The sequence below is a fragment of the Marinobacter sp. genome (assembly GCF_035268745.1).
Classification (GTDB): domain Bacteria; phylum Pseudomonadota; class Gammaproteobacteria; order Pseudomonadales; family Oleiphilaceae; genus Marinobacter.
The window spans coordinates 1-41,335 of sequence record NZ_DATFKH010000037.1 but is presented as its reverse complement, the minus strand read 5'-3'; the positions used below and the strand labels follow the sequence as shown (position 1 = coordinate 41,335).

Below are 41,335 nucleotides of genomic sequence, written 5' to 3'. Positions count from 1 at the left end.
TCTTGTCATTGCGTTTTACCCTGGCCGTCGGATTGGTCTATGGTTAGCTGACCCATGAACTCGCCCGATTGTTACACCGAGGCTGTAAAATGGCTCGTCTGTGTTATCAATTCCCTGGCCGCATTCCAAAAGTGGCAACAGACATCCTGCTGCTGGTTTTCCTCCTCACCGGCTGTTCGGTCGGTGCAATCAATTCCGGCATCAGCGGTAACCCCCAAAAGCCAGGATACGACTTCGAATCAAGGCTCCCTGACAATGACAACCGGCTGTTTGTGGTTCTGGCCTTTTCCGGAGGCGGCACCCGGGCCGCAGCATTGTCCTACGGCGTGCTGGAAGCGCTGCGTGACGAAACCATCGTGATCGACGGCCAGCCCTCCAGATTGCTGGACCAGGTTGATGTGATTTCAGCGGTTTCCGGCGGCAGTTACACCGCTGCCTACTATGGCCTGTTCGGCGACCGCCTGTTCGAGGACTTCCGCGCGCGTTTTCTGCTTCGCAACTGGCCGCGCACTTATGCCTGGATGCTCGCCAATCCATTCAATATGGCGAGGCTGATATCTCCGGGCTTTAACCGCTCGGACCTGATGGCAGAGTTCCTGAATGACCAGATTTTCGACGGCAAAACCTTTGCCGATCTGTCTCGGGGAGCAAGACCCTTCGTCATCATCAACGCCACGGACCTGAATAATTCCCTGACCTTCAGTTTTATCCAGCAGCAGTTTGACCTGCTTTGCTCTGATCTGAACCCTTACCCCGTCGCCCATGCGGTCATGGCGTCTTCAACGGTTCCACCGGCATTCGCTGCAGTGAGACTTAAAAATCATCCCGGATGTTCCTCGAAAAATAAACTCTGGATCAACGAGGCCCTGGAAACCCGGGACCTGCTCTCCCGGAAATTTGGCGTCGCTCAGGGTCTGGCTCGTTATCTTGAGCCTGGGAATATGCCATACCTCAATCTCGCCGATGGCGGCATTACCGACAACATCGGTGTGCGGGGCTCGATGATGAGTCCGGTTGCCCACCGTGGCGATGTTAAAAGGATGGCCGGTGCTTTTTCCGAGCAGGCTCTCGACAAGGTTGAAAACGTGCTTGTTGTTCTGGTGAATGCCCAGGTGTATCCGCCATACCCCTGGGCAGTTTCCGGCAGCGAGCCCGGGATGCTTGATACCCTGGAAGCCTCTTTTGATGCGGCGTTCAACACCCTGACCAGCGAAAACATTGCCCAGGCACGACGGGAGTTTCTGGCATGGGGAGCATACACCAGCAGGAATCGAAAGCATGGCAAGCCGCCTGTTGACGTTCACTTCGCAACCCTGACATTTAACCAGGTTGCAGACCCTGCCCGACGAAGCAAATATAATTCACTTCCTACGGCAGCTCTGGAGGTCGAGCAAGTTGATGCCCTGACCGCGCTTGGTCGTGAACTTCTCCATCAATCCGAAGCTTACCGTTCCTTTCTTGCAAAAATGGGTGACGAACGATCCGGCGAGCCGAACGCCAGAACCGAATCTCGGCCATGAAGAGCCAGAACTGTTCCCCGGATCCTCACTGGACGGCAAGTTGGTCGCATCGTAATCCATTCCACTGAACCATGTGCTTTGATAAAAGCGCCGCCAGTGTCGCGCTCTGGCTAAGGCTCAGATAACCTTGCAAAACGAATTTGGAGAGTCACGGCGACAAAGTGGTATCGGCAGTCATCAACCGCTTGGTTCAGAGGGAGATAAATTGCGCATAACATTTCTTGGAACTGGCGGTGCCGGAGGTGTTCCACGCTTTGGCTGCGCCTGCCCCGCCTGACAGTCCGGTTTGTTGAACTACCAGTCTTGAAAAACAGGATTATCCCCATGGTCTTCCGTCAATTTTTTATCTTCTCGAGTCTGGCGCTGAGCGCGATGCTGGTTATCACCGGCATGCTCTGGACCGCCATAAACTGGGCCTGGCTGATCGTCGGGCCGTTGATTGCTCTGGGTTTTCATGACCTGACCCAGAACAAACATACCCTGCTCAAGATCTATCCGGTGGTTGGCCACTTCCGTTATCTGTTTGAATCGTTCCGGCGGGAACTGCAGCAATACTTCGTGGAATCGGATCTTGATGGCGCTCCGGTCGCCCGGGAATTTCGCCGCCTGGTTTATCAAAGGGCCAAAAAGGACGACGACACCCGTGCCTTCGGCACCATCTTCGATGTCTATCGTGACGGTTACGAATGGCTCAATCATTCCCTGGCGCCAAAAACCTGCCTGCCGGTCAATCTGCGGGTCAGTTTTGGCGGGCCGCAGTGCACCAGACCCTACGACGCCTCAGTGCTGAATATCTCGGCCATGAGCTACGGTGCGCTGAGTTGCAATGCCGTGATGGCACTGAACCGGGGTGCGAAACTCGGGAATTTCGCCCACAATACCGGTGAGGGAGGGATCAGCGACTGGCATCTTGAGTGCGGTGGTGACCTGATCTGGCAGATCGGAACCGGTTACTTTGGTTGCCGCACGCCAGAGGGTGTCTTTGATCCGCAGCTTTTTGCCGAGCAGGCAGGCCGCGAGGCGGTCAAAATGATCGAGATCAAGCTTTCCCAGGGTGCCAAGCCCGGCCATGGCGGCGTATTGCCCGCCGCCAAGCTGACTGAGGAAATAGCGCGCATACGGATGGTGCCCATGGGGGAGGATGTGTTGTCGCCCCGCGGACACTCTGCCTTTTCCAGTCCGCTGGAACTGCTGCAGTTCATTGCCCGACTGCGGGAACTTTCCGGTGGCAAACCGGTCGGTTTCAAATTTTGCCCCGGCAACCGGCGGGAGTTCCTGGGTATCTGCAAGGCCATGCGGGAAACCAGTCTGCTGCCGGATTTCATTACCGTTGATGGCGGGGAAGGCGGCACCGGTGCCGCGCCAGTGGAGCTGACCAATTCGGTAGGCATGCCGCTGTGGGATGGCCTGCATTTTGTGAATAACGCCCTGCGAGGTATCGGTGTTCGCGACAGCATCAGGATTATCGCTTCCGGCAAGGTGTTCTCCGCGTTTCATATGTTACAACTCCTGGTTCTGGGAGCCGAAACCGTGAACTCGGCGCGGGGCATGATGCTGGCGCTGGGCTGCATTCAGTCCCGCAAGTGCAACACTGACAAATGCCCCACTGGTATCACCACCCAGAACCCGGCCCGCTACAAACAGCTGGATGTCACCGACAAGGGTGTGCGAGTTGCCAACTACCATCACTCATCCATGGAAGCGCTGGCGGAACTGCTCAGCATTCTGGGCAGGGATCAACTGCAGGATCTGGATTCTGCGGATATCAATCGGCGGGTCAGTCAGGGCAGTGTTGTGAACTATGCCCAGCTTTATCCCCGTATAGAAAAAGACTGTCTTTTGCACAAGGACTGCACCCCGGATCACTGGGCCAGTGACTGGCATCAGGCAACTGCAGACAGTTGGCACTAGCAAGTGGCAATTTCAAAACATGACCCGCAAGGATTTTCCAATGACCAGCAACCTGCCCAACGAAAGAAAACCCGCAGTCATAGCAGCCATAGCCGGTGGCTGGGTTGCCGATGCCGCCAGCCTGGGGCTGCACTGGCTCTATGACAGCCCGCGCATCCTTGAGGTTGGCGGCCAGTCACCGGAATTCCTGACGCCCAAGGCCGATTATTTCGAAGGTGGACTGGGCTATTTTGCCCACGATGGAAAACAGACGGGGGATGTCAGCCACTATGGCGCCGCAACGGGTGTTCTGATCGACAGCCTGCTGACCTGTATAGGCGCCCTGAACATCCGCGACTATCAGCGACGTTTTCGCACCTTCTTCGGGCCTGGCGGGCAGTGGCAGGGGTACATTGACAACCCCACTCGGATAACGCTGGACAATCTGAACAATATTGAGCAGAACGGTATTAAAGAGGCGCTGTCGACAACCAGAACAACTCTGACCGATACACAGAAGCGGATCCTGGTGCAAAAGGTGCTGCCATATACCCGCTATCTGACGGGTGATCAGCTGGCTGCGCCTGTCCGAAGAGGGATTGACCTGACCTACAAGGAATCGGACATACAGGAAGCGGGTGTCCACATAGCGGAAACCATTGATCAGCACCTGATCGCCGAAAGTGGCGCCAACGACATGCAACTGCCGGCAGTTTCCAAGTTACCGCCACTGGTCGCCAGCTACTGCGGCGCCGATGACCTGATGAGGGTGACCGAGGCCGCAGTACGGGTGACCAATCACAACGATGAGGCCGTAGCATGGGCTCGCTGCGCCGCCCGCCTGCTTGATAACCTTTTCCAGGGCGATTCCATGTCGTCGGCACTTGATGCCGCCAGCACTGAGGCGCCAGACCATCAGAGCCTGGCATTGGCGAGATCGGGGTCGTCACTGGATGGACCGGGGGCCGGTGAAACTCACGGCCGAACCTGCTACCTGCACGAGGCCATGCCGGTGATCTTTCATATCCTCGGCCATGCCAGGAGTTATACCGAGGCCATTCGCGCCAACATTCAATGCGGCGGCGATTCCTGTGGCAGAGCCTGGATCATCGGGCCGGCCATGGCGGCGATTCATGGTGTGGGTGGCGAACGGGGCATACCACTAAGCTGGCTGGCCCGGGTCGCAGACGCGCACACTCGATTCGCGGATATCGAGTCACTGGTGAACGGGAAATGGCGGCCGGGTGTGCAGGAAAACCAACCATCCGCTTGCCCCGCGCAGTGAAAAGTTCCGGTAAACCTGTAACAAGAGGCGTGATTCGGGTGTCTGTATTTCGTAAGCGCGGACTAACCGGATGCCGGAATAACCGCGTCAATTATCGCCAGACAGGAGTACCACACCATGAACAAACTGACACTGATTCTCGCCGCTATTGCTCTTTCTTTTTCTGCCACAACCGCTCTTGCAATGAACGGCCAGGCAGACCGGTATAATGAGGAGAGAAGCTTCCCGCATGAAGCTTCGGAGAAAGCTGCTGACGTTAGAAGCGTCAAGGCGGGTGAAGAATAACCAGCAGAACCATGAGCCGCTACTGGTCACCAGTAGCGGCTTTCAGTGACTGGAGGCTAGCGGAATTCGGCAAAATTGGACGGTCTGTTCAGGGACCAGTCGTAATCAATAAACGTCATAGTGGACGTTTGCGCCACCCGCTCTGCCAGAGAAGCATCCACCCACTCCTGAATAAACGCTTGCCGGGACCCGGCGGCCTCCTTGAAGTCGTCTTCATACCACTTGAACAGCTCAGTGACATAAAGGGTCTCGCCCTCAACCTTCAGGTGGTAGTGCGTCAGAAATGCCCGGCGGGTATTCTCGGCCAGCAGGCTTTCAAGGCTGTCGGCGGTGTAGAGACTACCCCGCAGGGGCGGGCAGCCCACCGCGGCGCAGTTGACCGCAAAGTGAACCCGGGCATCTTTCCAGCCCCTGTCGGCATAGTCCTTGCCCAGCAGGATCTGCTTTTCCATCTGGTCCAGGCTGTATTCTTTCCCGTCGATCACAAACTTTTCACGTTCGAACACGTTATCGACGAATGGATTCACCCGGCCGCCATAATCCCAGACCGATTCAACGAGCTCTCCATCCGGCCGCTCCGTCAGGATCTGATTGAGCATGAAAAAATTGTAGGCGTTGATCCAGAAGGCGACGGACTCAGCTTTCCCTTCAAGACCGGAAAGCTCAAATTTCGCCAGAGCTTCACGCTGGCTCGCCAGCGTCTGCAAGGTCTTTGCCTGGTCTGTGGCAGCCGCGTAGTCAAAGGCCGACACCAGACCTCCGCCGGCAAGATCCTTTTCCGTCACAAACTGTTCGAGTATTTCCTGGAAGGGCCCATAGACTTCGCGACTGGCATCGGCCTGGGCAGCACCGACCCAGATCGCGAGCAGAAATAGGGGGGCCGCGGTAAAACGGAGACAACGCATGATAACTCCCGGTCAGGTCTGAAATGGATGATACTTGCAACGACACAAACCCGGCCGGTTTGTTACAACCCGGGCAAACCGTCAACGGGAGTTATCCTCGCCATCCTGGCATACGCTTACAGGCGCCTAGCGCAGGTCCGGGTTCAGTGTGTAGGTGCCGGTCACCCTTGCACTCGCCAGTACATGCCCGTCCATGGCCTCACGTACCGCAGCGCCGTCAAACTCGCCGGTAAGACCCAGGCTTTCCACATCCAGCGCATGCACCTCGTAATGGTAATGGTGGATGATCTCGTCATTCCAGGGCGGACAGGGGCCGTCATAGCCGCCGTAGGTGCCGGCCATATCAGGATTATCTGCCAGAAACTGAGTGAAATTATTCACCCCGCGAATGCCGACCGGACCCGGGCCGGGATCCTTGCCCTTGGGGATCACGCCGTCACTGTCCACGCCCTCAGGGATGCGTGATGTGGTCGCGGGCACATCTATCAGCAGCCAATGGAAGAAATCCACCCTGGGTATATCCTTTGAAACTGTCTTGCCTTCCTGGTTGGCATCATCCGCCACGCTGGGCACGTCGGGATCAAACATCATGATCACCAGACTTCTGGTGCCTTCGGGTGCCCCCTCCCAGGTTACTTCGGGATTCCTGTTGGGGCCGAAACTCATGTGGTCCTGTTCGTTGTAAACGCCGAACGCAAATTCTTCCGGTACCGGCTGTCCCTCTGCTATGCCTCGAACCTTGATGTCCACGTTACTTTTCTCCTGAAACCTGATTGGTTTTATCTTGGCTGGTAGTATGGTTTTAACAGTGGCGGCATGGGTCTGTCCACAATCGCCGGAAACCAGATGACAACAAGGGACCGCCAGGAAAAGCCATGAGCGACGACAACAGAGGCAAACCCGAGCATCCGGCCACCAGACAGGACGAGGATGCCATCGCGTTTTTACAGGGACTCTTCGAACTGGCCAGAAACGGTGGAACGGGTCCTCTTAATGTGATGCTGGAGGCGGGCGTACCCCTGAACATCCGGACCAGCGAAGGCGACAGCCTGCTGATACTTGCCTGCCGCAATGGTCATATGGACACTGCCAGACTGTTGCTGGAGAGGGGTGCTGAACCGGACGCCGCCAATCAGCAACAGCAGACAGCCCTGATGGCGGCGGCCATGGCAGACCGGGTGGATCTGGTTGAGTGTCTGCTGGATGCCGGCGCGGATCCCTCTCTGCAAGATGCCGCGGGCCAGCGCGCGGCCGAACTGGCCGCCGCAAAGGGCGCCGAAGCAGCAGCCAAACGTCTTGCGTAACCGGCTGTCATGGCATCGGCACCTGACACACCACTGGGGACACTGGCTTGAAAGGCAATATTGTTCACTTTGCCCGGGATGACCTCGGCGGCATTCTGGTCATCGACTATCGCAAGCATCGGGTAATGACCTTCGATTCAGTCTTTGAACAGAGCAAGATCGCCCGTCGGCGTCCTCACCTGCCGGTCCATGAATACAGTCGTGCCATGCTGTTGCCGGTTGCCTTCAGCCAGCCGGCGCACGTGAGCATTCTCGGCCTTGGTGGTGGCGTCATCGCCAATGCGTTGCTGCATCTGCTACCCGAGTGCCAGGTACATGCCGTCGAACTGCGGCAGGCCGTTGTCGACGTCGCGCGTGAATACTTCGACCTGGCGGATTCCCCACGCCTCAAGGTAACCATCGAAGATGCCCGCAATGTCCTTGCAAGACTGCCCGCTGGCCACACTGGTCTGATTCTGGCAGACATGTACAGCGCCGAGCGCATGAGCCCGATTCAGGTTCAGCGGGAGTTTATCAGACAATGCAGCAGGGTTCTGACTGACAGTGGCTGGATAGCGCTCAACTACCATCGCACCCCGGATCTGAACGGGCCTTTTTTCAATCAGTTAAAACAAGAGTTCGCGGTGGTGCTGGCCTTCAAGAGCAAAACCAACAACACCGTAATCTATGGCAGCAAAAAGCCCTTCGAGCTTCCCGCCAGCACAGACCCCCACCTGAAGAGCCTGGAAGAGGTCCTGCCCATCGACTGGCGAAGGCTGATGGCCAGGGTTATCGCCTTAAGCTGAGGCCTTTTTCCACTCGAATTTCCTGAAGGGCTCGTCAACCGGGGTTTCGGCAATGTGGTTGATGTAGTTGCTCAGCGTCTTCTGGGACAGCACCAGAATGACTTCAAGAACCTGGCGCTGCCTGTAGCCCGCGCTGTAAAACGCATCCAGATCGGACTTGCTGACATTGCCCTGCTTGTTCATCACGGCAAGGGTGAAGGTTCGCAGGGCTTCCAGTTTGTCGCTGGGCAGCGGTTTTTCATCCCGCAGGGCAAAAGTGATGTCGTCTGACACTTCCATCATCCTGGCAATGCCGGTGTGTGCCGGCACACAGTGGTGGCAGGCGTTCTCGACGTTGATGGTCTGCCAGACAACGGTAATTTCGTCTTTGTCGAAGCTGCTGTCCAGCGCCAGTTGATGCAGCGTCTGGTAAGCATTCAGGACATTGGGTGACTCTGCCATAACGGCATGCAGGCCTGGAATCATGCCCATTTCCTGCTGCGAGGCTTCAAGCAGTGGTCTGGATTTTTCCGGCGCCGAATCAACGGTGTGCAAGGTAAAGTCGCTCATGTAATTCTCCTTTGAGAGCTGGTCATGAAACAAACCGCACTCCAAGCTTAACTATTATTGAGCAATCACTCAAGTTATAGTCAGCAAACTGATATTTGCCTTTCATTGAGCAGTCCCATGGCCAGAAACGCACGCTATGACCGACAAACCGCACTGGAGAAAGCCGTTTACCTGTTCTGGGAACGCGGCTACCACGCCACATCCATGAAGCAGATCGAGCAGGCGCTGGATATGCGGCCGGGCAGCATCTATGCCGCCTTCGGCAGCAAGGACCGACTGTTCAGCGAGGCCCTCGATGCCTATGCCCGGAAAGGCCGCACCGAACTGGATGGTCTGCTCACAGAGCAGGTCCCGATCATCGACGCCCTGCAGGATTATCTGCGTAACATCGCGATCGCCTGCTGCCAACCGGGGAGTTCCGAGCCATCGCGGGCGTGCATGCTGGTAAAAACTTTACTGGAAGCCAGCTACACTCACAGTAGTATCGCCGGCCAGGCCAATAGCCTGCTCTGTGGTATCGAGACCTCCATTGCCGCTGCGCTGGAACGGGGCCGGGAACGGGGAGAACTGAAACCGGATACCCACTGTGCCCGTCTGGCCCGTCTGATTCAGGCCCAGATCATGGGTCTGCGTGGCTTTGCCCAGCGTGAAACCAGCACGGAACAGGTGTCTGAACTGGCGGACGATATGGCAGCACTGCTGGAGTCTTACCGGGCCATTCATTAAGCCCAAGCTGAAACCTCACTGAGCGGTCGCTAACATGGACGCCACACTCACTCTCATCGGCGCTCTGATGCTGGTTATCAGCATCCTGCTCAGCCCGCTGTCCAGTCGTCTGGGTATGCCGGTACTGCTGATTTTCCTGATTGTCGGCATGATGATGGGCGAGGACGGCCCCGGCGGGCTTCAGTTTGATAATTTTGAGCTCGCTTTCACCATTGCCAACCTGGCCCTGGGGGTCATCCTGCTGGATGGCGGCATGCGGACCCGGGCGGAAACCTTTCGGGTCGGCCTGAGGCCGGCCCTGATGCTGGCTACTTTCGGTGTTTTTCTCACCGCATTGGGTTCGGCACTGGTAGCCTGGTGGGTGTTTGATCTGGGCTGGCTCACTGCCCTGCTGATCGGCGCGATCATTTCCTCCACTGATGCCGCTGCCGTGTTTTCACTGCTTCAGGGACGGGGTCTGCACCTGAACGAGCGCGTCAGTGCCACGCTGGAAATCGAATCCGGCAGCAACGACCCGATGGCGATTTTCCTCACCCTGATGCTGGTCACCATGATCAGCGCAGGAGGTGTCTCGGAAGGCTGGGGGGCGCTATGGATGCTGATAGAACAGTTCGGCATCGGTGGCGTTACCGGGGTGGTAGGCGGCTTTGTCGTCGTCAACCTCGCCAACCGGTCACGGCTGACGCCCTCACTCTACCCGCTGCTGGTGGTGGCCGCCGGCCTTGCAGTGTTTGCCGGCACCAATGAACTCGGTGGCAGTGGATTCCTGGCCATCTACCTGACCGGCGTGATCATCGGCAATCGGCCGGTGCGGATGATGCCGATGATCCTGCAGGTTCACGACGGCCTGGCCTGGCTGTCCCAGCTTTGCCTGTTTCTGATCCTGGGGCTGCTGGTATCGCCGTCCGAGCTGCTGCCACTAGCCAGCGGAGGCCTGATACTGGCGTTTGCACTGATCTTCCTGATTCGTCCGCTTGCGGTGATGATGACGCTGTGGCCATTCGGTTTTAACCGCCGTGAACTGGGGTTTATCAGCTGGGTCGGGCTCCGCGGCGCCGTGCCGATTGTACTGGCCCTGTTTCCGGTGATCGCCGACCTGCCATCGGCTCAACTGATTTTTCACATCGCCTTCTTTATCGTACTCGTGTCCCTGATGGTTCAGGGCACCACAATGGCGCCGCTGGCGCGCAGCCTGAAACTGGAGGTACCGGCGGGAGAGGAGCCTTATCGGCGCCTTCCTCTGGACGTTCCAGCTGCAGGGGATCATGAACTGATGCTGTTCCCTTTGCGGGGCGAACCCTGGGAAGTGCCAAGGCCCCTGGGCCAGCTGCGTCTTCCCGAGAACACGGCTCTGGCCGGTATCTTTCGCAAACGTGACTGCCTGCCGCCAAGTCCCGACCTGCAGGTCTGCACTGGCGACGTCATTGCCATGTTTGCCACCCCCGCAGTGGTGCCGGAACTGGGCCGCGCGCTGAGCGGTCGCCGTACTTCCAAACATCTGGCTGAGCGGGCATTTTTCGGCGATTTCGTTCTAAACGGCGACGCTCTGCTGGGCGATGTAGAACAGGTTTACGGCATCGAATTCGATGAGCTGCCGCCAGAGTTGTCGCTGGCCGAATGCTTTGCCCGCCGGACCAAAGGCCACCCGGTTATCGGTGACAAGGTCAAAGTCGGGCCTGTAATTCTGGTGGCACGCGCCACCGAGGCCGACAGTGTGACCAAGGTTGGTCTGAAAATGGACAGCAGTAACAGGGCTTAGCAAAAAAACCCGACAAACCCGGGTTCGATCAAACAACAGCCTGTGCTATAACATGGAAATATCTTAATCAGAAAAGCGTATGTTAATGCAACACCCGGGTGCGGTCCCAACAACATGGAAGTATTACACCCGCCAGATCCGGTGGATAGCTCCCCGGATTGCCCTGGTGGTATTTCTGGCAGCACTTGCAGGCCGACCGGTTCTGGCCACAGAACTGGCGATGGTCGATGAGGTTATGGGTAATTCCACCCCGAAGGTGAGTGAGGTTCTGGTCAGAAAGAAGGAAAGAAGGCTGTACTTGCTGGCCGGCGACCGGATTATCCGCAGCTATCGTGTCGGGCTCGGTGCCAATCCGGCCGGGCATAAACTCTATGAGGGCGACCAGCGCACCCCCGAGGGAAAATACACCCTTGACTGGCGTAACCCATACAGCGACTTTTACAAATCAATACATATTTCCTATCCCAATGAGAAAGACCTGGAACTGGCGTCCGCATGGGGACTTGATCCTGGCGGAAGCATCATGATTCATGGACTGCCCAACGATGTCGGGGACATGGCATTCGCCTATCTGGGACTGGACTGGACCGACGGCTGCATTGCGGTCAGCAACGAGGAAATGGACGAAATCTGGGATCTGGTTGCCGACGGGACACCGATCCGGATTCTGCCCTGATTCATTCCAGGGGGGCCGTCAGCCGGTTTCAAGGTCGCCGGTTCCATTACTTTCGCGTCATGAGACACGCAATTTTACTTATGCTTGGTTAACAACTACGTCCAGAGTGTTTTACACTGTTTAACGACTCCGGTGGCTGTTGGCCGTCGGACCCGTTTTTACAGGACGTGTACAGTCCAGACTTCTGGAAACCAGAAAACAAGACGACCGACAAGAGGAATAATGAATGCGTAAAATTACAATTGCAGGATTTGCCCTGGCCACCGTACTGACCGCAGGTTGTGCATCAACCAATGATCAGGGTGCCATCGAAGATGCAAATGCAACCGCAATGTCTGCAGAGCAAACCGCTGACAATGCACTGAACACCGCGAACAGCGCTTCCAGCGCAGCCCGTTCTGCCCAGCAGACAGCTGACGAAGCTCTGGCGGCAGCAAAAGCGGCTCAGAAAGCTGCTAATGAAGCGAACGAGCGTGCCAAGCGTATGCTCGAGCGTGCCAGCCAGAAATAAGGCTGGGTGTTCTGCTACGAAGAAGGCCGGCATCTGCCGGCCTTTCTTCTTTCTGGACAGTTACTCTTCCCGCTTTGGCTTGTCCATGAAGGTGGACATCATCTCGATGGGGAGAGGGAATACGATGGTAGACGAGTTGCTGTTGCTCATATCGGCCAGCGTCTGCATGTAGCGAAGCTGCATGGCCCCGGAGTTGGTTGACATCACGTCGGCTGCCTCCACCAGCTTCTTCGAGGCCTGGAGTTCACCCTCAGCGTGGATAACCTTGGCGCGCCGTTCGCGTTCAGCCTCAGCCTGGCGGGCAATGGCCCGTATCATTGATTCGTTCAGGTCAACGTGTTTGATTTCCACGTTCGCAACCTTTATGCCCCATTCCTCGGTCTGGGAATCGATGATTTCCTGAATGTCTGAATTGAGCTTGTCGCGTTCCGACAGCATTTCATCAAGATCGTGCTTGCCCAGCACGGAGCGAAGGGTGGTCTGGGCCAATTGACTGGTTGCCGAGCCGAAGTCCTCTACGCGGATAATGGCCCGCTCAGGATCAACCACACGGAAGTACAGAACCGCATTCACTCTGACCGTCACGTTATCCCTGGAAATCACATCCTGGCTTGGGACGTCGAGAGTTATCACCCGCAAGTCCACCCGGACTATCTGCTGAATAGCGGGAATTACAACAATCAGCCCCGGACCTTTTACTCCCTGAAACCGGCCCAGGAAGAACACCACGCCCCGCTCGTATTCGGGCAGAATCTTGATGGCCGCGCCCAGAATAAGCAGCAGTATCACCGCTGGGACAATATAGGGAATCAGTTCGCCTGTATTCATCGTGCCTCCTGTTCAGCTTTCGCCCTGGTCACATATACCGTGAGCCCCTCGACAGCGCTCACCTCAAGATGGTCACCCGCATTCACGGGCGTGCTGCTGACTGCATTCCAGCGCTCACCGCTGAAGCGGACATGGCCAAAATACTGGCCATCATCAGGCTGAAAGTCATCCAGCGCAGACACCCGCTGATGGGCGCTGTTTTCCGTACCGGTGACGGGTGGTCGTCGTCGTAAACCGACAAACCGGACGACTGTCCAGAGAATAAACCCTGCACCAACGGCAGCCGTGCCACCGATGGTTGGTAAAGAGATATCCTGGTTGCTGCCGTCCATCAGGATAATGGAGCCCGTCACAAACGCCACTATGCCTCCGATCCCCAGAATCCCAAAGCTGGGCATGAAAGCCTCACCGACGATAAACGCCAGACCAAGCAGAATCAATGCAAGACCTGCATAGTTTACCGACAGCACCTGGAAAGCAAAGAGTGCGAGAATCAGGCAGATGGCCCCGATAACGCCCGGGATAATGGAGCCCGGATTGGCCAGTTCAAAAACGATACCGTAAAAACCGATGATCATCAGAAAGTAGGCAACGTTGGGGTCGGTAATAACCGAGAGCAGTTTGGTGCGCCAGTCCGGATCTGCTCGCTCCAGTTCAATGTCCTGGGTATTCAGGGTTTGTTCGCCACCGGCCATGACCACGGTGCGGCCATCGACCTGCTCCATCAGTTCTGGCAGACTCGACGCGACCACATCCACCACATTTCTCGCCAGCGCTTCTTCGGCGGTCAGATTAACCGCCTCGCGCACCGCCTCTTCAGCCCAGTCCCCATTGCGTCCATGGCGCTCTGCGAGGCTGCGGATGTAGCTGACCGCATCTTCCAGAACCTTGCGTTCCATCGCGGTTCCGCCCCGGCGCTTTTCTGCGGATTCCCCGTCGGCATCCGTCTGGGCATCCTGATCCGCCGCTGAGTCCGTTGTGCTCTCGGCCTCTGTGTCATTATTTTCCGGCTGTTGCTCGTCCATACCCGGAAGACCGCCCATCTGTACCGGGGTTGCCGAGCCCAGGTGGGTGGCAGGGGCCATGGCAGCAACATGGCTGCCATAAAGCAGGTAAGTACCAGCACTTGCGGCCCTTGCCCCGGCTGGGGAAACCCAGGTAACAACCGGCACTCCGGAAGCCAGCATCTTCTTGATGATCCCGCGCATGGACTCCATCAGTCCACCCGGGGTATCCATCCGGACAACCACCAGTTCGGCGCCGTCTGCCTCGGCGCGCTCCATGCCGCGAATCAGATAATCCATGGTGGCGGGACCGATAGCCCCGTCTATGGTAAGAACGAGGCCGGTGGGGGCCGATGGCTGCTGGGCATTAACATGCTGATGGACTGAACCGAGAAAGAGCGTTAACCCTGCCAGCGCCAGGGTCAGCCACAGAAACAGCCGACGTGCATGCCTGACTCGGCCGGGCAGATTATTCATGTTCAGGGCCATCTATCCTCCGGGTGCAGTTTCCGGTCTGTCTATTCATCATAGTGGACGAATCCGGAAATTACTGGTCTTAAGGGCAGACAGAAAAAACAAGCGGTAGTTCAGAGCCAGCTGTTCAGAACCAGAGTTGCTGGGGAATACCCTTACCGTCCGGAGTGCTGCGACCCGGACCGGCGCTTTCTCCCGCAACCCGGGTAAGCTGCTCACCGATCATCCGGGGCAGGCCATCGGCCAGATTCACAGCCTCCTCGATAGCGCTGCGCTGCATTTCAACCCCGGGACGTTGCTCGCGAAATGCCTCAATGGTGGCCGACACCCTGTGCCAGAGAGCCTCGCGGTCCTCAGCGCTATACTCTTCCTGCTGGCGGTGGACTTCCAGCCAGATCTCGTTGCCGCGCATCCCGATTTTCACCGGCTCGCGAATGACCCGCACCGGCGTGCCCTTGCTGACTTCATAGACAAAACGGGAAATATCCTCGTTGTACATCCGGAAACAGCCGTGACTTACCTGCATGCCGATACCGAAAAGCTTATTGGTACCGTGGATCAGGTAACCTCTCTCGCTCAGCATCAGCGCATGAGTCCCCAGAGGGTTGCCAGGCCCGGGCGGAATCATCCGGGGCAGATATTCCCCATTAGCTTCATATTCAGCGCGAATACTTTCCGGTGGGTACCAGGCCGGCGATTCAAGGGCCATGGTTACCCTGGCGTCGGTGAGCGGCGACGGATTCTCTTCCGTACCCACCCCTACCGGATAGACCTGAACCCCGGCGCCAGTGAAATAGTACAGGCGGTATTCCGCCAGATTGATCACAATGCCTTTGCGTTCGACAGCCGGCAGGACGTACTGCCGTGGCAGGGTGATAACGGTCCCTTCGCCGGGCAGCCAGGGGTCAACAACAGGATTAGCCTTGACCAGTTCAAGGTAACCCAGACTGTTCTGGTTTCCGATTGCGGCAAACGTGTCTTCGTATCGGGCCTTTATCACCGCCAGCTGACCCGCCAGGTCCCCTTCAATCGAGAACACCGGAACGCGGGGAGTCTGATCCGCATCCGGCTCAGCCTGACCAATCTTGTCCCCACCCGTCCGGGCTTCCGGGTTTTTGCCGGCATTTGCCCACAGGGGATTTACACCCGGAGCCATTAGTGTCGTCAGTACCACTGCCGTCAGAAATTTATTCGCCATACAACGTTTCCAGATACTTCACTAATCCCCATCATAACCGGTCTGCTGACGGTCGGCATAGAACAAGCGCCTGGTCCGCATCCTCGAGACCGGTATTGCTGCCACCAGCACAAACGTTGCCACCAGCCACCAGGCGGAATGGAATGCACCGATGGTGGGAACGCCGCCACTGTGCTCGCCAAACTCAATGGTCAGGGCAACCAGATTGACACCGAAAGCGCCGCCAAGTTGCCGGGTAAAGTTAATAGTGCTCGAACCCGCGCCGAGTTCATGGGCTTCCAGCGGGTTGAGCGCGCCGGTGGAGAGCGCAGGCAACATGAAGCCCAGACCAACCCGTCCGAATACGGTCCAGAGCGCGAGCCATCCGAAACCCAGAGTGACATCAGACACCGCAAACAGTGTCGCTGACAATGCGAACATTCCGATACCGAATAGCACCAGGCTGCGGGCACTGCGCCGGTCTGCCAGCCGGCCGGCAATCGGGAAAGTCATACCCAGTGCCAGCCCGGCCGGCAACATCAGCAGACCCGCTTCGGTCGCAGAAAATTCAAGGGCAGTCTGCACGAACAAAGGCACCAGATAGGTTGAGCCAAACAGTGCAAGCCCCAGCGCCGCAGCGCCAAGATTGGCAAACAGAAAACTGCGTCGCCGGAACAGGGTGATGCTGAGCAATGGATGGGGCGTTCGCCGCTCACGGCGCACAAACAGTGTCAGCAACACCACCGCCGCCATGCCCTCCGCGGCAATCCATGGGCCCTCGAGCGCACCGTGCTGCAACCGGTTGAGCGCATCCAGACTGACGCCAACCGTCAGGCCCAGAAGTACCAGCCCGGGCAAGTCAAAACGGTAGGGTTGCGGGCGGTCGGGCGGCAATGGCAGAAACCGCCATGCCATCAATACCCCCAGCAAGGTCACCGGAACGGGAGCGAACATCACATAACGCCAGTCAAGCTGGTCTACCAGGAAACCACCCAGCACCGGCCCCAGCGCCGGGGCAAGGATGACCCCCATGCCATAGATACCCATGGCCTGTCCCCGACGGTCCCGCGGGAAAATGCGGAACACCAGATACATTCCCATGGGCTGCATCAGGCCGGCCAGCGCGCCCTGGGCAACCCGCGCCAGAATCAGCAGTTCCGGGCTGTTGGCAAATCCGCCTGCAAACGATACCAGGCTGAACAGGGCCATAGCCGTGCCCAGGGTAGTACGCAGCCCGAAGTGGTCCAGCAGCCAACTGCTGGTCAGCATGGTAGTCGTCATGGCGGCAATAAAACCGGTTGCCAGCCAGTGAACCTGACCCTGACGGATTCCGAACTCCGTCATGATATCGTACAGGGCAACATTGACGACCGTGGCACTCAGTACCGTTGCCATAGTGCCGAGCATCACTGTTGCCACTGCCAGCCAGCGCCAGCGCTCGCCGTACCGGGCCCTGAGGCCTGCTACCGTATTGTCGGTGGAGATCATGAGTCTGCAGCATCCGGGCGCAAGAAAGAGCTATTGCTGACGTTCGGCGTTATCCAGAATCCTGTGGAAGACCTCGACTGTATCGCTGATTTCTTTATCACTCAGGCCTGCCAGCATCTGTTCCCGAAGTTCCGCGGCGCGCTCGTTCAATATGTTCATGAATGACGTTCCGTCAGGTGTCAGGTACAGGCGGCGGGCGCGGCGATCCCTGGGGCAGGGGCGACGCTCAATCAGATCCTGTTGCTCAAGACTGTCGAGCAACCGCACCAGGGTGGGGTTTTCAATCGCCATCAACTTTGCCAGTTCGCGCTGGGTCAGGCCTTCACCGCCCCGCTGCAGATAGAACATGGTGGTCCACCGGGCCTGGGTCACACCCAGATCTTTCAGCCGCTCATCTAGCAGTTTGCGCCAGCGACGGGTTACCCGGGCAACAGCAAAAGGAAACTCGGCTCTCATATTCGGCACTCCAGTCTGGAAAGGCACTATTCAGCATCGGAAAGCACCAATAGTAAGCTAATGATTCCTTCTAAAACAGATGGTAATTAAAAGCAAACGCCGGGCAACCTGAATGGGAAACTATTAATGACTACGACCGGGTTCGGGTTCATGGGGTGGCAGGGTCTCTTCATTGACCTCGTGGAACTCTTCATTGCGGGGGTCGATTTCAACCAGCGCCGTGGAGCTTTCCGGCATGGCCGGAATAAAGTGTTGCTGATCCGCCACAGGAATATCGGCTGTGCTGGCAATACGGTAGCGGGTAGCGGCCGCCAGCAGCACCAGAAAGCCCGCACTGCCCATAAAAAGGCCATTGGGCCCGAGCATTGCCACCAGCTGAGCCATCACAATCGGACCGATAACACTGCCAATACCGTAGCTGAGCAGCAGTGTGCCACTGGCGGCAACGATCCGGTTACTTGCCATGCGGTCATTGGTGATCGCCACCGCAATCGGGTAAAGCGCAGCCGACAGGCCGGTGAACAGGCCCGCCAGCAGTGTCAGCAACCACAACTTTCCGGCCCCGAAAAAAACCACCAGAACAGCAGCAATCGCAGCCATCAAAGCCGCCCAGAACATGACGCGACGACGGTCGAACAGGTCACAGAGCCGGCCCATGGGCCAGGCCAGGATCATGGCGGCAATGATGGCGCTGGCCATAAACGTGGAAATACCACTGACTTCCAGTCCGGCCAAGGACGCATAAACAGGGCCGAGGGCATAAAAAGAGCCGATCAGGGCACCACAGACAAGTGCCCCGGACACTCCGGTAAAGGATTCCCGTGCAAGCGTGAGAAACGATAACCGCTCGATTGCTTCAACGGCCGGCGCCTCCATGCGGGTCAGCGCCAGCGGGATCAGAGCAACCGTCAATAGTGTCGCCGCCAGCGAAAATGGGACAAAAGAGGAAGGTTCCCCCACATTGATCAGTAACTGTCCGCCGGCTACTGAGGAGTAGAAAACGATCTGATAGACCGCGAACAGTGTGCCGCGGTTGGCGTTGGTCGCCCGGCTGCTGAACCAGCTCTCGATAACCACTAACACGCTGGCTGCGCTGAAACCGGACAGCACCCGTAAAAGCGCCCACAAGGGCTCCGACACTGCCATCGGATAAAGCAGTGCGCAGACCGCCGCCATCGCAGCAAAAGCGGCGAATGTGCGAATATGGCCAACCCGGCTTATAATTCGGTTAACGTATAGGGTGCCCAGCACAAAACCGATGGAATAACAGACCAGAATCCAGCCTATGATGTCTGCGGAAACGGATTCAATACTCAGGCGCACACCCAGCAGAGTCATCAGGAAGGCATTGCCACTGACCAGCAGAACAATACTCAGAATCAGGGCAGACAGCGAAGTGACCGTGCGGGTCATCTGGCGGGCTCCGGGGCTCGGTGAATGATGAAGGGATTATAGAATATCAATGCAGCACCGGAAGATGACTACAGTGTAAATTAAAACAGTGCCGCCGGTTCCACACCAGACTCCGCCTGTAAGCATTTGCCGAAATTCTCGTTACTGCTTGCGGGTTAGTGGGCTCTGAATTAACATATTTTCATATCAAGGCCACGTAACAGACCACGGAACGATCAGGGGCAAAATGATGAATCTGAACTGCAACTACCTGGCGGCCTGAATATAAAATGATGTAAATCGCTTGATGCAATTCACGCCAATCATGAGCGTCTGGGTATGAAAAAAACGGACTGGCCCATTAGATGGGATCTGTTGCTTCGCTACCGACTGATAGAGATTGTTGCATTTTGGGAAGGACGTCTCACCACAAATCACATCTGCCATAGCTTTGGTATCGGTCGTCAGCAGGCTTCGAAAGACATTAACACCTACCTGAGGGAACTGGGACCAGACAATCTGGTTTATGACCGCCACCTCAAGGGATATGTGCCCAGCGCCCATTTCCGGCCCAAAGTCACTACCGGCCAGATCTCGGAGTATCAGGACCTGTTGGCGCGGCAGGACAGCCTCAGCAACACCTTTGACTCGCTGGATCTGAGCGTCGCGGAAAGCACCATTGTGCGCGGCCCCCAGCGGATAATCCGGCCTGAAGTCATGCGCGCTGTGATTGCAGCAACCCGCCAGGGGCGGGTTCTGAAAGCCGAGTACGCCTCGCTGAGCCCTGCCCGTGTTCAACAGCAGACACTCGAACCCCACACCCTGGTCTGTGTCGGCAACAGCTGGCACTTGCGGGCCTGGTGCGACAAAAACCGTGAGTTCCGCGATTTTGCCCTGAGCCGCTTCCGGGGCAACCCGGAACTTCTGCGCCAGCGCAGTCGCAATGGCTCGGGCAAAGACGACGACTGGAACCGCAAGATTACCATTCTGGTGATGCCGGACAGCCGGTTAAATGCTGACCAGCAGAGCATCGTTGCCGCCGACTATGGTATGCAGGACCAGCGCCTTGGACTCAACACCCGCGCCGCCCTGGCACCTTACCTCCTGGCCCGGATGGGACTGGGCTCTGACCATCAGCATCCGGACCCGATGACCCAGCAACTGGAACTGGTCAACGAGGAACAACTGGGTATTGGTGAATCGGCCCGGGAGAGGTCTATCAAAGCAGTGGCAGGCCTGATCTGATTCCTGGTCCGGCTTACCACCTGCTGACCAGCCTGCTGGTCGGTGTGCTGGCGGTTTCCGGCAAGGTCTGGGCGAGCTGCGGTGACGATGCTCTCGGAATGTCGGAGATTCAGGGCCACGGCCATTCGTCCCCTCTGGTCGGCCAGACCGTCACCGTGGAAGGAATAATCACTCTGGATTCCCGCGCCCCGGGAGGCTGGGGCGGATTCTATCTGCAGCAGGCCGATGGCGAAACCGATGCCGACCCACGCACCTCGGAGGCGCTGTTTATCTATACCCGGCGGGCCGCAGGTAGCGTCGGTATGCGGGTAAGGGTTACCGGTCGGGTCAAGGAATATCATGACCTCACCGAACTGACCAGGGTCTCCGCTATAACCCTCTGCGGCTCCGGCCAGCTTCCTGCCCCCATTCCCGTGCAACTGCCCTGGCCTGACCAGCAACCGCCGGAACATCTGGAAAACATGCGGGTCGCACTGAGCCGGCCACTGACCCTTATCGGTCATTACTCGTTTGCCCGCTTCGGCGAGCTGGTTCTGGCCGACCAGCAGCAGGTAGTCCCGACCGAGCTGCTGGCACCGGGCCAGGCAGCGCAGAATCTCGCGCACAAGCAGGCACTGAACCGCCTGCGCCTGGACGATAACCGCAGTACCCGCAACCCCGACCCCCTGCCATGGCCGGCCACCCGGCTGGCCGGGGGTGTTCCGGTCCGTGCGGGAGACCTTATCAGCGGGCTGTCCGGCATTCTGGATTACCGGTTTGGCCATTGGCGACTTCAGCCTGCCAGCGAACCCGACCTGTATCGGCACGGACCGCGCCCGCAAGCACCAGTGAGATCTGCCACCACGACACTGAGGGTGGCCACCCTCAACCTCGGTAATTTTTTCAACGGCGAAGGCCGGGACGGTCACTTCAGAACCAGCCGGGGCGCCCGCAACAGACAGGAATTTGCAATTCAGGTCTCGCGAGTGGTTGCGGCGCTCTCCGCCATGGATGCCGACGTCATTGCCGCTGCTGAGCTGGAAAACGATGGCTACGGTTCCGACAGCGCCATCGCAGAGCTTGCCAAGGCACTGGGTCCGCACTGGCGGTTTGTGGCCACACCCGGCGGTGCCGGCACTGACGCCATCCGCACAGACCTGCTGTACCGCGAAGACCGGGTACGGACGGTGGGTTCACCGCTGCGACTGACCGGCGGGACATTTGGCCAGGGCAGCCGTCCCCCCGTTGCCCAGCTGTTTCAGCCCCTGGGCGATCAGCACCGGCGCATTGTCAGGATCGTGGTCCCGCACCTGAAATCCAAAGCCTGCGGCGGTGCCACGGGTGCCGATAAAGACCAGCGGGACGGCCAGGGGTGTTTTGCCAGGCATCGTTCTGAAGCCGCAGACGAGCTGGCAGGCTGGCTGGACTCACTATCAGAGCCCGGAAATTTCGCAGGTACCCTGGTCACCGGCGACCTCAACAGCTATGCCCGCGAGTGGCCGCTGCAGCGCCTCGAACAGGCCGGACTGACCAACCTGATCCGCACCCGCCATGACTGCAAACCCGGGGACTGCCCCCAGACTACTTTTCGCTATCAGGGCCGAAAAGGCAGCCTGGATTACAGCCTGGGCTCTGCACAACTGCTCGGTTACGTCGTGGATGCCGGCGCCTGGCAAATCAACGCTGCAGAATTTCCCGCGATCGGTTACCGGGGGCCCCTCTCCGCGCCGGCAGATGAACCCTGGCGCTCGTCAGACCACGATCCTGTCTATACCGATCTCGCCCTCTGACTAAAGGCACTGTCACTGTTATCAGTCGATGCCAATGATCTTGTGCATCTGCAGGGTAAGTCGCCAGCGGGGGTTGGCCAGGCAGTAATCGGTCGCCTTGCGGGTATTGCTCTGTTTCACCGGATCGTTTTCTGCCCCGGTTACCGTGGGCGATGCCATCGGCGACAGAAAAAAATGCGTGGCTTTGATACCGGTGAAGCGCTCAGGCATGGCCAGGGATTGCGGATAAACCAGCTTCAGCTCGTCACACTGTTCAATCACCACCGGCGCATTGGCTTTCGGGCTCACACAGAGCCAGTCAATACCCGCTGGCGGCGGCAGGGTGCCGTTGGTCTCAACGCCGACGGCAAAGCCAGCGGCATGAAGGGCATCCACCAGTGGGTCATCAAGCTGCAACAGGGGTTCACCACCGGTACAGACCACGTAAGGCGCGCCCGGCTGATCAGGCCACAGCTTTCTGAGGTGGCCAGCCAGAGCTTCGGCGGACTCAAAACGCCCGCCGTTCTGGCCGTCGGTTCCGACGAAATCGGTATCACAGAAATTACAGATGGCACTGGCGCGGTCCTGTTCCCGGCCAGTCCAGAGATTGCACTTGCTGAAACGGCAGAACACCGCAGCCCGTCCTGCCTGCGCACCTTCGCCCTGGAGGGTGTAAAACGCTTCCTTGACCCGGTACATCAGCCTGCAACCTCGTACTGCAACGGATCGGTGACCCCGTTGGCGGCAAAGGCTTCAAGCCGCTCGACACAGGAACCACAGCGACCACAGGCACGTTCACGACCGTTGTAGCAGGTCCAGCTCTGACCATAGTCAAGACCGAGCTTCAGGCCCTCTGACAGGATGCGGGCCTTGTCAGAGCCCATGAACGGAGCCTCGATGGCAACGGGCTGGTAATTGGCAACACGACAGACGGCGTCCATTTTCTCGACAAATTCCGGGCGACAATCCGGATAGATGGCATGATCACCGCCATGGGCACCATACCAGACCGCATCCGCCTCAACGGTGACCGCATAACCGGTTGCCAGGGAAAGCAGGATCATGTTGCGGTTGGGCACCACCGTTGCCTTCATGCTGTCTTCCTGGTAATGACCTTCCGGCACCGGGAGCTCCGAGGTCAGCGCGGAGCCGGCCATAACGCCGCCGAGTGCACGGATATCAATAACCTGATGAGGTATGGCCAGGGCCCGGCAGACCTGCCGCGCACAATCCAGTTCACGAACATGGCGCTGGCCGTAGTCAAAAGACAGGGCATGAACCGCATGCCCCTGGGCCAGCGCCCTATGGAGCAGGGTAAAGGAGTCCATACCCCCCGAATAAATCACTACAACGGTTCTGATCATCAATCCATTCCGGTAATTGCGCATCGGCGAATGGCAGGCGCCTTCATTACACTGCCTGAACATATTGTAACAGGGTAATACCCGTCCGGGTTCGCGTCTGGCGCAACAGGGGGCTAAACTCTGGCAACGGATTCAAAACAACAACGACATAATGAAAAATAATATCTGCCCAGCTTTTATCGACTTCGAGGCGTCCAGCCTTGATCTGATTGCCGGCTACCCGATTGAGGTAGGCGTGTGTATGCCCGACGGTCAGCTGCACAGCTGGTTGATCCAGCCCCACGTACTCTGGCTCGACTGGTCAGAAAGCGCCGAGCGGATCCACGGCATATCCCGGGACAGACTCAAGCGTGAAGGCAGACCTGTTTCCGAGGTCGCCAGTGCCCTCAACAGGCTGTTGGCCGGGCAGGTATTCTGCGATGCCTGGGCGTTTGACAGTTTCTGGCTTCATCGCCTGTATAAAACCGCCGCCATCCGCCCGCAATTCCAGCTTGAGTCCATTTCCATGCTGCTGGATGCAGAGCAGATACAGCACTGGTCCGAGTTCCGCCAGGCGGTTATCGGCAACCTGGGCCTGCCTGTCCACCGCGCTGCTAACGATGCCCTGATCCTGCACAAGACCTGGCAAGAGATCATGGGGGTGGGACCGGAGCAGAATACCCGGGTCAATCTGGGTGGTTCCTGAGAAAAAATGACCCGCTGGCGGTCTGATCATGCGCTTCCCCCTTGCAAACATTCTGACAGTCCATACACTTGAACTGTAACCGCCAATTTTCTACCAGGAACTCACGATGGAGCTTTTGAAAAGCCAGATGCCAATCACACATGCAAACAAGGCCAGTGCCCGTATGCCTGTTGAGGCAATGGTAATTCGCAGCTGACAGTTCCTGGTCATTCCCGGAGCTGATTCAGCGGCCGGGATAGCTTCTCCGAAGACCCCGGTCGCACAGGCACCGGGGTTTTCTGTTTCAAGGAGGGCACTATGAAGAAATCCAACGCACGCAGAACTTCAAATAATCCGGTCGGGAACAGCCCGGCCCCGATCCGCTGCCCCGAAAAGCGCCCTTTACTGGACGCCATCTGCAAGAAGTTCAACCAGCGGGTGAACCTGAACGACGAGCAGAGGGTTCTGGGGCTGTATGAACGTGGCTGGATTCTGAACGGGGTAGTGGCAAAAATGAGCGAAGCCGAAGCCCGTTACGTCCGGGCTCTGGCCAACCGTTACGATTCGTGGATTGCACGCCAGGTTGCCTAGCGGTAATCCGGGTTCCGGCTCCCGGGGTCTGCGCTCCAGATCCCGGGAAGGCCGTTACCGCCAACGCCCACCAGCTTCTGCCGAGGCTTTTGATCACCAAGCCTTCAATCATGACAAACGAGGGCACAACAGATTTCCGGCTCCCCATTGCCCCTCCTTTTGCCTGCTATACTCCCCTTATCGAATTGCTGGCAAGCTTATCGCCACTTATGTCCTGAAAGGCGGAACTTCAAATTATGCGTCAGACTTCTGTTGCCGATACATTGCGGGAATACCAGTCGCTGCTGGAGCTTCTCGACGATGCCTACTGGGAAGCCAGCAGCATTCAACATAAAGACATGTTTTACGACATTATCAGCATTCTGAGCCAGGAAGTGGCAGAGATGAACAAGCTCAGCGTGATGGACCACCATTATCCTTACGAAGTTATTACCGAGGGTATCCGGCGGGTTGTCCCCAAGCTGGAACGGCTGGATGAACAACGCGAAGAGGTGATTCAGCGGACCCAGACCCTGACCGATTTTCGCGACATTCTGTCGTCGGTGCTGGGAATCCTCGAGGGACAGCTGCAGACTCTCTGAAACCTGGAGAGCCGACGCAACATTGCCGGCAAGGCTTGCAGGGCTCATGAGATCGGCGAATTAACCGGACCGACTACGTCAGGCGGCTATGACCGGCCGCTGATGTGCCGGTAACACTGGAAACCGGTCGCAAACGGTGTAGACAAAGTGCGCCAGCGCCGGTATGTGATGGCCCACTATCGGTATACCGGTAGTCAGCAGGGTGACCGAAATATCCCGCGCGGCGTCCGCCCAGCAGAGCTTGTTGATCAGTCCGATATGCCCGAAGGCCTGGTCACTTTGCTGACCCCAGAGCCCGAACGGACTACCGCCCAGCATCATACCGGCACTGAAACGCATGGGAATCATCATGGTGCGGTCGATCTGCAGCGACCCGAACTGCTGTATTGCCCGTCTGACGGTGAGTTCACTGCAGATGCGCCTGCCCTGCCAGATTCCGCCGCTCAGCAGCATCTGGAAAAACCGTCCCATTTCCTCCGCCGTACCGCAAAGATTCCCCGCTGGAATCACTGCTTCCTGAAAGCGCGGGTCATTAACCACATTTTCAACCGTGTTGATATCCCCACCCAAAGCCCGGCGCACAATCCAGCTCACCGGAAACCGGGGCGTGGGCCCGGTAGCATAGTTCTCCGCCAGCTCGCTGGCGTGCTCGGAGCGGATGCCATAAGTGAACCAGCGCATCCCCATCGGCTTGCGCAGGTAACGGTCAATGAAGGCCTCGATGGTGTCACCGGTGACTTTCTCCAGTACCCGCTGCAGAACAAATCCACCGGTTACTGCGTGATAAGCCACCTTGGCACCGTCAACCTCTACTGGTCTGGCCTCACAGAGCAGTCGCCAGATCTCTTCGCGGTTCCACAGCACATCGATGGGTGTTTCCCTGGGAATCGCCGGGATCCCGCCCCGGTGGGACAGAATCTGATGAACCGTGATGGTTCGTTTACCATTCTGGGCAAATTCCGGACAGTAATAGCAGACCGGATCCATCAGATTCACCAGGCCCTTCTCGGCCAGTATATGAATCAGCATGGCAGTAACGGCTTTCGACGCGGAAAAATAACAGATGGGTGTCTCTGTCGTAAGCGGAACCTTGGGTGCATCTGCAGGGTCGTTGGGGCCATTGCCACGGGCATGACCAATGGCGCGATGGATAACCTGCTCACCCCGGTGACGGACGGACAACTGAAGGCCGGGGTAAACTCCGGTCCGGTAGAGGCGCTCGGCACTTTTCCAGACATCATCGACGACGGTCCTGCTGACACCTGCCAGCTCGGGTTTTTCAGCCCCTGCATCGCAATGGGTTACCGTGGAAAGATCCCGGGGAATCAGCGATGTATGTAAGGCACGACGGGCAATTCGATGCATCATTCAACCTGTGTCTGGTTTAAAAAGCGGTGCCGGCTGTCTCCGACGATGCCATGACAACCCGGTTACGGCCCGCAGCCTTGGCCCGGTACATGGCTCTGTCAGCGGCGGCGATCAGTTGTGGGGCATCCTCACCGTGGTCCGGATAAACCGCAACACCCACACTCATGGTCAGACTGACCGAGCGGTCGCCATCCAGTTGCAGCGGTATTGACTCAACCAGTTGCCGCAGCCGTTCGGCGCTCTGCTCCGCCTGAGCGGCATCCATTTCCGGCAACACCACAACAAACTCTTCGCCACCGAACCTGCTCACCAGATCCACCTGGCGCACCTTCGTCGACAACAGCTGGCTGAGCCCGCGAAGTACGGCATCGCCTGCCATATGCCCCATTTTATCGTTAACCTGCTTGAAATGGTCCAGATCAATCCATAACAGTGCAAGCGGACGCTGATAACGCCTGGCACGGCTAATTTCCTCATCCAGCAGGCGGGTGGCTTCACGGCGATCCAGCAAGCCGGTCAGGGCATCGCGAGTGGCCCTTTCGGATAGCTCGTCTTCCAGGAGTTTACGGTCCGTAATGTCGATGATAATGCCCTCAAGGACAAGCTCCTCCTCGTCGACAACGGCCCTGCCTCTTTCCCAGACCCAGATTTCCTGACCATCCTTGCGCTCTATAGGATATTCAAGCGAAAAGAGTTCGGCGCTGCCAATGGCTGCTTCCACCTCCCCGACCAGGCGATCATTCTGATCGTTACGGATAAGGGCCGCGTAACTGGTCACACGGTTGTCGATCAGTTCATCCGGTGTATAACCCGTCAGGTCAGCGCAGCCATTGGAGACAAATTTCATGGTCCAGTGCTCATCGTAAAGACACCGGTACGCCAGGCCCGGCAAATTGTCCATTAACGTGATGAGTTGCCGTTCCCGGCGACGAATCATATTTTCTGCATCACGGATGTCGGTAACATCCTGACCTATGGCAATCGTGCCGGATGGCTCTCCGTCAGCGCCCTTCAGACTGCTGGTGTACCAGGAAATAACACGCTCGTGGCCCTGCTTGGTCAGAATGGTGGTTTCAAACCCCGCCAGTGCGTCTTCATCCCTGAGCAGCTCGGCCACTTTCGCGAGAATCTTCTCCCTGACTTCCGGATCCGGATACATCAGTTCCCAGACCTTGTCGGAATTCATCACCTCGTCCCGACTGTACCCGGTAATCTCCTCTGCAGCCCTGTTCCAGAGCACAATACGACCATCCAGATCCAACACATTGATCCAGAAACGGGCCTGATCAATCACTTTTTCCCGGAAATTGTTCAGCCGCAGGATTTCCTCACGCTGTTTGGCATGAAGTGACAACAGGGTCCGGTCATGGCTGAGCTGGCGGTAAATCATTACGAACAGGAAAATACCGGTAACCAGGACAAACAGCCCCCCCTTCCAGGTCTGGGCAACGTTAAGGGCCTGCGGGTCCTGAAACCACCGTGCAACCAGAGCGTCAGAAAAAGCAATCCAGATCCAGCCTACAAGGAGATAGGACAGCGCGAGCCATAGCGCACGCTTGAGGGGAGTGTGACGGTCCCTGACTCTTTCCATGAACAACTTCTCCGCTTGAACAACTGAACCCGGATCCACAATAAACTCTACGCTAAGCTTAACTCAAACATCTGCCAGATGTGACTAACAGGAGATAGCAATTGACCCCCGCAATCAAAGCCGCTGATCATGCCGGCATAAATTACACCCTGCATACCTATAAACACGACCCGGAAGCAGAATCCTGGGGCCTGGAAGCGTCGGAAAAGCTGGGGATCCATCCCGGTCGGGTCTTCAAGACCCTGGTGGCACTCCTGGATGGCGAGGAACTGGTGGTGGGCATGGTGCCGGTCAGCACAAGACTGAGCCTGAAAGAACTGGCGCGGGCGGCCGGCGGTAAAAAAGCGGCAATGGCCGACAGGAAAACGGTCGAGCGCAGTACCGGATACGTGCTGGGGGGAGTCAGTGCGCTGGGTCAGAAAAAACGACTGCGCACGTTTATCGACGCTTCGGCAGAACCACTGGCTACAGTCTTTATCAGCGCCGGTCGGCGCGGGCTGGAAATCGAACTCGCCCCGGCGGCACTGGCAGCGGTCACACAGGGCGCCTTTGCGCCCCTGCAACAGTCATAGCAAGATTATTTAACCGACGCCTTGGCCTCAGCCAGAATCGAGTTAAGAGTTTCGCTGGGCTGCATCACCCTGCATACCTTTTCCGCGGGCGGGTGATAGTAACCACCGATATCCGCAGGATGGCCCTGCACCGCGCTCAGTTCTTCAAGAATCTTGTCCTTGTTGTTTTCAAGCTGCTCTGAGAGCTTCGCGAAGAAGGTTCTCAGTTCCTGGTCGCCCTCCTGTCTGGAAAGTTCTTCTGCCCAGTAGCACGCCAGGTGCAGGTGGCTGCCACGGTTGTCCAGTTCACCGGTAGTACGCGACGGTGACTGGTTATTCTCCAGCAGGCGCTCGGTGGCCTTGTCCAGGGTCACACCCAGCAGACGGGCGCGCTCGTTGTTCTGGTTTTCACCCAGTTCCTCCAGGGAAACCGCAGTGGCCAGAAATTCACCCAGGGAATCCCAGCGCAGGTGATTTTCCTCCAGCAACTGCTGAACGTGCTTGGGCGCAGAGCCACCGGCGCCGGTCTCATAAAGGCCACCACCGTTGAGTAGCGGTACGATGGACAGCATTTTCGCACTGGTGCCCAGCTCCAGGATCGGGAACAGGTCGGTCAGGTAATCACGAAGCACGTTGCCGGTGACAGAAATGGTGTCGAGGCCACGGATCAGACGCTCCATGGTCCAGCGGATAGCACGCACCGGCGACTTGATCAGGATCTCCACGCCTTCGGTATCGTGGTCCTTGAGATACATTTCCACTTTCTTGATCAACTCGGCATCATGGGGGCGTTCGTCGTCGAGCCAGAACAGCGCCGGTATACCGGTGGCACGGGCCCGATTCACCGCCAGCTTTACCCAGTCCTGAATGGGCAGGTCCTTGGTCTGGCAGGCACGCCAGATGTCGCCTTTCTCGACCCTGTGCTCGGTCAGTACCTTGCCGTCCCCGTCAATAGTACGAACGATGCCGTCTTCCTTGATTTCAAAGGTCTTGTCGTGAGAGCCGTATTCCTCAGCCTTCTGGGCCATCAGGCCAACGTTCGGCACTGTGCCCATGGTGGTGGGATCAAACGCGCCATGGGTCTTGCAGAAGTTGATCACTTCCTGGTAAATCGTGGCGTAAGTGCTTTCCGGCATCACCGCTTTGGTGTCTTTGAGCTTGTTGTCCCGGGCCCACATCTTGCCGGAGTTGCGGATCATCGCGGGCATGGAAGCGTCGACGATAACGTCACTGGGAACGTGCAGGTTGGTTATACCCTTGACCGAGTCCACCATGGCAATTTCCGGACGGTGCTCGTAGCAGGCATGCAAATCCTCCAGGATCTGCTCCTGCTTGGATTCAGGTAGCTGCTTGATCTTCTCGGTCACGCTGGAAAGCCCGTTGTTTACATTCACCCCCAGCTCTTCGAACAGCTCGCCGTGCTTGTCAAACAACTCTTTGTAAAAGATCTTCACCGCATGCCCGAATACGATCGGGTGGGAAATTTTCATCATCGTTGCTTTTACGTGCAGAGAAAACATCACGCCGGTTTTCTCGCAGTCTTCAATGCAGGCTTCGAAAAACTTCTGCAGGGCCTTGCAGCTCATGAACATGCCGTCCAGCACTTCGCCCTTCTGCAGAGGCAGTTCGCTTTTAAGCACCGTCTGCTTGCCTTCGGTATTCTCGAAAACGATCCGGGCCGTGGTGGCCTTGTCCAGCGTCAGGGACTGCTCGCTGGAATAGAAGTCGCCACCGCGCATATGGGCCACATGGGTACGTGACGCCGGGCTCCATTTGCCCATGGTATGGGGGTGCTTGCGCGCAAAGGCCTTTACTGCGGTTGGTGCCCGGCGGTCAGAGTTACCTTCACGCAACACCGGATTAACGGCGCTGCCCAGTACTTTGGAGTAGCGTGCCTGTGCTTCTTTCTCCTCGTCGGTCCCGGGATTTTCCTTGTACTCCGGAATCCTGTAGCCCTGCTCGTTCAATTCCTGGATGGCTGCCCGCAACTGGGGAATTGAAGCACTGATGTTGGGCAGCTTGATAATGTTGGCTTCGGGATCTTTGGTAAATTCGCCCAGCGCTTTCAGATCATCCGGAACCTGCTGGTCCTGCTCCAGAAAATCGGGAAACAGGGCCAGAATACGCGCTGCCAGGGAGATGTCGCTGGTTTCAAATTCTATGCCGGCCGGCTTGGCATAGGTTTCAAGGATGGGAAGTAGCGAACGGGTAGCAAGGGCCGGTGCCTCGTCGGTCAGGGTGTATATGATTTTGGCTTTGGATGATTTCATTTTCGTCCTCAGGACAATGGATGAGTTCAGGACGGCCATGGCCCGGCCAGTGGTTCCGTGAACTTCTGAACCGGGCAATGACTGATTCATAATCGGGTGACAGGTTTACTAAAATAGCATTGTTTTCGCCTTGCCGGCTTAAGATTTTAGTAGAAGGACGGCCTCTACATTCCCTTAAACCGGCGACAGTTCGATGAAAACTGGCCAATTGACAAAAACTACGGGTTTTTGGAGTCGGGCAATAAACCTGCCTGTGCGAGACAATCACCGATTCGGTCAAGCGCCTCCGGATTTGCCAGTGCATCCCGGTTCTCCGCTTTGGATGAGCCATTGATCATCCGGGCCACCGCCAGTTCCACTTTCTTGCCGCTGCGGGTGTAGGGAATATCCGGAACCTCAATGATGTGTTTCGGCACATGACGGGGGCTCGCGCCCGAGCGGATCCGCGATTTGAGAGTCTTCTGTAAATCGTCATCCATGGTCTGATTTTCGGCCAGAATGACCAGCAGCGTCACCTCCACGTCGCCATCGACCTGGCGACCGACGACCAGGCTGTCTTTCACTGCTTTGATGGTTTCCACCTGACGATAGATCTCGGCAGTGCCAATGCGCACGCCACCGGGATTCAGTGTAGCGTCGGAGCGGCCGTAGATGATCGCGCCGCCATGTTCGGTGAATTCTATGAAATCACCATGGGCCCAGACTCCGGGGGCGGTATCGGCAAAGGTATCAAAGTAGGCCGCGAGGTACCGTTCATTCCCGGGATCATCCCAGAAGCTCACCGGCATGGAAGGGAGTGGCTGACGGCACACCAGTTCCCCGCGTCCTGAGCTCACCGGTTTGCCGTCGTCGTCATAGGCGACCGCGTCGACACCCAGCAAGCGGCACTGGATTTCGCCGCGGCGTACCGGCAATAGCGGAGTGGAGCCTACGAAACAGCCGCAGATGTCTGTGCCGCCGGCTATGGAGCCCAGCAATACTCCGGGGGCGCCATCGCTATAGACCCAGTCATAGTCTTCCGGCAGCAGCGGGGAACCAGTGGAGAACACCACGCGCAGGGCGTTCAGGTCCAGGGTTTTCGCTGGGGCCAGCTCGGCCTTGCGGCAACCGGCGATAAAACGGGCGCTGGTGCCATAATGAGTCACTTTTTCATCGGCCACAATCCGCCACAGGTAGTTCAGATCGGGGTAGCCCGGCGAACCGTCTACAGTGATCACCGCGGCGCCGGTCAACAACGCGGAAGCCTGCCAGTTCCACATCATCCAGCCACAGGTGGTGAAGTAGAGGAAGCGGTCTTGAGGACCAACATCACCATGGAGCATCAGCTCTTTGGCGTGATTGACCACCAGCCCGACACTGCCGTGAACAATGCACTTGGGCTTTCCGGTGGTACCGGAGGAATAGAGAATATACACCGGATGATCCGGTGGTAGCGGGGTGAAGGAGGGCTCCTGACCCTGGCCCTCAGCGAGGGCATGGTCCCAGTGGGTGACAAGGTCACCGGCTATGGCGGATTCGCCCGGCAACTGCTCGATGCTGACCACGCAGCGAAGACTCGGCAGGCCATCGATCATCCCGGCGAAATCGCGCTGACGCTTGAAAACCTTGCCACCGTAACCATAGCCATTGACCACAATCAACGCCGCCGGCTCGATCTGGCCGAAACGGTCGAGAATGGCACCAACCCCGAAATCCGGAGAGGCAGAGCTCCATATGGCTCCGAGGCTGGTAGCGGCGAGCATGCCGACCAGGGCTTCATAGCCGTTGGTGACCACACCCGCGACCCGATCGCCCTGCTCAATACCGTTTTTGCGCAGGAAAGCTTCCAGTGCCCCGGTATCGGCTTTCAGCTGCGCATAGGTGCGGCGCAGGACCGGGCGGGTTTCACAGTAGGCCACGACCGCCTCGTGGTCGGCATGGTCACCATCCGCCAGCCGCAACAGGTTACCGGCAAAGTTCAGTCTCATACCCGGGAACCATTCCGCGCCAGGCATTTCGCGCTTGCCCAATGCCCGCTCCGCCGGGGTGTCGCATATCAGACCGCAGTAGTCCCAGACTTTCTGCCAGAAGGTCTCAAGGTTCTCGATTGACCACTGGTGCAGAGCGTGATAATCGGCAAACGGGCCAAAGCCCTGTTGCTCCAGCCAGCTCTGGAACTGGCCCATCCGGCTATGTTTCAGTGTGGCTTCCGAGGGAGACCACACCACCGGCCACTGCTCTGTGTTACTCATCCATGTCTCCTGTTAGTTACTTCATATGCCAGCCGTGGCTGACGACGATGGACTGGCCAGTCAGGGCGGCGGACGGAAAGGCAGCCAGATGCACCGCCAGTTCGGCGACGTCTTCCAGGGTGGTGAACTGGCCGTCGACGGTATTTTTCAGCATCACCTTGCTGATGACTTCCTCCTCGGAAATACCCAGCTCCTTGGCCTGTTGCGGAATCTGCTTGTCTACCAGCGGCGTCCGCACAAACCCGGGGCAGATGATGTTGCTGCGTACCCCATACTCTGCACCCTCCTTCGCCACGGCGCGACAAAGACCCAGCATGCCGTGTTTGGCCGCCACATAGGGTGCCTTCAGCGGGGATGCCTCATGGGAGTGGACCGAGCCCATGTAGAGCATGGTGCCACCGCCGCCAGCGTACATCTGCTTGAGCGCGGCACGGGTGACAAGGAAGGCGCCATCCAGGTGGACACTCATGACCTTGCTCCAGTCGGCAAAAGCCAGCTTGTGTACCGGGTCGATGTGCTGGATACCGGCATTGGCAAGGGCAATATCAAGGCCGCCCCACTTTTCCACAACTGCGGCGACACCGCGGTCGACCGCCTGCTCGTCGGTCACATCCATGGCCAGGGCCATGGCGGTGCCGCCCGCCTGTTCAATGGCATCAACGGCTTCCTGAGCACTTTCGGGGGTAAGGTCAGCGACAGCAACCCGGGCGCCCTCGCGGGCGCACTGCTCGGCAACGGCCCGCCCTATGCCACGTCCCGCGCCGGTGATCAGGGCTACTTTGTTTTCCAGACGCATTTTATTATCTCCTTAATCGTAAGCCGCAGCAGGCAACCAGGTTGCAATTTCGGGCACCAGGAATACGATCGCCAGACCGACCAGCTGAATAATGATGAACGGTATGACACCCTTGTAGATGTCGAGCACGTCAATTTCCGGCGGCGCAACACCTTTTATATAGAACAGGGCAAAACCCACCGGCGGCGTCAGGAAGGATGTCTGCAGGCACATGGCAAACATGATGGTGAACCACACCAGGTCAAAACCCAGTGTCTGCACCACCGGTGCCACCAGCGGCAGGATAATCAGGGTGATCTCAACCCAGTCCAGGAAGAAACCGAGCAGGAACACGCCGAACAGAATGGTCAGTATCACGCCATAGGGTCCGAAAGGTAGGCCCAGCAGCGCATCTTCTATGACCCGGTCGCCACCGAGCCCCCGCAATACCACCGAGAAGGCTGTTGCCCCGAGGAAAATGGCAAAGATGAACGCCGAAGTGCGTGTGGTTTGCTGCATTGACGAGGTGAGCACTTTCAGGTTCAGGCGTTTCGACATCAGCGCCAGTAGCAGGGCACCCAGAGCGCCAACACCGGAGGCCTCCGTTGGTGTTGCGATACCGGCAAAGATGGAGCCCAGTACCCCCAGGATCAGCGCCGCTGTCGGCACCACCGCCTTGGCCACTTCCCAGACAATGCTCCAGGTCACTTTTTCCGTACCTTCCGGCACCGGCGCAATATGGGGCTGCAGCATGGGGCGGATAATCGCGTAGGCCACGTACATGGCACCCAGCATCAAACCGGGAAAGAAGGCGCCCATGAACAGATCACCCACAGATGCCTCTGGCACCGCAAGCCGGTCGGCCATGAGCACCAGCATGATCGAGGGCGGAATCAGTATCCCCAGAGTACCTGTGGCACAGGCCGTGCCCACCGCAAAGCCCTTGTCATACTTGTTCTCCATCATTACCGGCAGCGAGAGCATGCCCAGCAGTACCACGGACGCGCCAATGATACCGGTGGTGGCAGCCAGCAGCACACCGATAACGATCACCGTAACCGCATAGCCACCGCGAATGCCTCCGAACAGTTTTACCATGCTGTTCATCAGCTTTTCAGCAACACCGGACTGGTCAAGCATGATGCCCATGAAGATAAACATGGGCAGGGCCACAAGGGTCTCGCTGCCCACGACCTTCCATATTCGCTCGGGCACCAGCCCCATGGAGGAGGAATAGTCGAACCAGAGATTGGCACCAAAATTTTCAACGGCCACAACACCTATGACCGTCCAGATAACGGCGGTGCCACCCAGTACCCAGGCAACAGGATAGCCGGTCATCAGCAGTGCCCCGAAGGTCAGGAACATGCCGATTACAAACAGGGTTTCAAGTTCCATCAGGACGCATCCTCTTTCTTGTTATTGCCGGACTCGATCCGAATTGGCTTCGGAAAACCGAAAAGAAAGGCGGTGACTTTCAGCAGACGGGATAGCGCAGCCACAATAAGCAGGACAAAGGACAATGCCAGAACGCCCTTGAGGACCCAGCGGTGTGACAGTCCGGCAGGTGCCGCACTGGTTTCACCCTGTTGCCAGGAGCTGTAGGCGTAAGGGACCATCTCCCAGACTGCCAGAACCAGAAATGGCAATAACAGGACCACCAGGCCAAACAGTTCAACCCAACCCTGCCCCTTGAGGGACAGCCGTTCGTGAATCACATCCACCCGCACATGATCGTCCGTCACCAGGGTGTAACCCAGCCCCAGTAACCAGCCTGCACCAGCCAGATGCCACTGGACTTCTTCCAGCATCACAGAACCGGCACCAAAGGCATAGCGACCCACTACTGCGTAGATGATCACGCCGGTAACCACAATCCAGAGCCAGGAAGCGGTTTTACCAATGGCCGCAATCACAGCGTCCATAACCTGGCTGGGCCAGGTTGTCGGAAACTCGGTGTGGTGATGGATAAATTTGCCGGCGTCGGACACCGATGCCCGCACATCATGAGGTTCGTCTTTATCTGACCCCGTCATACATCAGTTCCTCGCTCAGAAAGCCCAAAACAAAACAAGGATGACCCCGAAGGGCCATCCAGATTTATCAGAGCGCACCAGTCATATGCCGGTGGCTCAGGGTTGGCCCCGGACCCTTAGAGGTCCGCCGGAACGTAGGCACGGGTATCCCATACCTTGTAGCTTTCCATGAACTCGTTCTGGCTTTCATAGACGCGCTTGAAATCGGCATCCTTGGCGGCTTCTTCTTTCATCACTTCGTTAGTGACATCCCTCAGTTCCCGCAGAACGTCCTCGGGAATCTGGTCTGCCTGCACACCTTTGTCCTGGAACTCGGCCAGAACCTTGCCGTTCTTGTACTCGCCCTCGGCCAGGCCACGGGTCGTAGCGGCAGTACAGGAGGCCTCAACCAGCGCCTTCTGGGCTTTGGTGGCCTTGTTCCACTCGTCCATGTTGATCAGCATGTACTGGGCGGTAAATTGCTGATGCCAGCCCGGGAACAGGTTGTACTTGACCACCTGGTTGAAGCCGAGGATCTGGTCGATGGCTGGCATGGAAAATTCGGTGGCATCAATAGTGCCTTTTTCCAGTGCCTGGTAGAGTTCACCACCGGGCATCATGGTGACCGAGGCTCCGAGTTTTTCCAGAACCTTGCCGCCCAGACCCGCGAAACGGATTTTGAGGCCTTTGTAGTCTTCCAGGGTTTCGATGGGTTCGGCATACCAGCCCGCCGTTTCCGGCCCGATAATGCCGCACAGCTGGGCGTGCACATCAAAGCCCTTGTTGGCGTAGACTTCCTGCAGCATTTCGTGGCCGCCACCATAGTAGTACCAGCCCATATAGGCCCAGGGCTTCATGCCAAAGGGCACAGCCGCAAACAGGGGAATCGCAGGTACCTTGCCCTGGTCGTAACCAATCCAGGTGTAACCGGCAGCTACCTTGCCATCAGACACAGACTGCAGAATATCAAAAGGGGGTACCAGCTTGCCGGGCTCGAAGACACGAACCTGGATGCTGCCATCAGAAGCAGTGGTGAGGTTTTCGGCAACCCAGCCGCCCGGGGCACCGAGACCGGGCAGATTAGTGGCGAAGGCGACCGGCATTTTCCAGCGCAAATCTTCTGCGAAAGCCGAGCCTGAAGTCAGGGCGATCGCAGCTGCGACGCCGGTAAGGGCCTTGGTAAATTTCATTGCTAGTCTCCTAACGTTGTTTTTGTCTTCGGCCTACCAGGAAGTGCCCCGGTAGATCTGCTTCAAGTGTAGTCAAAATTTGCAGCAAACAAGGCGAATAACGCGAAAATTTGAAAAGCCTGTGCCTTGGTCTGGCCAGCGTTCTGACAGTCCGCGGGCAAGGCCTGGGGCAGAAACCGTACCAATAAATTTTTTATCATTTTAATCAATAGGTTAAAAATTTACAGGACAACGAAAGGCTCAACGATTGTCCGAATATCCAGACAAACTTTGCCGTCAGTCGTAGGTATTTGTACGGATAAATGGACATCTGTCCGTATTTCAGGACATCCGCGCCAGTTTCTCATAGAACACTGACCGCGAAATACCCAGCATCCTGGCCGCGCGCGTCCGATTGCCGCGACTTGCCACCAGGGCCTCTTCAATGGCCTGGGCTTCGGCATTGGCCAGAGTTTTCGCGAGCGACTTCACCGGCCGCAGCACCAGCAAGGGATCGGGACGGCTTCCGCCGCGAGGTAATACCCGGAAAATTGCATTGGCGTCGAGCTGGCCGCCATCCTCTCCCATGGTCAGGGCACGCTCCAGAACGTTACGCAGTTCCCGGACATTGCCCGGCCAGTCATAACTGCCCAGCGCTGCAACCCCGGCATCAGTGATCTCCCTGCGCACCTCCGGTCCCTGGCCATTGTTCTCAAGAATATCTTCACACAGCACACCGAGGTCGGGCAGGCGGTCACGAAGTGGCGGAATAGTGATCTCCATGACATTGAGCCGGTAATACAGATCAGAGCGGAAGCTGCCTTCGGCAATCATGGCTTCCAGATTGCGACTGGTCGCGGCAATAACCCTTACATCCACTGCCGTTACCGAGTTAGAGCCCAACGGCTCGACTTCACCCTCCTGCAGGGCCCTCAACAACTTGGCCTGAAGTGCCAGTGGCATGTCTCCCACTTCGTCCAGAAACAGGCTGCCACCATTGGCAAGCTGAAACTTGCCCTGACGGGTGCGTTTATCCGCCCCGGTGTAGGCACCCGGTGCGACACCGAAAAATTCGGCTTCCAGCAGATTTTCCGGAACCGCAGCGAGGTTAACACCGACGAAGGGCTGATGCGCGCGCCCCGACATTGCATGGATGGCCTGTGCCAGGACTTCCTTGCCGGTACCGGTTTCGCCCCGGATCAGTATGGGCATGTCCCTTCCCGCCGCAAGGCGCGCACGGCGTTTGACCTCCAGCGCCGCCGGGCTGGCACCAACAAAATCAGCGAGGTTATATCGGGTTCCACGTGTCTTTTTCGCCAATGCCTTGCGGGCCGCCGCCAGGTCCTGATGCAGACGACGATACTTGGCCACCAGCGGTGTCAGCGGTTGCAGGTCGTCATAGAGAACAAAAGCCACAGCCCCCATGATCTGCCCGTCGTCGTCATAAAATGGCAAGCGGGTCACCACCAGCTGTTGTTTGTTGTGCTCCATGATATCGAGCAGCAGGGGTTTGCCCGTCTCCACCACTTCCGGCATCCGGGTCTGGGGAATAACCTGACGGATCGGTTTGCCGATGACAGTTTCAGGATTTCCCAGCCCCAGGAGATGAGCATAGCTGCTGTTAATCCAGGTAATACGACTTTCGCGATCAACGGCGATAGCGCCGGCGCTGGCTTCCTCGAACATCGGAAACAGGGCCTGAATCAGGTCCCTGGTCAGGCCGCTCCTGTTATTCTCGCTAAACAACTCGGTCATGTACCCTGTACCACTGGGTTGGATTATCTTCATGGCAATACCAATGGCACCCGGCGGACCGGGTGCAGTGATGGAAGTATATGGCTCCCCCGGAATGGGGGCAAACAATGCTGGCCGGCAACCTGAGCCGTCCGGCCAGCGGGCAGTTCAATCCGGGATCTGTACCTGGTCATCGCTGAACACGATGCGGTCGCCGGCAGCCGGATTGATCGCAATCGGGGTCAGATTGGCCGCGGACAACGGTGTCGCCATATTGCCTCGCGGCACAGTTCTGACCACCTGACTCGGTGGCAATGCCTGCTTCTCGGCAAGGTTCGCCCACACCAGGTCAAGCGCCTGGAAAAAGTAATGGTGCAGGGGCACATATCGACCCGCAATTCCGGGGAATCCATTCAGCACATCGAGATGATGGGCATTGAGAATCTCATAGTACCTGAGGTTACTGTTACCGCCCTCCACCCGCTGGTTCAGGCCAAAGTAGGGCCGGGACGTATGGTTGATGGGCAGGATCGCGTCGGCACGTCCGGTGACAAACACCGCCGGCTTGCCCCGGAGATTGCCGGAAGCCCGCACCTGGGCAATGCCATCCGCAATACGGTCTGCCAGCTCTGCGGCAGTACCTGATAGCGCCGCACCGGAGGTAACATCGGTTGCCACCGCCAGGCTTCTCAGACATAGCAACGCGTCCAGACCATAATCCTGCTCGCTGGAGCTGGGCGAAGCACTGACCGCCAGGTTTGTGGGCAGACCTTCGGCGTTGTCATACACCAGATTTACCCCGGCACTGGGAGGAATACCATTGCTTGCCGAGAACAGGGCTGCCTCCTGAGCGCTGCCAATCGGCACGACAGCGCCCCCGGCCCCGGTGGCGGCAAAGCTGATATCACACAACCTTTCTTCCACCCCGGCTCTGGCGTAGGTGTTGGCATAGGTCGTGGAAATGCCCTGGGCCACGGCCAGGCCGAAGTGAACCGGCGCCAGCAGGTTCTGCTCGGGCTGAATCCCCACTTCTTGTTCCAGAATCCGCAGTGCGTCGGACGCCCGGTCATCGGTGGTGGCACCCGTTACCAGCCCCTTGTTAAAAAGAGCGTTACAGATATTCTCCGCGATGGTGAAATTGTTGAACACGGCGTTCAGAGGTGCTGTGTCCCGGACTTCCGGTGCGATATTCGCGCAACCCTGATACACCGCCAGCGCCGTGGTGTAATCCAGCAGGCTGCGACTGTGCTCGACAAGCTCGGGGCCATTGCCCTGGCGAATGGTAAAGCTGGTGTCGACCTGCGGATTAACGTTGGGCTCGGACACGGCAACTCCGTCAATCAAACCACTATCGTCCAGCTCGGCAGCGCGAACAGAGGCGCCACCACCGTTGGAAACACTGGAAGCGATCACCAGGGTCTTCTTCGGCTTCACTTTCACGACCTTGCGGCCGTTGCCGGTTTCCTGCCCGAATTTCTCATTGAGCACATAGAAACCGAACTCAATCGACTGGAGAACGTGGCGGCCCCAGTCTGCCTCAGGATTGACCCGGGAATGGGCATGTTTGTAGGCGAAACGATCGGGCCAGGCGGCGTCGAAATCCTCCCGTGCCTGGTCGTCCAGTGGCGCGCGGAACTGGACAGGCCCGTCATCCCGGGTAAGCGTCCCATCAATTCGCTGGGCCGCATTGGTGGCCAGATTGTGGGAACCGGTGCCGGTGCCTTTGTCGGTGTAGACCACCGCGCAGCCTTTTTTCAGGCCCCACTCCCCGGCCGTACCGATTGCACCGTAGATGCCGCGGGAACCAGAGGAAGGCGCCGTCACCATACAGGCCTGCCTGGGGTCAAAACTGTCGGGCACCTGGACCATTACTGTGACCGGAACATCGCTTCCGTCAACGGTCATAAAGGCCAGATGTTCTTCGCCCGGTATCAGGCCTTCTCCCCCACGACCGACCTGAGGGCCAAAGAAATCACCGTAGCCACCGCCTGGTACGGTATCGACCAGGGCGCGATAATTATTGTAGATTGCCAGGGTCCTCAGCTCCTCAGCGGTGGGGTTGAGAGGATCGTCAAACCCCGGCGCCGTGCCACTGGCCAGGCCACTGGCACCCAGACCACCGGTCAGGAGGTCGTTGGTGACACCGTCATACTGAGTCGCGAAGACCTCTCCCTGAACGAAATCCGGGAGCTGATTGAAGGGAGCCTTGCACGCGGTTCCTGTAAGCGATACTGCACCGATCAGAGTGCATTGAAGTAGCTTTTTCATGATTATTCCCTGTTGTTGTTAGGGAGCCTCTGAACAACTCCTGAATCGTCTCTGCGCGCTCTGAAGGCTGTAGATGCCAGGCGCGGCTCGCCGCCAATGGCCGTAGCCCTTGGCAAGAGTCGCAACGCCGCAGATGCAGCCTTCAGAGCGCGCCCT

The 41,335-nt window shown here is 57.8% G+C and carries 37 protein-coding genes; 16 read left to right on the top strand and 21 right to left on the bottom strand.

All coding sequences use genetic code 11. The features are described 5' to 3' along the window. The first annotated feature begins 131 nt into the window (after positions 1–131). From VJ956_RS02565 to VJ956_RS02550, 4 genes are all read left to right on the top strand, one after another. Entirely contained in the window at positions 132–1,520 is a 1,389-nt protein-coding gene (locus tag VJ956_RS02565; RefSeq protein WP_324081287.1) for a patatin-like phospholipase family protein, read from the top strand. A 324-nt stretch (positions 1,521–1,844) separates the two neighbouring features. Continuing rightward, positions 1,845–3,431, top strand: a complete 1,587-nt coding sequence (locus tag VJ956_RS02560; protein WP_324081285.1) for an FMN-binding glutamate synthase family protein — start codon at positions 1,845–1,847, stop codon at positions 3,429–3,431. 40 nt (positions 3,432–3,471) lie between these two features. After that, positions 3,472–4,695 (top strand): ADP-ribosylglycohydrolase family protein, encoded by a 1,224-nt coding sequence (locus tag VJ956_RS02555; protein ID WP_324081283.1) that lies wholly within the window; start codon positions 3,472–3,474, stop codon positions 4,693–4,695. 117 nt (positions 4,696–4,812) lie between these two features. Further along, complete coding sequence (locus VJ956_RS02550) at positions 4,813–4,980, top strand: hypothetical protein (RefSeq protein ID WP_324081282.1); 168 nt, start codon at positions 4,813–4,815, stop codon at positions 4,978–4,980. 56 nt (positions 4,981–5,036) lie between these two features. On the opposite strand, the gene VJ956_RS02545 is transcribed toward VJ956_RS02550, so the two are convergent. Both VJ956_RS02545 and VJ956_RS02540 read right to left on the bottom strand, forming a co-directional pair. Next, complete coding sequence (locus VJ956_RS02545) at positions 5,037–5,885, bottom strand: DUF547 domain-containing protein (protein WP_324081280.1); 849 nt, start codon at positions 5,883–5,885, stop codon at positions 5,037–5,039. 126 nt (positions 5,886–6,011) lie between these two features. Then, on the bottom strand, positions 6,012–6,635 hold the full coding sequence (locus VJ956_RS02540) for a YbhB/YbcL family Raf kinase inhibitor-like protein (RefSeq protein WP_324081278.1): 624 nt from the start codon (positions 6,633–6,635) through the stop codon (positions 6,012–6,014). A gap of 125 nt (positions 6,636–6,760) precedes the next feature. Between VJ956_RS02540 and VJ956_RS02535 the strand changes: the two genes are divergently transcribed. Together VJ956_RS02535 and VJ956_RS02530 are read left to right on the top strand one after the other, a co-directional pair. After that, positions 6,761–7,189: an ankyrin repeat domain-containing protein gene (locus tag VJ956_RS02535; protein WP_324081276.1), complete on the top strand. Its 429-nt coding sequence runs from the start codon at positions 6,761–6,763 to the stop codon at positions 7,187–7,189. A 47-nt stretch (positions 7,190–7,236) separates the two neighbouring features. Then, complete coding sequence (locus tag VJ956_RS02530) at positions 7,237–7,974, top strand: fused MFS/spermidine synthase (protein WP_324081274.1); 738 nt, start codon at positions 7,237–7,239, stop codon at positions 7,972–7,974. Here VJ956_RS02530 and VJ956_RS02525 read toward each other — a convergent pair. Further along, positions 7,966–8,523 (bottom strand): carboxymuconolactone decarboxylase family protein, encoded by a 558-nt coding sequence (locus tag VJ956_RS02525; protein WP_324081272.1) that lies wholly within the window; start codon positions 8,521–8,523, stop codon positions 7,966–7,968. The genes VJ956_RS02530 and VJ956_RS02525 overlap by 9 nt on opposite strands. A gap of 117 nt (positions 8,524–8,640) precedes the next feature. Between VJ956_RS02525 and VJ956_RS02520 the strand changes: the two genes are divergently transcribed. The 4 genes from VJ956_RS02520 to VJ956_RS02505 all read left to right on the top strand — a co-directional run bounded on the left by VJ956_RS02520 (position 8,641) and on the right by VJ956_RS02505 (position 12,195). Beyond that, a complete protein-coding gene (locus tag VJ956_RS02520; protein WP_324081270.1) occupies positions 8,641–9,249 on the top strand; it encodes a helix-turn-helix domain-containing protein in 609 nt (202 codons plus the stop codon). Between the two features lie 34 nt (positions 9,250–9,283). After that, on the top strand, positions 9,284–11,008 hold the full coding sequence (locus VJ956_RS02515; RefSeq protein WP_324081267.1) for a potassium/proton antiporter: 1,725 nt from the start codon (positions 9,284–9,286) through the stop codon (positions 11,006–11,008). 220 nt (positions 11,009–11,228) lie between these two features. Further along, on the top strand, positions 11,229–11,684 hold the full coding sequence (locus tag VJ956_RS02510) for a L,D-transpeptidase family protein (RefSeq protein ID WP_414674368.1): 456 nt from the start codon (positions 11,229–11,231) through the stop codon (positions 11,682–11,684). Between the two features lie 226 nt (positions 11,685–11,910). Next, positions 11,911–12,195 carry an Lpp/OprI family alanine-zipper lipoprotein gene (locus VJ956_RS02505; protein ID WP_324081263.1) on the top strand — a complete coding sequence of 95 codons (285 nt, stop codon included), beginning with the start codon at positions 11,911–11,913 and terminating at the stop codon, positions 12,193–12,195. Positions 12,196–12,255: 60 nt separating this feature from the next. Here VJ956_RS02505 and VJ956_RS02500 read toward each other — a convergent pair whose 3' ends face one another. From VJ956_RS02500 to VJ956_RS02475, 6 genes are all read right to left on the bottom strand, one after another. Further along, entirely contained in the window at positions 12,256–13,023 is a 768-nt protein-coding gene (locus VJ956_RS02500; protein WP_324081261.1) for a slipin family protein, read from the bottom strand. Next, positions 13,020–14,516: a nodulation protein NfeD gene (locus VJ956_RS02495; protein ID WP_324081259.1), complete on the bottom strand. Its 1,497-nt coding sequence runs from the start codon at positions 14,514–14,516 to the stop codon at positions 13,020–13,022. Before VJ956_RS02495 ends, VJ956_RS02500 begins: the two co-directional genes overlap by 4 nt. Positions 14,517–14,628: 112 nt before the next feature. Then, positions 14,629–15,699, bottom strand: coding sequence for a L,D-transpeptidase family protein (locus VJ956_RS02490; RefSeq protein WP_324081257.1), 1,071 nt, complete (start codon positions 15,697–15,699; stop codon positions 14,629–14,631). 21 nt (positions 15,700–15,720) lie between these two features. After that, positions 15,721–17,166 (bottom strand): DHA2 family efflux MFS transporter permease subunit, encoded by a 1,446-nt coding sequence (locus VJ956_RS02485; RefSeq protein ID WP_324081255.1) that lies wholly within the window; start codon positions 17,164–17,166, stop codon positions 15,721–15,723. A 30-nt stretch (positions 17,167–17,196) separates the two neighbouring features. Further along, positions 17,197–17,622 (bottom strand): MarR family transcriptional regulator, encoded by a 426-nt coding sequence (locus VJ956_RS02480; protein ID WP_324081254.1) that lies wholly within the window; start codon positions 17,620–17,622, stop codon positions 17,197–17,199. A 123-nt stretch (positions 17,623–17,745) separates the two neighbouring features. After that, entirely contained in the window at positions 17,746–19,035 is a 1,290-nt protein-coding gene (locus VJ956_RS02475; protein WP_324081252.1) for an MFS transporter, read from the bottom strand. A gap of 318 nt (positions 19,036–19,353) precedes the next feature. Between VJ956_RS02475 and VJ956_RS02470 the strand changes: the two genes are divergently transcribed. Together VJ956_RS02470 and VJ956_RS02465 are read left to right on the top strand one after the other, a co-directional pair. After that, positions 19,354–20,259, top strand: a complete 906-nt coding sequence (locus VJ956_RS02470) for a helix-turn-helix transcriptional regulator (RefSeq protein ID WP_324081250.1) — start codon at positions 19,354–19,356, stop codon at positions 20,257–20,259. A gap of 44 nt (positions 20,260–20,303) precedes the next feature. Continuing rightward, entirely contained in the window at positions 20,304–22,028 is a 1,725-nt protein-coding gene (locus VJ956_RS02465) for an ExeM/NucH family extracellular endonuclease (RefSeq protein ID WP_324081248.1), read from the top strand. 21 nt (positions 22,029–22,049) lie between these two features. Here VJ956_RS02465 and queE read toward each other — a convergent pair whose 3' ends face one another. Together queE and queC are read right to left on the bottom strand one after the other, a co-directional pair. Further along, entirely contained in the window at positions 22,050–22,706 is a 657-nt protein-coding gene (gene queE, locus VJ956_RS02460) for a 7-carboxy-7-deazaguanine synthase (RefSeq protein ID WP_324081247.1), read from the bottom strand. Continuing rightward, complete coding sequence (gene queC / locus VJ956_RS02455; protein WP_324081244.1) at positions 22,706–23,371, bottom strand: 7-cyano-7-deazaguanine synthase QueC; 666 nt, start codon at positions 23,369–23,371, stop codon at positions 22,706–22,708. The genes queE and queC overlap by 1 nt, the downstream gene beginning before the upstream one ends. A gap of 151 nt (positions 23,372–23,522) precedes the next feature. Between queC and VJ956_RS02450 the strand changes: the two genes are divergently transcribed. The 3 genes from VJ956_RS02450 (at position 23,523) to VJ956_RS02440 (ending at position 25,207) form a co-directional block, all read left to right on the top strand. Further along, positions 23,523–24,056 carry a hypothetical protein gene (locus tag VJ956_RS02450; RefSeq protein WP_324081241.1) on the top strand — a complete coding sequence of 178 codons (534 nt, stop codon included), beginning with the start codon at positions 23,523–23,525 and terminating at the stop codon, positions 24,054–24,056. A gap of 297 nt (positions 24,057–24,353) precedes the next feature. Further along, the gene (locus VJ956_RS02445) at positions 24,354–24,626 is read left to right on the top strand and encodes a hypothetical protein (protein ID WP_324081239.1); all 273 of its coding nucleotides are present in this window, start codon (positions 24,354–24,356) and stop codon (positions 24,624–24,626) included. A 236-nt stretch (positions 24,627–24,862) separates the two neighbouring features. Further along, positions 24,863–25,207 (top strand): hypothetical protein, encoded by a 345-nt coding sequence (locus VJ956_RS02440; RefSeq protein WP_324081237.1) that lies wholly within the window; start codon positions 24,863–24,865, stop codon positions 25,205–25,207. Between the two features lie 78 nt (positions 25,208–25,285). Here the strand turns inward: VJ956_RS02440 and VJ956_RS02435 are convergent, their stop codons facing one another. Next, positions 25,286–26,572, bottom strand: coding sequence for a serine hydrolase domain-containing protein (locus tag VJ956_RS02435; protein WP_324081288.1), 1,287 nt, complete (start codon positions 26,570–26,572; stop codon positions 25,286–25,288). Positions 26,573–26,591: 19 nt separating this feature from the next. Further along, positions 26,592–28,166 (bottom strand): diguanylate cyclase, encoded by a 1,575-nt coding sequence (locus VJ956_RS02430; protein ID WP_324081235.1) that lies wholly within the window; start codon positions 28,164–28,166, stop codon positions 26,592–26,594. 101 nt (positions 28,167–28,267) lie between these two features. On the opposite strand from VJ956_RS02430, the gene ybaK reads away from it, so the two are divergent. Continuing rightward, the gene (gene ybaK, locus VJ956_RS02425; protein ID WP_324081233.1) at positions 28,268–28,738 is read left to right on the top strand and encodes a Cys-tRNA(Pro) deacylase; all 471 of its coding nucleotides are present in this window, start codon (positions 28,268–28,270) and stop codon (positions 28,736–28,738) included. A 5-nt stretch (positions 28,739–28,743) separates the two neighbouring features. Here ybaK and VJ956_RS02420 read toward each other — a convergent pair whose 3' ends face one another. The 8 genes from VJ956_RS02420 to VJ956_RS02385 all read right to left on the bottom strand — a co-directional run bounded on the left by VJ956_RS02420 (position 28,744) and on the right by VJ956_RS02385 (position 41,179). Next, complete coding sequence (locus tag VJ956_RS02420; protein WP_324081231.1) at positions 28,744–30,987, bottom strand: NADP-dependent isocitrate dehydrogenase; 2,244 nt, start codon at positions 30,985–30,987, stop codon at positions 28,744–28,746. 218 nt (positions 30,988–31,205) lie between these two features. Further along, positions 31,206–33,218 (bottom strand): acetoacetate--CoA ligase, encoded by a 2,013-nt coding sequence (locus tag VJ956_RS02415; protein ID WP_324081229.1) that lies wholly within the window; start codon positions 33,216–33,218, stop codon positions 31,206–31,208. 16 nt (positions 33,219–33,234) lie between these two features. Next, complete coding sequence (locus tag VJ956_RS02410; RefSeq protein ID WP_324081227.1) at positions 33,235–34,014, bottom strand: 3-hydroxybutyrate dehydrogenase; 780 nt, start codon at positions 34,012–34,014, stop codon at positions 33,235–33,237. Between the two features lie 12 nt (positions 34,015–34,026). Continuing rightward, positions 34,027–35,391, bottom strand: a complete 1,365-nt coding sequence (locus VJ956_RS02405; protein WP_324081225.1) for a TRAP transporter large permease subunit — start codon at positions 35,389–35,391, stop codon at positions 34,027–34,029. Further along, on the bottom strand, positions 35,391–36,029 hold the full coding sequence (locus VJ956_RS02400) for a TRAP transporter small permease subunit (RefSeq protein ID WP_324081223.1): 639 nt from the start codon (positions 36,027–36,029) through the stop codon (positions 35,391–35,393). Before VJ956_RS02400 ends, VJ956_RS02405 begins: the two co-directional genes overlap by 1 nt. Before the next feature lie 116 nt (positions 36,030–36,145). Continuing rightward, positions 36,146–37,198 (bottom strand): TRAP transporter substrate-binding protein, encoded by a 1,053-nt coding sequence (locus VJ956_RS02395; RefSeq protein WP_324081221.1) that lies wholly within the window; start codon positions 37,196–37,198, stop codon positions 36,146–36,148. Positions 37,199–37,519: 321 nt separating this feature from the next. Beyond that, on the bottom strand, positions 37,520–38,932 hold the full coding sequence (locus VJ956_RS02390; protein ID WP_324081219.1) for a sigma-54 interaction domain-containing protein: 1,413 nt from the start codon (positions 38,930–38,932) through the stop codon (positions 37,520–37,522). A gap of 147 nt (positions 38,933–39,079) precedes the next feature. Then, positions 39,080–41,179, bottom strand: a complete 2,100-nt coding sequence (locus VJ956_RS02385; protein WP_324081217.1) for a 3-hydroxybutyrate oligomer hydrolase family protein — start codon at positions 41,177–41,179, stop codon at positions 39,080–39,082. Positions 41,180–41,335 lie beyond the last annotated feature (156 nt).

Bases quoted from the DNA above. Each gene is read 5' to 3' on its own strand.
- VJ956_RS02560 (WP_324081285.1), top strand. From the start codon at position 1,845: ATGGTCTTCCGTCAATTTTTTATCTTCTCGAGTCTGGCGCTGAGCGCG.
- VJ956_RS02555 (WP_324081283.1), top strand. From the start codon at position 3,472: ATGACCAGCAACCTGCCCAACGAAAGAAAACCCGCAGTCATAGCAGCC.
- VJ956_RS02550 (WP_324081282.1), top strand. From the start codon at position 4,813: ATGAACAAACTGACACTGATTCTCGCCGCTATTGCTCTTTCTTTTTCT.
- VJ956_RS02545 (WP_324081280.1), bottom strand. From the start codon at position 5,885: ATGCGTTGTCTCCGTTTTACCGCGGCCCCCCTATTTCTGCTCGCGATC.
- VJ956_RS02535 (WP_324081276.1), top strand. From the start codon at position 6,761: ATGAGCGACGACAACAGAGGCAAACCCGAGCATCCGGCCACCAGACAG.
- VJ956_RS02525 (WP_324081272.1), bottom strand. From the start codon at position 8,523: ATGAGCGACTTTACCTTGCACACCGTTGATTCGGCGCCGGAAAAATCC.
- VJ956_RS02520 (WP_324081270.1), top strand. From the start codon at position 8,641: ATGGCCAGAAACGCACGCTATGACCGACAAACCGCACTGGAGAAAGCC.
- VJ956_RS02515 (WP_324081267.1), top strand. From the start codon at position 9,284: ATGGACGCCACACTCACTCTCATCGGCGCTCTGATGCTGGTTATCAGC.
- VJ956_RS02510 (WP_414674368.1), top strand. From the start codon at position 11,229: ATGGTCGATGAGGTTATGGGTAATTCCACCCCGAAGGTGAGTGAGGTT.
- VJ956_RS02505 (WP_324081263.1), top strand. From the start codon at position 11,911: ATGCGTAAAATTACAATTGCAGGATTTGCCCTGGCCACCGTACTGACC.
- VJ956_RS02500 (WP_324081261.1), bottom strand. From the start codon at position 13,023: ATGAATACAGGCGAACTGATTCCCTATATTGTCCCAGCGGTGATACTG.
- VJ956_RS02495 (WP_324081259.1), bottom strand. From the start codon at position 14,516: ATGGCCCTGAACATGAATAATCTGCCCGGCCGAGTCAGGCATGCACGT.
- VJ956_RS02490 (WP_324081257.1), bottom strand. From the start codon at position 15,699: ATGGCGAATAAATTTCTGACGGCAGTGGTACTGACGACACTAATGGCT.
- VJ956_RS02485 (WP_324081255.1), bottom strand. From the start codon at position 17,166: ATGATCTCCACCGACAATACGGTAGCAGGCCTCAGGGCCCGGTACGGC.
- VJ956_RS02480 (WP_324081254.1), bottom strand. From the start codon at position 17,622: ATGAGAGCCGAGTTTCCTTTTGCTGTTGCCCGGGTAACCCGTCGCTGG.
- VJ956_RS02475 (WP_324081252.1), bottom strand. From the start codon at position 19,035: ATGACCCGCACGGTCACTTCGCTGTCTGCCCTGATTCTGAGTATTGTT.
- VJ956_RS02470 (WP_324081250.1), top strand. From the start codon at position 19,354: ATGAAAAAAACGGACTGGCCCATTAGATGGGATCTGTTGCTTCGCTAC.
- queE (WP_324081247.1), bottom strand. From the start codon at position 22,706: ATGTACCGGGTCAAGGAAGCGTTTTACACCCTCCAGGGCGAAGGTGCG.
- queC (WP_324081244.1), bottom strand. From the start codon at position 23,371: ATGATCAGAACCGTTGTAGTGATTTATTCGGGGGGTATGGACTCCTTT.
- VJ956_RS02450 (WP_324081241.1), top strand. From the start codon at position 23,523: ATGAAAAATAATATCTGCCCAGCTTTTATCGACTTCGAGGCGTCCAGC.
- VJ956_RS02445 (WP_324081239.1), top strand. From the start codon at position 24,354: ATGAAGAAATCCAACGCACGCAGAACTTCAAATAATCCGGTCGGGAAC.
- VJ956_RS02440 (WP_324081237.1), top strand. From the start codon at position 24,863: ATGCGTCAGACTTCTGTTGCCGATACATTGCGGGAATACCAGTCGCTG.
- VJ956_RS02435 (WP_324081288.1), bottom strand. From the start codon at position 26,572: ATGCATCGAATTGCCCGTCGTGCCTTACATACATCGCTGATTCCCCGG.
- VJ956_RS02430 (WP_324081235.1), bottom strand. From the start codon at position 28,166: ATGGAAAGAGTCAGGGACCGTCACACTCCCCTCAAGCGTGCGCTATGG.
- VJ956_RS02420 (WP_324081231.1), bottom strand. From the start codon at position 30,987: ATGAAATCATCCAAAGCCAAAATCATATACACCCTGACCGACGAGGCA.
- VJ956_RS02415 (WP_324081229.1), bottom strand. From the start codon at position 33,218: ATGAGTAACACAGAGCAGTGGCCGGTGGTGTGGTCTCCCTCGGAAGCC.
- VJ956_RS02410 (WP_324081227.1), bottom strand. From the start codon at position 34,014: ATGCGTCTGGAAAACAAAGTAGCCCTGATCACCGGCGCGGGACGTGGC.
- VJ956_RS02405 (WP_324081225.1), bottom strand. From the start codon at position 35,391: ATGGAACTTGAAACCCTGTTTGTAATCGGCATGTTCCTGACCTTCGGG.
- VJ956_RS02400 (WP_324081223.1), bottom strand. From the start codon at position 36,029: ATGACGGGGTCAGATAAAGACGAACCTCATGATGTGCGGGCATCGGTG.
- VJ956_RS02395 (WP_324081221.1), bottom strand. From the start codon at position 37,198: ATGAAATTTACCAAGGCCCTTACCGGCGTCGCAGCTGCGATCGCCCTG.
- VJ956_RS02390 (WP_324081219.1), bottom strand. From the start codon at position 38,932: ATGACCGAGTTGTTTAGCGAGAATAACAGGAGCGGCCTGACCAGGGAC.
- VJ956_RS02385 (WP_324081217.1), bottom strand. From the start codon at position 41,179: ATGAAAAAGCTACTTCAATGCACTCTGATCGGTGCAGTATCGCTTACA.